This is a genomic window from Paenibacillus qinlingensis, from assembly GCF_031455095.1.
Lineage (GTDB): Bacteria > Bacillota > Bacilli > Paenibacillales > NBRC-103111 > Paenibacillus_E > Paenibacillus_E qinlingensis_A.
In genome coordinates this window covers 1,152,885-1,210,555 of the sequence record NZ_JAVDSB010000001.1, presented here as the reverse complement: position 1 = coordinate 1,210,555, position 57,671 = coordinate 1,152,885, and the positions used below count along the sequence as shown (strand labels likewise).

Annotated in this window: 57 protein-coding genes and 2 riboswitches (2 of these 59 cut by a window edge); of the genes, 10 read left to right on the top strand and 47 right to left on the bottom strand. The window is 44.9% G+C overall.

The features are described 5' to 3' along the window. Positions 1-1,408, top strand: the 3' portion of a protein-coding gene (locus J2736_RS05500; RefSeq protein ID WP_310224229.1) for a beta propeller repeat protein. Its footprint begins 1,229 nt before the window's first position; only the last 1,408 of its 2,637 coding nucleotides appear in the window; the start codon falls outside the window, past its left edge; its stop codon occupies positions 1,406-1,408. Between the two features lie 67 nt (positions 1,409-1,475). Here J2736_RS05500 and J2736_RS05495 read toward each other — a convergent pair whose 3' ends face one another. The 9 genes from J2736_RS05495 to J2736_RS05455 form a co-directional block, all read right to left on the bottom strand. Beyond that, positions 1,476-2,417, bottom strand: a complete 942-nt coding sequence (locus J2736_RS05495) for a methylenetetrahydrofolate reductase (protein WP_310224227.1) — start codon at positions 2,415-2,417, stop codon at positions 1,476-1,478. 114 nt (positions 2,418-2,531) lie between these two features. Then, the gene (locus J2736_RS05490) at positions 2,532-3,296 is read right to left on the bottom strand and encodes a sugar phosphate isomerase/epimerase family protein (RefSeq protein ID WP_310224225.1); all 765 of its coding nucleotides are present in this window, start codon (positions 3,294-3,296) and stop codon (positions 2,532-2,534) included. Between the two features lie 105 nt (positions 3,297-3,401). Further along, the gene (locus J2736_RS05485; RefSeq protein WP_310224223.1) at positions 3,402-3,926 is read right to left on the bottom strand and encodes a DUF6886 family protein; all 525 of its coding nucleotides are present in this window, start codon (positions 3,924-3,926) and stop codon (positions 3,402-3,404) included. 18 nt (positions 3,927-3,944) lie between these two features. Continuing rightward, entirely contained in the window at positions 3,945-4,796 is an 852-nt protein-coding gene (locus J2736_RS05480; RefSeq protein WP_310224221.1) for a bifunctional 5,10-methylenetetrahydrofolate dehydrogenase/5,10-methenyltetrahydrofolate cyclohydrolase, read from the bottom strand. A gap of 51 nt (positions 4,797-4,847) precedes the next feature. Continuing rightward, a riboswitch (ZMP/ZTP riboswitch) is annotated at positions 4,848-4,925 on the bottom strand. 59 nt (positions 4,926-4,984) lie between these two features. Further along, positions 4,985-6,613, bottom strand: coding sequence for a hypothetical protein (locus J2736_RS05475; protein ID WP_310224220.1), 1,629 nt, complete (start codon positions 6,611-6,613; stop codon positions 4,985-4,987). Positions 6,614-6,665: 52 nt separating this feature from the next. Beyond that, entirely contained in the window at positions 6,666-7,592 is a 927-nt protein-coding gene (locus J2736_RS05470; protein ID WP_310224218.1) for an apurinic/apyrimidinic endonuclease family protein, read from the bottom strand. Positions 7,593-7,603: 11 nt separating this feature from the next. Next, a complete protein-coding gene (locus tag J2736_RS05465) occupies positions 7,604-8,062 on the bottom strand; it encodes a RidA family protein (RefSeq protein ID WP_310224216.1) in 459 nt (152 codons plus the stop codon). A 47-nt stretch (positions 8,063-8,109) separates the two neighbouring features. After that, positions 8,110-8,526, bottom strand: coding sequence for a hypothetical protein (locus J2736_RS05460; RefSeq protein ID WP_310224215.1), 417 nt, complete (start codon positions 8,524-8,526; stop codon positions 8,110-8,112). 245 nt (positions 8,527-8,771) lie between these two features. Further along, positions 8,772-10,052, bottom strand: coding sequence for an adenylosuccinate synthase (locus tag J2736_RS05455; RefSeq protein WP_310224213.1), 1,281 nt, complete (start codon positions 10,050-10,052; stop codon positions 8,772-8,774). Between the two features lie 108 nt (positions 10,053-10,160). On the opposite strand from J2736_RS05455, the gene J2736_RS05450 reads away from it, so the two are divergent. Next, positions 10,161-11,039, top strand: a complete 879-nt coding sequence (locus J2736_RS05450) for a LysR family transcriptional regulator (RefSeq protein ID WP_310224211.1) — start codon at positions 10,161-10,163, stop codon at positions 11,037-11,039. 21 nt (positions 11,040-11,060) lie between these two features. Here J2736_RS05450 and fosB read toward each other — a convergent pair whose 3' ends face one another. Genes fosB through J2736_RS05435 form a run of 3 tightly spaced genes read right to left on the bottom strand, consistent with a single transcriptional unit; the run spans position 11,061 to position 13,191 of the window. Continuing rightward, positions 11,061-11,483, bottom strand: a complete 423-nt coding sequence (fosB, locus tag J2736_RS05445) for a metallothiol transferase FosB (RefSeq protein WP_310224209.1) — start codon at positions 11,481-11,483, stop codon at positions 11,061-11,063. Then, entirely contained in the window at positions 11,480-12,400 is a 921-nt protein-coding gene (locus J2736_RS05440; RefSeq protein ID WP_310224207.1) for a DMT family transporter, read from the bottom strand. The genes fosB and J2736_RS05440 overlap by 4 nt, the downstream gene beginning before the upstream one ends. Then, positions 12,397-13,191: a VOC family protein gene (locus J2736_RS05435; protein WP_310224205.1), complete on the bottom strand. Its 795-nt coding sequence runs from the start codon at positions 13,189-13,191 to the stop codon at positions 12,397-12,399. Before J2736_RS05435 ends, J2736_RS05440 begins: the two co-directional genes overlap by 4 nt. Positions 13,192-13,361: 170 nt before the next feature. Here J2736_RS05435 and J2736_RS05430 point away from each other — a divergent pair, with 170 nt between their 5' ends. Together J2736_RS05430 and J2736_RS05425 are read left to right on the top strand one after the other, a co-directional pair. Beyond that, positions 13,362-14,519 carry a glycosyltransferase family 4 protein gene (locus tag J2736_RS05430; RefSeq protein ID WP_310224204.1) on the top strand — a complete coding sequence of 386 codons (1,158 nt, stop codon included), beginning with the start codon at positions 13,362-13,364 and terminating at the stop codon, positions 14,517-14,519. 15 nt (positions 14,520-14,534) lie between these two features. Next, positions 14,535-15,857 (top strand): UDP-glucose dehydrogenase family protein, encoded by a 1,323-nt coding sequence (locus J2736_RS05425; RefSeq protein ID WP_310224202.1) that lies wholly within the window; start codon positions 14,535-14,537, stop codon positions 15,855-15,857. Between the two features lie 72 nt (positions 15,858-15,929). Here J2736_RS05425 and J2736_RS05420 read toward each other — a convergent pair whose 3' ends face one another. From J2736_RS05420 to kdgD, 4 genes are all read right to left on the bottom strand, one after another. Then, positions 15,930-16,742 carry a metallophosphoesterase gene (locus tag J2736_RS05420; protein WP_310224200.1) on the bottom strand — a complete coding sequence of 271 codons (813 nt, stop codon included), beginning with the start codon at positions 16,740-16,742 and terminating at the stop codon, positions 15,930-15,932. Positions 16,743-17,169: 427 nt separating this feature from the next. Next, positions 17,170-18,627: an alpha-ketoglutaric semialdehyde dehydrogenase GucD gene (gene gucD / locus J2736_RS05415; RefSeq protein WP_310224198.1), complete on the bottom strand. Its 1,458-nt coding sequence runs from the start codon at positions 18,625-18,627 to the stop codon at positions 17,170-17,172. 1 nt (position 18,628) lies between these two features. Beyond that, entirely contained in the window at positions 18,629-19,630 is a 1,002-nt protein-coding gene (locus tag J2736_RS05410) for a mannonate dehydratase (RefSeq protein ID WP_310224196.1), read from the bottom strand. Positions 19,631-19,642: 12 nt separating this feature from the next. Then, positions 19,643-20,569: a 5-dehydro-4-deoxyglucarate dehydratase gene (kdgD, locus tag J2736_RS05405; protein ID WP_310224194.1), complete on the bottom strand. Its 927-nt coding sequence runs from the start codon at positions 20,567-20,569 to the stop codon at positions 19,643-19,645. 143 nt (positions 20,570-20,712) lie between these two features. Here kdgD and J2736_RS05400 point away from each other — a divergent pair, with 143 nt between their 5' ends. Continuing rightward, positions 20,713-21,675: an AraC family transcriptional regulator gene (locus J2736_RS05400; protein WP_310224192.1), complete on the top strand. Its 963-nt coding sequence runs from the start codon at positions 20,713-20,715 to the stop codon at positions 21,673-21,675. 85 nt (positions 21,676-21,760) lie between these two features. On the opposite strand, the gene J2736_RS05395 is transcribed toward J2736_RS05400, so the two are convergent. From J2736_RS05395 to J2736_RS05380, 4 genes are all read right to left on the bottom strand, one after another. Beyond that, entirely contained in the window at positions 21,761-22,306 is a 546-nt protein-coding gene (locus tag J2736_RS05395) for a GNAT family N-acetyltransferase (protein ID WP_310224190.1), read from the bottom strand. A gap of 2 nt (positions 22,307-22,308) precedes the next feature. Then, positions 22,309-22,770 (bottom strand): SRPBCC family protein, encoded by a 462-nt coding sequence (locus J2736_RS05390; protein ID WP_310224188.1) that lies wholly within the window; start codon positions 22,768-22,770, stop codon positions 22,309-22,311. Positions 22,771-22,912: 142 nt separating this feature from the next. Further along, positions 22,913-23,263 (bottom strand): zinc ribbon domain-containing protein, encoded by a 351-nt coding sequence (locus J2736_RS05385; protein WP_310224186.1) that lies wholly within the window; start codon positions 23,261-23,263, stop codon positions 22,913-22,915. Positions 23,264-23,368: 105 nt separating this feature from the next. Continuing rightward, on the bottom strand, positions 23,369-25,939 hold the full coding sequence (locus J2736_RS05380; protein WP_310224185.1) for a CBM96 family carbohydrate-binding protein: 2,571 nt from the start codon (positions 25,937-25,939) through the stop codon (positions 23,369-23,371). 212 nt (positions 25,940-26,151) lie between these two features. On the opposite strand from J2736_RS05380, the gene J2736_RS05375 reads away from it, so the two are divergent. After that, complete coding sequence (locus tag J2736_RS05375) at positions 26,152-26,574, top strand: hypothetical protein (protein ID WP_310224183.1); 423 nt, start codon at positions 26,152-26,154, stop codon at positions 26,572-26,574. Here the strand turns inward: J2736_RS05375 and J2736_RS05370 are convergent. From J2736_RS05370 to J2736_RS05340, 7 genes are all read right to left on the bottom strand, one after another. Then, positions 26,561-28,177, bottom strand: coding sequence for a response regulator (locus J2736_RS05370; RefSeq protein ID WP_310224181.1), 1,617 nt, complete (start codon positions 28,175-28,177; stop codon positions 26,561-26,563). The genes J2736_RS05375 and J2736_RS05370 overlap by 14 nt on opposite strands. Then, the gene (locus tag J2736_RS05365; RefSeq protein WP_463675854.1) at positions 28,170-29,954 is read right to left on the bottom strand and encodes a cache domain-containing sensor histidine kinase; all 1,785 of its coding nucleotides are present in this window, start codon (positions 29,952-29,954) and stop codon (positions 28,170-28,172) included. Before J2736_RS05365 ends, J2736_RS05370 begins: the two co-directional genes overlap by 8 nt. A 1-nt stretch (position 29,955) precedes the next feature. Next, positions 29,956-31,290 carry an ABC transporter substrate-binding protein gene (locus J2736_RS05360; protein ID WP_310224176.1) on the bottom strand — a complete coding sequence of 445 codons (1,335 nt, stop codon included), beginning with the start codon at positions 31,288-31,290 and terminating at the stop codon, positions 29,956-29,958. Between the two features lie 362 nt (positions 31,291-31,652). Beyond that, entirely contained in the window at positions 31,653-32,711 is a 1,059-nt protein-coding gene (locus tag J2736_RS05355; RefSeq protein ID WP_310224174.1) for a glycoside hydrolase family 43 protein, read from the bottom strand. A gap of 34 nt (positions 32,712-32,745) precedes the next feature. Beyond that, positions 32,746-33,576: a carbohydrate ABC transporter permease gene (locus tag J2736_RS05350; protein WP_310224173.1), complete on the bottom strand. Its 831-nt coding sequence runs from the start codon at positions 33,574-33,576 to the stop codon at positions 32,746-32,748. A 6-nt stretch (positions 33,577-33,582) separates the two neighbouring features. Beyond that, positions 33,583-34,479 carry a carbohydrate ABC transporter permease gene (locus J2736_RS05345; protein ID WP_310224171.1) on the bottom strand — a complete coding sequence of 299 codons (897 nt, stop codon included), beginning with the start codon at positions 34,477-34,479 and terminating at the stop codon, positions 33,583-33,585. 72 nt (positions 34,480-34,551) lie between these two features. Next, entirely contained in the window at positions 34,552-35,880 is a 1,329-nt protein-coding gene (locus tag J2736_RS05340; RefSeq protein WP_310224169.1) for an ABC transporter substrate-binding protein, read from the bottom strand. A 412-nt stretch (positions 35,881-36,292) separates the two neighbouring features. Between J2736_RS05340 and J2736_RS05335 the strand changes: the two genes are divergently transcribed. Both J2736_RS05335 and J2736_RS05330 read left to right on the top strand, forming a co-directional pair. Further along, complete coding sequence (locus J2736_RS05335; RefSeq protein WP_310224167.1) at positions 36,293-38,041, top strand: ABC transporter ATP-binding protein; 1,749 nt, start codon at positions 36,293-36,295, stop codon at positions 38,039-38,041. Continuing rightward, the gene (locus J2736_RS05330; RefSeq protein WP_397340160.1) at positions 38,025-39,878 is read left to right on the top strand and encodes an ABC transporter ATP-binding protein; all 1,854 of its coding nucleotides are present in this window, start codon (positions 38,025-38,027) and stop codon (positions 39,876-39,878) included. The genes J2736_RS05335 and J2736_RS05330 overlap by 17 nt, the downstream gene beginning before the upstream one ends. A 42-nt stretch (positions 39,879-39,920) precedes the next feature. On the opposite strand, the gene J2736_RS05325 is transcribed toward J2736_RS05330, so the two are convergent. The 12 genes from J2736_RS05325 to J2736_RS05270 all read right to left on the bottom strand — a co-directional run bounded on the left by J2736_RS05325 (position 39,921) and on the right by J2736_RS05270 (position 51,167). Beyond that, positions 39,921-40,424, bottom strand: coding sequence for a GNAT family N-acetyltransferase (locus J2736_RS05325; protein ID WP_310224165.1), 504 nt, complete (start codon positions 40,422-40,424; stop codon positions 39,921-39,923). Positions 40,425-40,439: 15 nt separating this feature from the next. Next, positions 40,440-41,141 carry a class I SAM-dependent methyltransferase gene (locus J2736_RS05320; RefSeq protein WP_310224163.1) on the bottom strand — a complete coding sequence of 234 codons (702 nt, stop codon included), beginning with the start codon at positions 41,139-41,141 and terminating at the stop codon, positions 40,440-40,442. Between the two features lie 50 nt (positions 41,142-41,191). Beyond that, positions 41,192-42,103: an NAD(P)/FAD-dependent oxidoreductase gene (locus tag J2736_RS05315; protein WP_310224162.1), complete on the bottom strand. Its 912-nt coding sequence runs from the start codon at positions 42,101-42,103 to the stop codon at positions 41,192-41,194. An 80-nt stretch (positions 42,104-42,183) separates the two neighbouring features. Continuing rightward, positions 42,184-42,582, bottom strand: a complete 399-nt coding sequence (locus J2736_RS05310) for an RrF2 family transcriptional regulator (RefSeq protein WP_310224161.1) — start codon at positions 42,580-42,582, stop codon at positions 42,184-42,186. Positions 42,583-42,648: 66 nt separating this feature from the next. Continuing rightward, a complete protein-coding gene (locus J2736_RS05305; protein ID WP_310224160.1) occupies positions 42,649-43,107 on the bottom strand; it encodes a hypothetical protein in 459 nt (152 codons plus the stop codon). 59 nt (positions 43,108-43,166) lie between these two features. Next, positions 43,167-45,059, bottom strand: coding sequence for an SH3-like domain-containing protein (locus J2736_RS05300; RefSeq protein ID WP_310224159.1), 1,893 nt, complete (start codon positions 45,057-45,059; stop codon positions 43,167-43,169). A gap of 156 nt (positions 45,060-45,215) precedes the next feature. After that, positions 45,216-46,388, bottom strand: a complete 1,173-nt coding sequence (locus J2736_RS05295) for an alanyl-tRNA editing protein (RefSeq protein WP_310224158.1) — start codon at positions 46,386-46,388, stop codon at positions 45,216-45,218. A 23-nt stretch (positions 46,389-46,411) separates the two neighbouring features. Further along, on the bottom strand, positions 46,412-46,831 hold the full coding sequence (locus J2736_RS05290) for a GNAT family N-acetyltransferase (protein WP_310224157.1): 420 nt from the start codon (positions 46,829-46,831) through the stop codon (positions 46,412-46,414). 51 nt (positions 46,832-46,882) lie between these two features. Further along, a complete protein-coding gene (locus tag J2736_RS05285; RefSeq protein ID WP_310224156.1) occupies positions 46,883-47,464 on the bottom strand; it encodes a YdeI/OmpD-associated family protein in 582 nt (193 codons plus the stop codon). A 37-nt stretch (positions 47,465-47,501) separates the two neighbouring features. Beyond that, entirely contained in the window at positions 47,502-48,500 is a 999-nt protein-coding gene (locus J2736_RS05280) for a phosphotransferase enzyme family protein (protein ID WP_310224155.1), read from the bottom strand. Continuing rightward, the gene (locus tag J2736_RS05275) at positions 48,500-48,952 is read right to left on the bottom strand and encodes an NUDIX hydrolase (protein ID WP_310224154.1); all 453 of its coding nucleotides are present in this window, start codon (positions 48,950-48,952) and stop codon (positions 48,500-48,502) included. The genes J2736_RS05280 and J2736_RS05275 overlap by 1 nt, the downstream gene beginning before the upstream one ends. Before the next feature lie 103 nt (positions 48,953-49,055). Further along, positions 49,056-51,167, bottom strand: coding sequence for a glycoside hydrolase family 52 protein (locus J2736_RS05270; RefSeq protein ID WP_310224153.1), 2,112 nt, complete (start codon positions 51,165-51,167; stop codon positions 49,056-49,058). 172 nt (positions 51,168-51,339) lie between these two features. Here J2736_RS05270 and J2736_RS05265 point away from each other — a divergent pair, with 172 nt between their 5' ends. Together J2736_RS05265 and J2736_RS05260 are read left to right on the top strand one after the other, a co-directional pair. After that, positions 51,340-52,236, top strand: a complete 897-nt coding sequence (locus J2736_RS05265) for a helix-turn-helix domain-containing protein (RefSeq protein ID WP_310224152.1) — start codon at positions 51,340-51,342, stop codon at positions 52,234-52,236. 102 nt (positions 52,237-52,338) lie between these two features. Continuing rightward, positions 52,339-53,172, top strand: coding sequence for a sugar phosphate isomerase/epimerase family protein (locus tag J2736_RS05260; protein WP_310225212.1), 834 nt, complete (start codon positions 52,339-52,341; stop codon positions 53,170-53,172). Between the two features lie 309 nt (positions 53,173-53,481). Here J2736_RS05260 and J2736_RS05255 read toward each other — a convergent pair whose 3' ends face one another. The 8 genes from J2736_RS05255 to J2736_RS05220 all read right to left on the bottom strand — a co-directional run. Continuing rightward, positions 53,482-53,856, bottom strand: coding sequence for a nucleoside 2-deoxyribosyltransferase (locus J2736_RS05255; RefSeq protein WP_310224151.1), 375 nt, complete (start codon positions 53,854-53,856; stop codon positions 53,482-53,484). Between the two features lie 56 nt (positions 53,857-53,912). Then, the gene (locus J2736_RS05250) at positions 53,913-54,365 is read right to left on the bottom strand and encodes a GNAT family N-acetyltransferase (protein WP_310224150.1); all 453 of its coding nucleotides are present in this window, start codon (positions 54,363-54,365) and stop codon (positions 53,913-53,915) included. Positions 54,366-54,386: 21 nt separating this feature from the next. Beyond that, positions 54,387-54,842, bottom strand: a complete 456-nt coding sequence (locus tag J2736_RS05245) for an SRPBCC family protein (protein ID WP_310224149.1) — start codon at positions 54,840-54,842, stop codon at positions 54,387-54,389. Between the two features lie 139 nt (positions 54,843-54,981). Then, positions 54,982-55,632, bottom strand: a complete 651-nt coding sequence (locus tag J2736_RS05240; protein WP_310224148.1) for a CAP domain-containing protein — start codon at positions 55,630-55,632, stop codon at positions 54,982-54,984. Positions 55,633-55,638: 6 nt separating this feature from the next. Then, positions 55,639-55,772, bottom strand: a riboswitch (cyclic di-AMP (ydaO/yuaA leader). A 111-nt stretch (positions 55,773-55,883) separates the two neighbouring features. Continuing rightward, positions 55,884-56,345, bottom strand: a complete 462-nt coding sequence (locus J2736_RS05235; RefSeq protein ID WP_310224147.1) for a hypothetical protein — start codon at positions 56,343-56,345, stop codon at positions 55,884-55,886. Continuing rightward, complete coding sequence (locus J2736_RS05230; protein WP_310224146.1) at positions 56,332-57,129, bottom strand: hypothetical protein; 798 nt, start codon at positions 57,127-57,129, stop codon at positions 56,332-56,334. Before J2736_RS05230 ends, J2736_RS05235 begins: the two co-directional genes overlap by 14 nt. 2 nt (positions 57,130-57,131) lie before the next feature. Continuing rightward, positions 57,132-57,650, bottom strand: a complete 519-nt coding sequence (locus tag J2736_RS05225; protein ID WP_310224145.1) for a hypothetical protein — start codon at positions 57,648-57,650, stop codon at positions 57,132-57,134. After that, positions 57,637-57,671, bottom strand: partial view of a hypothetical protein gene (locus J2736_RS05220; RefSeq protein WP_310224144.1) — the 3' end only. 337 nt of this gene lie beyond the right edge of the window; the window shows 35 of its 372 coding nt (coding positions 338-372); its start codon lies beyond the right edge, outside the window — the gene reads right to left on this strand; the stop codon is at positions 57,637-57,639. The genes J2736_RS05225 and J2736_RS05220 overlap by 14 nt, the downstream gene beginning before the upstream one ends.

The following is a 57,671-nucleotide window of genomic DNA, read 5'->3' as shown; positions in this document are numbered from 1 at the left end:
CGCTTTCAACAACTCCCTTACACCACTGTTACTGAACCCGGTTATTAATTACAGTGATTTGTCGCATGGCTTGGGCAGCTTCAGTTCGATCACCTTGGATTCGCCTAAAACCGGACTCATTTTCACTGATAACGACAAAATCGAGCTCAAAGGCGCAGTGCTTAAAGCACAAAGCAACGGATTACAAGCTGTGATTGAAAAGGAAGACAACGGAAACTGGATTGACTCAGAGACAACTCTCATTCCTTTTGACGAGACACGATTAGCAGCTTCACTTCCGCTTAATCATGGAACGGGACGGTATCGGGTCACACTACGATCTAATTTGTCTATCCCTTCACCGAGACAAACTACAACCTACATCGACGTTGCTCGTTTCTATGTTGATTACCGAGATAACCTTCCCGGCATTCAAGGCATGCAATCATCTGATGCCCTGAGCTGGCGTGATGGGAAGCTGCTGCGGACATCGGATAATGGTCTTTCTTGGCAGGTGGTCATACCGGATAGGATGACTGACAAAGATCGTCTGCTAGCTGCTAAATTTGAGGTACCTCTCTGGGGATATGCGGTCTATCTCACAGACGATCCGCAACCAAATCTAATAGCCACCCATCAAGTGGATGATGGAGTCTGGGAATCAGTCGTACTGCCTACGTCAGAAGCATGGGAAACGTCCGCTGATGTTAAACCGATCGTAGCCAATCTCTACACGGATCCCGCTTATATCATGCTGACTTCTTCAACCGAGGATAATCACACGTTAAAATCGCTTTATCGCACCGATGACCGTGGAAAAACATGGATTCGTGTAGGGAATCTGAGCTCCGACATTGCGGGTTCCCCAACTGGACTCAGCTACCGCAATGCAAAAGAGGGCTGGTTGACCACGATGCATGATAGCGCCAACCCTATCCCACTGTATCGCACGCAGGATGGCGGCGAGACCTGGTCATTGCAACATGCCGACGTTCCCATCGATGTGCAGAAGGTCTCTGCTAACGCTTATCCCCCTGTTTTCGATCATGAAAGCAATTATCACGCCATTTTCATTGCTGAATTCATACAGGACAATAAGAAAACCTATGTCATCTATGAATCGAGAGACGCCGGTGAAACTTGGCTCCCGCTCCCTTATCGCTTACATGATTTACAGGACATTCCAGTCCTGCATTTTGATTCATTACTTATGGGCAGAGCAATTTCTCAAGATGGGCAAACCATCTACACCATGGATACCTACAATCGTTCAGACTGGCAACCGATAAAGCCTAATATTTCCTTGCAAAATGTAACCCAATTTTACCTGCGCATGGATGGTATGGGCTGGGCACTTAAAAAAGGCAGCGTCTTGGTGACGAGTGATGGTGGCAGGACTTGGGAAGAGCCTGGTGCGATTCGAAACTAATCAACGCTTAGAAAGAGGGTGCTTCAAAGTCGTTCTAGACTTTGAAACACCCTCTTTTTTCCACCACTTAAAAAACAAACGACGATCGCATCTTCTTATCCATCATCGCTTTAATCTCATGGACTAGTTGAATGGAAGCTTCAATCTCGACTTTTCGTGTGGAGACACTCTCAACACTGCATCCGATGGGAATTCCTTTTTCCAATCCAAATTCGAATAATTCTTCAAATATCTGTTGTGATACCGCTACCGATTTGTCCAGGACATCATGGGAGTATTTCAAATCATTTTCCAACCATTTCGGGATGCTGATCCCTAGCCATTTCATAAATTCTAACGTTTTGGTTGATCCGCAAGGCGCAATATTCATCAAGATCGGTACCATGTCTAGTTTATTTTCCCTACAGTAGTAATAATAATCGGATAAGAAGTTTTTGGACGCTTCCACATTATAGGTTGCTTGAGATATGAAGAAGCGGCTTCCACTCGCTATTTTACTGACCATTCTAAGATGTTCATCGTCTTTTTTCATGTGTCTTTCCGGAATGACAACGGCACCTAAGGTAAGATTATTGTTCAGTTTCTGACTTAACGCATAAGCTTCCGGAAGCCCCATATGAACTTCTTGATGACTAGAGGACGCGCCAACAAACACCGAAAACCGTTCTTCTTCATGATCGGCCCTAATCCAATCTGACAATTGTTCCTCCGTATATTTACCAACACAGCGATAGATAATTTTGGGAACCTTTAACTTGGATAAATACGCCTTGCTGTAAGTCGTCGGATCAACGGTTTGTAAATATGGGAAAGGCCGATCTTGATCAATCCGATCACTTTCCTCCTGCACATCGTAAAGAATTAAACCATCTATTTGAAGCTTTTGAAGCCGCTCACATTGCTTTTGTGATATTTCAGCCATTTTCTCATGGGATTGTGTTTCTTTCGGCGGCGTCATCCCATAAGTAAGGATACCTGTTTCTCTTCGTAGTATTTTGTCTTTTAGCATATGTGTCACAACCTTATCTCTCTAATTCCCGAAAAAATCAAATCACAGTAAACTACTCGGCATTCTATAGTTCGACCCCCAAATACCGAATTCCTCTTGGAATCGGAATACCTGTTAAAGAAACTTACTTCGCATAAAGGCTAAACTTGCTGCAAACTCCTTCTCTGGATCATGCACCGTACACTCGGCGGAAATCATGCCTTTATACCCCGATGCCTGCAAAGCCGTAACGAATTGATCATAAAGATACTGTCCAGTCCCAGGGGACAATCGTCCTGTATCGGCAAGATGAATATGTTGAAGCCAGTCTTTATTTTCAATCAAAGTAGTTATTGCATCCTGTTCTTCATCCATATGGTAGAAATCAGCCAAAACCCGTATGGCAGGATGATTGACTTGTTTAGCCAAAGCCACCGCCTCAGAAACCGTGTTGATGATGTTAGATTCCTTGCGATTCAAAGGCTCTATGGCCAATGAAACACTTGTATCTTGGAATTCTTCACCGATGACAGCAAGTAGTTGAAGCAGCTGTTCCTCCGCGCGATTGCGCTCCCAACCGTCCGGGATTTGACGTGCTTTTCCACTTCCCAATACGGCAGTTGTAGCTCCTATCTTATTTAAAGCGCTTGCAGCTTTATGAACATAACGACGGATGCGTTCTTCATCCGCTTCTGGACCTACCACTTTTAAGTCTCCAGGAAAAAATATACTAAAAGCTTGCACCGGCAGGGGACTGTTCACGTACAAAGGAAGCTTGGTGTTGAAGTCCGCCTCATCTTCTAAATTTAATGATACGAGAGCGCACTCTATATAGTCGAAGCCAATACGTTGAAGTCTTTCCGCTTCCTGAATCCCACTGCACCATCCAAATGTGTACATGTCCAATTCCTCCCTATCGTTACTTACTCTTCTAATATAGCAAAAAAACCAAAGAATAGGATCATGAATATGTCCAATTCTTTGGCTATTTTATCTAAAAGGTATTTATAGTTCTCGCTGCTCTGCAAATCCCATCCTACACATGGAATAATTGAAACTTGCTTGTTGAATTGTATCAGACAAGTCCCATAAATTAGGCAGCATGCGAACTTCCACATGTCTTCGAAAGAGCTCTCCGAACAAATCTCGAATTTCAAGTATACGGATAGGTATTTGTGATTTCTCACTCACATAGTACCCAGCTCCAGGATCTAGCGAGTAAAAATCGGACGAATCAAATTCGTACAAATATAGGATTGTATGCTGCATAATGTCAAACCATTTGTGCTCGATAGCAACAACGTGCATCGTTGACTGCGAGGAAATAAAGTGTCTTCTATCTTCATCAGAAGTGGTTTCATTGCAATGATAGGTCACTCTTGGACAATTCCGAGGTGTAAGAAAATTAGGCAAGCATTGTTCATTAATCGCCCATACTAATCCTTTATCTGGATCCAAGTCTTTTCTTGTAGGAATTCTAGGGTGAAAAATAGCAATGTCTTTCTCTTCGCTTACGTGGAATAATTTCACCTATGCTCCTGCCCCCTATCATCTTGCATTTACATACTTCTCCGCTGCATCAACAGTGTGTTTCAATAAAGTTGCAATTGTCACGGGTCCTACTCCCGCAGGAACAGGCGTAATCGCGGATGCCTTCACCCTACAAGCCTCATAATCAACATCTCCAATGTTGCCAGGGTTGTATCCAGCATCCATCACGATGGCTCCCGGTTTAATCCAATCTCCTTGTACAAAATTCGGTTTACCGACTGCGGCAACCACAATATCAGCTAATCGAACCATGTCTCCCACATTTGGCGTCTTGGAGTGGCAGATGGTTACCGTTGCATTCCGATTTAATAGCATCATAGAAACCGGCTTCCCCAGAATGGGACTTCTACCAATCACTACAGCATGTTTGCCCTCTATGGGGATCTGGTAGGCATCCATAATGGCTAGAATAGCCGCTGGTGTACAGGAAGGGAAAGCAGCAATGCCGAAGGCATTTTGAGCAAAACCTTGCGTCGTTACGCCATCTACATCCTTATCCATATGAATCGCTTCAAATGCCGCCCTTTCATCCATATGAGGAGGAACAGGATGTTGCAGCAAAATCCCATGTACGCTAGGGTCAGCATTCAGTTTCTGAATTTCAGCGATTAATTCTTCGGTCGTTGTATGCGCGGGTAGCTCAACTCGAATAGAACGGATCCCCAGTCGTTTACACGCATTTCCTTTCATTTTCACATAAGTAGCTGATGAAGGATCGTCGCCAACTAAAATCGTCGCTAGGCAAGGTGTGATCCCTTTCAAAGATAACTGATTAATTCTACTTTTCAGCGCCTCTTTCATGTTCGTTGCCACTCGATTACCGTCCAAGATTACTGTTTCCACATTCATCTCTTCATTCCTCCCAAGGTAAGAACATAAAGAGGTAAGGGGAATTCCCCTTACCTCTGCCCAGGCGTACGGCTATTATCGGTGTGCTCCCTCATGGTTACCCATGCTCCGCCAGTTACACATCGTTTATTGATAGGTATATCATAGCAATCCATTCCCCAATGTTCAACATTTTCCTCAAAAAATGACTATAAAGATGCCGGTGACAGGAAGAACGAATACCACAAATTCGTCATGAAGACATCAAGTACAACGAAGTAGAACATCTCGAGCCCAACATTTCGTTCGGATAGACCTCTTCGCCATAAGCGAGTTACACCATACGAAATGACAGCAAAAAAAGCGAGTAATAACAAGTAAGCCCATACCGACTGCAAAAAATCTGGCATGACTTGCAGAGCCATTGATTTTCGATAATCTCCGATAAAAAGGGCTTTGACCATAAGATACATCGCTAGGGATATCCCAAAATGCCGCTTGGCATGCTCATCATAATGATATTGCCAAAAGACACTGATAATGACTAAATAAAGGCCAGGTAGTAGAATCCATTTCAAGCTAATAAGTGCCGTGAGGACGCCAATCCCCCAAAAAAGCGGTAAGTTTCCAGCTGCTTCTTGTAAATCCTCTTTGCCTATGTGATTCATACGCGCCAAATAAGGAAGCTGATCTGTCGCGTAATACACGCGATAGGATTCCGCATTCACGGCATCCAACCAAACAGCTAACGAACGATCTGCTCTAGTCGCTAAGCTCGGGTAGGACGCGAAACCACTGAATTGACTGATCCGAGCGGAATCTCTCAATTTACCATCCTTGAAACTAACTTTGTATACCTCTTGACTCGTTTGACGCCTATTCTTCTCATAAACAGACGATACCACAAGTGTAACTTCACCAGAGGAAGATTGTGTAAAGGAGGGATGTAAAATCGTATCCGAATCGCTCTTGGTCGAGACAGGCAGGTTGATGACATCATCTATCACCTTATCTGGTTGATTCGAAGGGAATGTAAGCAAGTGCAATGTACTCTTCCCTGATTTACGTGAACTGGTCGTATACACCGTCATCATTGTTGAACCATCGACGGCCAGCGCAATATCATCTAAGCTACTCGTCGCGTAATCGACATCTTTTAACTTGAGCTGTACAAGCGGCTTCCAAGTTAGGGATGCGAGTTGAACGTAATGAAAGGATTCATTGCCTTCTTTACTGACTGCGTATACGAGTGAAAGACTGCCGGACGGATCCCTGTGTCCTTGGATATGTCTGATATTGGGGATATCCAGCTGGGACCAAGAGAGCTTCTCATTCGGATGAAAGGCACTCACATACAGCGTTGTATCATTGTACGCCAATAAGATGCTGTCCCCTTGTGCGCTCTTTACCGTTTGAACAGCCGTGATTTCATTGTCATTTATTATACTCATCGGTGACCATGAACCGTTCTTCCATTCGCTCGCATATAGCTTATTTCCGTTCCCAATCCAGACCACATGATCCTTATCCAACTGCCTATAGGAACGAAACGGCCCTTCCGCAGGCAAGCCACGCGTTTCCGAACTACTCTGCCCCTTGTCATCAATCGTGACCCATTCAAGCGTTTTTCCTGCCAAATACGCAAAGCTGCTATCGCCAACCATTTGCACGGGTTCACCGATCGTTGTTGTTTGCGTTAATTCCGTTGCACGACCAAAAGGTTCAGGATAAGGCTTTACATTTTCATTCGCCAACATGAACGTTTGAATCAAGCCGATGACGATGATCGCCGCCAAAAAAGGAACATACGTAAACAGCTTCCATCTTGATTTTTTCACTTCGTAAAAACCTCCAAAACTTTCATACTGCCATAGTAGTTAAAATAATTGCCTAATAAGAATGATTGCTGCGCATTAATTTTCCATTGTTCAATAAATGCGTCACCCAATCATAACATTGATTCAATTGATCTTCACTAATTAAATCAGAACGATGCTCAAACATGATCATCACTTGATCATTCTGCTCAGTAATGATCGCGAGATAATCCTCGATTGGCGCCCAACCGTCTCGTTGATCTAACTCTGGCAGGACAGGATGACGAGAATTGGTAGTAGAATCCTTGATTTGCACCGTACTAAGATGAATCGAATAGGCAAAACGCGCAAATTTATGTATCACTTTTCTGGCATCAAAGTATGGATCTAACTTTTCCTGCAGATACAGTCTCGCTGTATCCAGACAGACTTTGATGTGGGGATACTTCCCTAATAGCTCCTCAAGAAAGTCCGTTTCGTAAATATATCGATTCAACGCATCAAATTCAAGAACAGGAATGAAGCCATACGTCTCGCTTTTCATAGTCAACCATTGAAAAAGCACTTCTGTTCTTTCGATTAATTCTGTAAGTGTCATCTCAGTTTCAGACATATACTCCGATTTATCAGAGAATCTCCATGTACGCCAATCGACTCGATCATCCAGAACAACTGGCTTCGGATAGTGAAAAAGGATGTACGTTGGGTTCATGGAAGCAAGGTACTCCAGCTCACTCTGCACCCAAGCATAGGAGGATTCTCTCATTTCAGGCGAATTTGCCAGAAATAAGGCATCACGCATTTTAGATACATGAGGACGTAATGGAAAATGAATACCCACTTGAAAATGGTTACGTTGCGACGCTAGTATAAGCCTGTGCCTATCTTCTTCTGTCTCAAATAGGCAAGCTTCAATGCCGAAAAAACCTTTGCGGAAATCCCTCTGCATTTTAGACTCATCAAAACATCCATATTGACCAATCAGGAATCGATTCCTCACAGGCATCCGTCCTATTCTACAAATTCAAAAATAGAATCTACTATGATCGGCAAGTTATCTCTCAAAGAAACGGCACCAAAAACCGATCTAGCGTGCACGCCATTCTCTCCAAATACATCCAACATGAGATCCGAACAACCATTCAACACTTTGTGATGTTCCTCAAATTCAGGGACCGCATTGACAAATCCTTGCAGCTTCACCACTTGTTTAATGCGCGAAAGAGAACCTACCGCAGACTGCAGAACTGCTAGAATCTCAATCCCAGTTAATCTAGCAAATTCATATCCTTCTTGGGTTGAGTAGTCTTTCCCTAGTTTTCCCCTCGGGCTGCCTGAAGGGCCTTTTCCCGAAACGTACAATAAACCGTTCACCTTCACAAAATTAGCATATTTCGCTGCTGGTTCACTTGCAATTGGTAGGACGATTCCTAGGGCTTCTAACCTTTGAGCAATGGTTTGTTCGGACATATGGGATCCTCCTAAGCTATTATGAGATTATCTTACTTACTATCGATTCATGGCCCAGAACTCAAGCTCTTTATTTGGTACTGACCATTTGAGTTTTTTTGGAGCGTAACGTAAAGCTTACGATTTATAATCCAACCATTCTCAGTTCGTTCACCACCCCCAGCTAGGATGAATTCCATGGATGCCGGTAATATGTCGTAAGAGACTATAAAGTAGGTGTCCGTATCATTATGTAAAATTTGAATCTCATCATGAATTTTATACTGTAAAATTCGTTTACTCGCGGATACCGAAGGCTTCTCATCCAATTCTAATTGTTCTGCAAATAGTTTCTTTACAATCGGCTTCAAATCATCTTGTTGTTGGATACTCATCTCACTAGTTGGATCTATAACTGCATGGGCTGTGCAACCTGTCATACAGCTTACACTTGCAAGTAAGATAAGGGTTTTCAACCACTTCATAGTGTCACCTCGTCTAATGAATAATCGTTGTTTTTATACAACAGAACTAACTTTACTACTTTAGTTAGTATGGCCAACAACCCATATTTTAACAATTCACTTCATTAGACGAGATGTAGCATCGATAAGTTTCACAGTAATCTCATTTATTTACAAACATTCATCGGACTGGATAAAATAACTGGGCTAAAACGTTTTGGAAAAAAGCCACCTCCCGGTGGCTGCTTCCTTTCGATGATGCGTGCTTATCTTGGAATTACTTGCTCACGTCTTGGTCCCACCGAAACGGTTGAAATCTTCACCCCGATGGCAGATTCAACGAAATCGATATAGTTTCTAGCCTCCAGCGGCAGGTCTTCCATGCGTTGAACCTGAGAAATATCGCATTTCCATCCAGGCAAGCGAGTCAGTATAGGCTTTGCCGAGTCCATTACCGCTGTGACTGGAAACCGATCAATGATGGATCCATCCCCCAATTCATATCCGATACAGACAGGAATTTCATCCAAGTAGCCTAATACGTCCAAATTGGTTAAAACCACACTTGTCGCTCCTTGTATCCTACAGCCGTATCTTGTAGCAACCAGATCCAACCACCCCATTCGTCTAGGACGCTTGGTATTGACACCATATTCACCCGCGTCGCCTCCACGACGACGTAATTCTTCCGCTTCGCCACCTTCCAGCTCCGTGACGAAAGGTCCCGCTCCAACGCAGCTAGAATAGGCTTTGACTACCGCGAACACATTCGTTATCGAACTAGCAGGTAGACCTGCACCAACTGGAGCAAAACCTGCAAGGGTCGAGGATGATGTCGAGTACGGATAGATGCCATGATCAGGATCACGTAAGGCTCCGAGCTGTCCTTCCACCAGGATGGACTCTCCATTTGCATTGGCTTGTTGGAGTAGTGTTGTCGTATCACACACATACGGAGCAATGCGTTCAGCCTGCAACAGCAGCTGCGCCATAAGTTCATCCACCTGAATCGCCGGCTGTCCATAGAGATGTTGGAGTAACACATTTTTCGTTGTGAGCAAGTGTTCCAAGCGGGCTTGTAATCGATTCTGATCATATAAATCGGCTACCTGAATGCCGAGCTTCGCATATTTATCAGCATAAAATGGTGCAATCCCACGCTTAGTGGAACCATAACTGAGTGCGCCAAGCCGCTCTTCTTCGAGTTCATCTAAGCGTTGATGAACTGACAATACAACTTGAGCTCGCTCAGAAATAGCCAACTTCGGTTGAGGCACACCTCTCCCTGCAAGCGCCTCTAATTCACTTATTATTATATCCACATCAAGAGCCGTTCCCGGCCCAATCACGTTCGTTACATGTGAATAGAACACACCAGAAGGCAGCATCCGCAAAGCGAATTTCCCGTAATCGTTAATGATTGTGTGCCCCGCATTGCTTCCACCTTGGTATCTTACAACGAAGGATGATTGTGCAGCTAAAACATCCGTCATCTTGCCTTTGCCCTCGTCTCCCCAATTCGCACCTACAATTGCAGTTACTGTCAAATTGAACGCCTCCAACACTTGTTTTGTCTTACACCGCTTATTATAATGGCTCTATTGGCATTAGAATAATTGATATAAGTAATATCAGATATAAAGTGAGGTAATAGATTGGACGTTAATTTGGAGTGGTATCGGGTCTTCTATTGGACCACCAAGACCGGCAGTTTATCAAAAGCGGCCGAAGTGCTTCACATCACCCAACCCGCGGTGAGTCACACCATCAAGCAGCTTGAGAACGTGCTTGGCGGGCAGCTCTTCTTCCGTACGGCGAAGGGAGTTACGTTAACCGTTGAAGGTGAAGTGTTATTTCGTTATGTAGAGCAAGCCTTTAGCTTTATGAAAATCGGCGAGAAAGCTATCGCTGACATGCATAGCTTGCAAAGCGGGGAAATCAATATCGGGGCTAGCGATACCCTTTGTAAATACTATCTCTTACCCTATCTCGAAGCCTTTCACAATCAGCATCCAGGCGTGAAAATCCGGGTTACGAACCGTACGACGCCTGAAACTTTGGCCCTGCTTAAAGAAGGCAAAATCGATTTCGGCATCGTTAGTCTGCCCGCCTCGGACAAACAAATTGAGTTCCGGGAAAGCTCCCCGATTCAAGATTGCCTTGTCGGCGGCAAGACCTATGCACACCTTGCGGGTAATCCGAAAGCGTTGGCAGATTTACAAGCACACCCGCTGCTATTATTGGAACATACGGCGAGCACGAGGCGCTATATCGAGGACTTTGCTGCTTCGAAGGGCGTAACACTCTCACCCGAATTCGAGCTCGGCAGCATCGATCTTCTCGTTCAATTCGCCAAACGTGGCTTTGGACTGGCTTTTGTCATAGGCAATTATATTGCTGAGGAGCTTGCTTCAGGCGAATTAATTGAAATCCCTTTAATTGAGCCTATTCCTGCGCGCCAAATAGGGCTTGCAACCCTTCGGGGAGTACCACTCTCCGCGGCGTCGAAGTCTTTTATGGCCTTGCTGCCTTAATCTTATGAACTCTCCCTCTATTTACTCATAAAACACCATATGAGATTTATCCGCTTTGTAATATGCGAGTCTATCCATCAGCGTCCCTGTGTGGAATTCAAACTTGTGTCCGTCAGGGTCCGTGAAATATATGGACCTTTTATCTCGATCATCTCTGGTTCGACCAGGAAGCAGGGATACATTCAGCTGGCGAAGTTTTTCTACTAGATCATCAAAATCACACTCATCAACCGTAAACGCGATATGGGTATACGAATATTGAATATCCTGGCGTGGAATATCTTTCTCTTGATTCAAAGCCAACCACTGTCCGTTCAAGTCAAAGTAGGCCAAATTCCTTCCTTTTACCACTAGTTTCGCATCAAAGACCTGTTGATAAAAGTCAATCGATTTCTCTAAATCGGAGACGGAGAAAAGCAAATGATTAATCGCTCCTATTTTCATATAACGATCCCCTTTCGCCTATGAATGACTTCTCCCACTCTTTGTACCGGAACACTGAACAGAATAAGAATAGCCGATAGACCATCCATCCAAGTCAGCCGCTCTCCTAACAACAACATAATAAATACAAGTGTGACAAAAGGAGCAAAGAAGGTAAAGCTCGCGATAAGCGACGCAGATGAGTACTTCAATGCTCTGAAATATAAGAAAAATCCGAAAACAATATTGCTGAGGCAGAGCCATAAGACACCATAGAAGTCGACCATTTGAAGCAACTTGCCCTGTGAATAAACCAGCATCCCTACAATCGCCAGCAGCCAAGCTACCAAAGTGATGACAAAGGTACTCATTAGCATATCTTTCTTGTTTTTCTTCACTAGATTCGTAAACAACCCCCAACTCACCGCAGCAGAAATCGCCAAAAGATCGCCCTCAAGGTTTGTAAAACTGAAGTTAGTGAAATTACCTTTTGTTATCAATAAAATGGTTCCCAATAATCCCATAATCATAGAGAGAATTTTGTAGCAATTGAGTTTCTCTTTATGGATGGGGATGGCGAAAATCACGATAAAAATAGGAAATAAATAATTTAACATGGACGCTTCTACAGCAGGTATGAGTTCTAAGGATTTTAGATAGAGAAAGTCATATAAAAACGTAAAAACGCCGCAGGCAAGCACTAGCATCCACTCGGAAAGCGTCCATGTTGGGAAGATAGTTCCTCGCGTTTTGATGAGGATAATGACTGCAAAAATAACCACACCGATGCCGTACATATAAAATAATACCTGATAACTGTCTAATTGGTTCAAGACCAATTTACTCACGGCAGCAACCGATCCCCATATGAGCAGCAAAAGGGGCATGAGTACAAAAGGATTCTGGGTGACATGTAATCGTTTATGATCAACTTTCATGCAAGAGGCAAATTTAACTGTACAGGTACATCTTCAGGAAAGGTTGTAACTCTGAGATGTATACAGTAGACATCCAAATTAAAAATAAGTTCATTCGCTGCTGTTAGCTCACCAAGAATGCCAGCTTCGTCTAGCTTTTCTTGCACTTGTTTAATAAAAGCATGGCTGCTTACACCAAAAGTGGTGACCATAGCGGTTGGTTGCAGAGCCTTCATCGCGATCGGAATCCATTTGCGCTTCGTCGAAGGGATCACTGCATGCGCAGTACCACCAATCGCAAAGCAGAAGTTGTCCATCACTTTATCTAATTTAAAATGTAATAGACGTACGAACAATTCCCGGAATGCTACAACATCCTCTACCGGAAAACCGACTTCTCGCAAGTATAGGATGCTGAGATCACCATGAGGCTGTAAGATCCCCTCCTTGACATAAGAATGCGCAATGATTTCTAGCAAGTTCCCATCTCCATCGCGGAAATACACATTTTTTCCCGTTTCGAACTGGTCGATGCTTCGGCCGTCTGGCCAGTCTAAAAAAGTAACACCCGCAGCATGCAGCTTGGAGACAACCGCATCAAATTCCGAGTACGGAACTTCGAATGCGATATGCACTGGATGCAGAGCTATTTCTGTCTCTTTACAGGTTAAGGTGAAGTCGTCGGTAGGCTGAAAACAAATTTCATCCTCGGATTCCGAGATCACTGGAAATTTCAACTGTTGGCAATAAAATTGCTTAGCGCCCTGCAAGGAAACTGTCGGTACTTGCAGCCCAGCATAATGAGTAATCATGACGCCCACAACCTCTCTGAAGCCTTGTATTTGTGCCCCTTCACTTAGTATACATTTATGTATAGAAAGTTCCAATTAGAAATTATTATATAAAATTAATACGCCATTGATATTCCCCGAATACTTCCCAGCTACGCTGAAGCTAAATTGGAACTACTGGAGGGATTCCTATGCGTCTCGCGTTGTTTACCGACACTTTTGTTCCACAGATGAACGGCGTTGCACTCACCATGGGTCGGTTAACGTCCTACTTGAATCGCCGTGGCATCGATCATCTCGTATTTTCACCGAAAAGCACTGGAGATATGGTGTACTCGGATCCCATTCGACCAATTCGCAGCATCCCTTTGTTTCTGTACCCCGAGTGTCGACTTGCCTTCCCCAACTTAGCTGCCATTCGAACTGAACTCGATCGTTTCCGTCCTGATTTACTCCACCTTGCTACCCCATTTAACTTAGGTTTATGTGGGCTTCATTACGCGCGTAAGCGACTCATCTCTCATGTGGCCTCCTATCATACCCACTTTGATCAGTACCTGACTTATTACCATATGAAGGCAGCAGTCCCCCTTTATTGGAGTTACATCAAATGGTTTCACCATTCCTGCAATGCGACCTTTGCGCCATCCAGCGATACCATTCATACGTTGCAGAAACAAGGCATCGAACGTTTGCAGCTGTGGACGCGAGGTGTCGATTGCCTGTTATATACCCCTGACAAGAAGAATAATCAGGTTCGAGAGCGTTATGGCATTACGGCCCCAAACCTCTTTCTTTACGTTGGTCGAATTGCACCTGAGAAGGATATCGATACCTTATCCGCGATCATGAAAGACTTGCCTGATTCCATGAAAGCCAATGTACACTGGCTCATCGTGGGAGACGGCCCACAGCTTCAAGAGCTGCGTGAGCAAGCACCTGCGAATGTGACGTTCGCTGGGTATAAACATGGCGAAGAGCTTGCTCAGATTTATGCTTCTGCTGACCTGTTTGTCTTCCCTTCCAGTACCGAAACGTTTGGAAATGTCGTTCAAGAAGCCATGGCATCTGGACTCCCCATAGTTACGGCGAACAGCGGTGGTGTACTCGAAATGGTGCGCCATGGGGAGAATGGCGTCTTATGTACACCGCGTCATCCGCAGTCTTTTATACAAGAAATCTGTGACTTAGTAACTCACGAAGAGCGTATGAGCAGTTTCCGTGTTGAGGCCAGGCAGTTCGCTCTTGGACGATCGTGGGATGCGATCTTCGACCAATTAATTCATGATTATGAGCACATTATTGATTCGCGTCGCATCGGAAAAAAATCTGGCTTCTATTCGGCATAAGAGGAGGACATTGGCATGCGTATAACGATTATTGGGGCCGGTTATGTGGGCTTAGTAGCTGCGGTTTGCTTAGCTAAATTAGGACATATCGTAACAGCTGTGGATCGGGAACATGTGGTCCAAGATTTACAAGATAATCACTTGAGCATCTGGGAATCGAATCTGTTTGACATGCTTGTCATAAGCCGCAGCGAAGGGAAATTATTGTTCGCAACCGATCTCATACAAGCCTCAGCAGGTGCTGATGCCCTTATGATTGCAGTCGGAACCCCCACGCGAGAGGACGGTCAGAGTGATCTTAGTCAAGTAGAACATGTAGCAGCTCAACTATTTGCAGCTGGGAGCTGCCCTCCGCTAGTCATTATGAAAAGTACAGTTCCCGTTGGCACTTGTGACAAGTTAGAACAAAGTTTACAGGCAGCTGGCATTCGGACTGAAGTTGCCTTCAACCCTGAATTTTTACGTCAAGGCAGTGCCGTTAAGGACTTTATGCACCCGGATCGTATCGTATTCGGTTGTCATTCACGTCAAGCTGAAGCTAAACTTCGTCAACTTTACCACGGGATAGATGCCCCCATTCAAGTTTGTGATCGACGCAGTGCAGAGCTTATCAAATATGCCTCCAATGCTTTCCTTGCGATGAAAATTTCATTTGCCAATATGATTTCTGATGTATGTGAAGGCTATGAGGCGGATATTCGTCAAGTGATGGAAGGCGTTGGTGCAGATCGACGCATCGGTCCTCACTTTTTGCAAGCAGGCCTCGGGTACGGTGGTTCTTGCTTCTCTAAAGATTTACAGTCTCTGCTGACTTCCGGCAAAGCCATCGGTCGCTCACTCCCCTTACTTGAAGCAACAGCTCAAATTAATGAGGAGCGAATTCCGCAAATGATGGATAAACTAATTGCGCTCTGGGGGAATCCTCGCGGCAAGCGATTAGGAGTACTTGGTATCTCCTTCAAACCGCAAACGAATGATGTGCGTGATGCGCCATTTCTTACTTTGGTGCAGCTCTGTCACCTCTATGGCATCGATGTGCAAGCTTATGATCCCGTCGTTCAGCATCTCTCTATGAAAGGGGTCACGCAGGTGGATTCTGCTTTTGAAGTATCGGCTGGTGCTGATGCCGTCATCATCCTAACGGAATGGCCGCAGTTCATTGAACTGAACTGGGTCCTCATGGTTCAATTGATGAACCAGCGCATCCTATTGGACGGTCGAAATATCTTGTCAGATGCGATGATTGCGCGGTTGATTACGCAAGAAGATGTCGTTTACATACCTGTAGGGAGACCTGTCGTACACAGCGAAGAACATGATCTAGAACAAGCTAGGTAAAAAGAAAACGGCAACCTAGATAGACATACTATCTTGGGTTGCCGTTTATCGATTACACGGTTCTGCCTGGATCTAAACCCCTATCTTAAAAACCGTAATCTCCGGCGAACAGCCCACGCGAATGGGTAACCGCGAAGTCCCTAAGCCTCGATTGATATAAAAATGCTTTCGCTCGTCTATTCGTTTGAGGCCAACGTGAAAATCTTTATATGCCCCTATCGTGCGCCCAAGCAGCCTAACCTGACCGCCATGTGTGTGCCCAACGAGCAGCAGATCATAGGACGGATGCTCATGTGCGAGCGCTGTGTTAATGATATTCGGGGAATGGGCCAGCATGATGACAAAATCATAGCGTTGTAATTCTTCCTCGCTTAGTGTCATCCGTTCTTTATCGTAAAGGGAGTTGTCAAATCCGTACACCAACCCCCTCTTCTCACCCATGTGGAAGGGCAGCCCACGATTGACTAACACAGCGATATGGGACTCTTCTATAGTTCGCATACATGCATCATAAGCTTGATCTGCTCCTTGCTTAGATGATGATTCGCTGCCTATATACCGTTCATGATTTCCCGGAACAAAAAATAAATGCGCACAGTTGATTCGTCGAATCTCCGCTAAAACACGTTCCACTTGCACCTTCGTTGAACCCAAATCCCCTGTGATCATCACGAGATCAGGGTTGACCTTATTCACTTTTTGACTCAAAGAGCCATTGATGAAGTGGGTTTGCCCATGCATATCGGATATCTGAACTACGGTGAAATTCTTCTTATCTGGTTGGCCCAGCTGAATATAGAAATAGTTAACCCAGAAGGTACTATATAGAATAAAAAGTGCGCCGAGCGCTAGTATGACGAGAATACTGGTGATGACCAACTCCAATTCTTAACCTCCCACAGACAATTTCACAACTCTTAAAATGACATTCATGCCAATATACACCTTCTGCTTCACGGATGCCACTTTTACAAGATTCACTTCTACTCCCCCAAATATAACCTATGTAGAGTAGAGAACTGAAATTTCATTGGAGGGACTTCGTCAGAATCTAAAAAAAGATGCGAAATTACATCTTTTTCCACTAGAGAAGTCGCGGTCTATGAGGAAAGATGCGAATATGCATCTTTTTCCTCAGCATGTATCCTTTTTATGGAAAATCGGCAAAAAAGGATGTATTTTCGCAGCAATTCTTCGATAATCGGTCTTTTCTCCTTAAAAAGATGTATTTTTGCAGTTCTCTGCTCCTATCGAGATGTTTAATGGAAACAAAAATAGAGGTAAGCTTCGCTTACCCCAAAAAAAACCACGACTATGATTTAATAAACACCGTCTTTACATCTGTGTAAAACTCGATAGCCGCCTGGCCTTGCTCACGTGAGCCTGAGCTCGACATTTTGACACCGCCGAACGGTGCTTGCAGCTCAACTCCGGCACTTTCAGCATTGACACGCACGAGTCCTGCCTCAATATCTCCCATGAAGGTTAGCATATTCGAAATATCTCGCGTGAAAATGGAAGCACTTAGACCGAACTTCACATCGTTGGCGATGCCAATCGCTTCCTCGCAAGTATCCACCTTCATTAAGGCGAGAACAGGTCCAAAAATTTCTTCCTGTGCAATCGTCATCGCGCTTGTCACATTTTCAAAAACAGTAGGCTCAATATAAAAGCCTGCATCTAAAGCCTCATCTTGCACTTTACTTCCGCCGCAAAGCAACGTAGCACCTTCTTCAATCCCTTTGGCTAAGTAGGATAACACGGTATGATACTGCTTCTCACTCGCACATGGCCCCATCCACGTGGAGGGATCCATCCCTGGACCTACGCGAATTTGCCCAATACGTGTCAATAGCTTACTTTTAAAAGCTTCATAAACATCGCTTTGCACGATAACACGGCTCGTGGCCGTGCATTTCTGCCCGGTTGAGCGTAAGCCTCCGCTAACAGTGGCCTCAACAGCGAGATCGAGATCTGCGTCGTTGAGCACAATAACAGGGTTTTTACCTCCCATTTCTAATTGGTACTTCGCCCCTTTGGCAAGTGCGCTTTGACCGACAAGTTTTCCTATACGATCGGATCCAGTAAAGGAAATACCTTGTACGTCTGGATGATCGGCGATCCCCTGACCAATAACATCCCCTTGGCCTGTCACCATATTGATGACACCTGCTGGAATTCCCGCCTCATGGAAGCATTCCATGACCAGGGCAGCTGTGATAGCTGTTTCCTGTGCGGGCTTGAACACAATGGTGTTCCCAAATATCAAGGCAGGCGCAATTTTCCAAATGGGAATGGCAATAGGGAAATTCCACGGTGTAATAACGCCAACAACGCCTAATGGCACACGTGTTGTAAACATCAAAGCTGTGCTATCCGTTGATGGAATCACATCACCGGTCTTCCGCATGCCTTCGCCTGCATAATAGCGCAGAATAGCAACACCTCTAGCTGTTTCACCTTTTGCCTCAGGGAACGTTTTCCCCATTTCTCGGGTCATCATCTCCGCGATTTCATCCAATCGGCGCTCTAGCCTATCCGCAGCCTTGAACAAGTACTCCCCTCGAGCGGAGCCAGATAATTTGCGCCAGCTAAGCTTCGCTGCTTTGGCCGCACCAACAGCATCGTTCAAATCAGCAAGGGACGATTGCTGCACATACCCCACGATTTCATGTCGATTTGCAGGATCGATACTTGCCTCAACCTCACCGCTGCTCGCCTGTTGCCACCTGCCATTGATCAAGTTCAGATACGTGTTAATATCACTCATATTAATCTCTCCCGCCTCTAAACTCCGTCAATGCGGCTAATAGCGCCTTCACATAACCGATTGCATACGCCCAACCGACCCAGTTCATTTTGGATTCAGCACTTCGATGCGGCGCGCGATCCATTTCAAGCGACGTAATGTGATCGGGATTAATACAACCGTTATAACCAACCTTATGGAGCTCCAGCAATATTTTAGCCATATTCATATGTCCATCGTCTAACATAGCCTCTTCGAATGCACCTGCTGTCGCTAAGCTTCCCCGCACATTACGGAAATGGACAAGAAAGATTTTATCCTTCCGGCCATATTGATAGATTTCATCCAGCACAAGCGGTGTTCCTCCCGCCTCTCCACGGCTGCCAACACAATAGACAAGACCCACATTTCTGCTAGGAAAGCTGTCAATTACCCGGTTCAAACCAAGCCCGCCGAACGGTGTGTTATGATAAGGCGTATCAGAAGGATGAACAGCCAGTTTCATATCATATTCCTCTGCCAGAGGAACCAGCTTACTGAAGACAAGATCAAAGCGCTTCCACCATGCATTCAGTTGCTCTACCGTTGGCGGTTCTTTGTCCAAATTTCGCTTCAACGACTCTCCTCGAACTAATGCGCCGCCACGATGTACAGCAGTGTAATCTTCCGCCATATAGGGAAACACGTCACCTGCAAAACGCTGCCGAACCAACGAGATCCCCGCTTCGCCAAAGGTTTTAATGGCATTACTGACGTTGTCCAACTGTATCTCTGATCCTGGCTCATCCAGCATAAAGCTCGTTGACATGTCAGGCAGCGTCACCCGATTAATTTCCATACCATGGGCGCGAACTCTGCGTTTTAATTGCAACAGCTTATCCAAATCAGGATATCCTAACTCTCGAACACCTGGGAAAGAACCACCTTGCGTAAAATCAATACAGTCAACCCCAAGTTGACACATTTGTCGCAAATCACTATCAGCTAACTCACAAGTGGGAACTTGAATAGACACCTTCATCATGACATCTTCCTCCTAACCGTTATTGGCGATCGCAACAAGTTCTAAACTCCGTTTAATAATCGTCTCCAGACGCGCATAATGCTCTTTGTCGACAGGAACGAGCGGCGTCCGAACCTCCAGCCCCACTGGCAAACCAACAATGTTCATGCCTGCCTTAATCAGTGATACCGCGTAGCCTTTACGCAATTGACGGATCCGGTGAATCGGTAAAATGACTTCCTGATAAATGGATTTAACCGTCGCCTGATCACCAGCAAGCAAGCTTGTATAAAAAGTTCTCGATACCTGCGGAATATAATTGGAAATCGCCGATGAGTAGGATAAATAACCTAGCGCCGAGTAGGCTGGCATGGTTAATTCCGCGAGCGGCATGCCATTCATCCATTGTAACCTTGCACCGATCGATTGAACGAATTCAATATTGAGCTCAAAATTGCCTAACCCATCCTTAAATCCGATGACATTAGGTAAGCTGATTAGCTTTTCTAACGTACTTAATGTAAAAATCGCGTTATCACGCTGATAAATGATGACGGGCAGGCTTGTGCTCTGGGCAAGCGTCCGATAGTAGTTAAACAATCCTTCTTGCTCAGGAATGATCAAATATGGCGGCAGCAGTAAGAATCCATCTGCACCAAGTTGTTCTGCAAGCTGAACACGTGCTATCGCTTCTCTAATATTGCCGCCTGCCCCTGCAAAAACAGGTACTTTACCAGCTGCAGTCGCTACGCCTACAGAAACTAATTGTTCATATTCATTGATATCTAAGGATTGGTATTCACCTGAGCCCGCGCAAACAAACACAGAATCCAACCCATTTTCCACCAAAAATCGGACATTTGCTTGAAAAGCTTTCTCATCCAACTGTTCATTACGATCATACGGCGTTACTGGAAATCCCATAATTCCTGCTAGTGAAATGTTCACATCTTTCCCCACTGTTCACAGCCCCTTTGATTCTACTTGTCTATGAACGTAATTATAAATAATGAAGGCGTTTTCGTCTTTATAAAAACAGGCCGCTTTTTTTCAAAAAAACCATGCTATAATAGTTTTCAATCTACTCGAGAGGAGTCCCCTGCATGCTGAATCCATCCGTTTATTCGCGTAGCAACCTGTACCTCAATCAAAATGTGGTGCAGCTGCAAGGTGCCTCCGCCTCCATCTTTGTTCATTACTGGGGAGCTAAACCGCAGCATAAGGGCAATCGTCCACATACGCATTCGTTTTTCGAAATTTGCTACGTCGCCGAAGGTGAAGGACAATACTTTCACGATGGGATTACCTATCCACTCCGGCCGGGAACACTGTATTGCTCGAAACCCGAGAGTCGCCATTCTATCCAAAGCGATGAGGGCATGCTGCTCTTATTCTTCGCACTAGAGCCGGTCGCTGCTGAATCGAGTGAGGCATTTATGCAGGATTTCAGCCAACTCTGTGCGTATCCGCATCTGTTTATCCCTCATGCAGACCACACAGCACCGATGCTGATTTGGCAAGCTCTGCTCCTCCAAGCTTCCGAGACGAACGATCGGTACCAAGAAACCATTACTCATTTAGCCTATACGCTGGTTATGAGTTGTATTTCTTTATTTTTGCAACATTGCCGCTCTGGTGAAACATCTTCGTCCACAGCTGATTTGGAGCTGCAAGGTACTTTGAAGAAAGTCAAAGCCTACATTCAGGATCATCTTTCTCATAAAATAGCACTTAGTGACGTGGCACAGAGTCTCCACCTATCGGAACGACAACTATCACGTCTGATATCTGATGAATTGGGACAATCCTTCCCCTCCATTGTCAAAACGGAGAGAATCAAACGCGCTGCCTATCTACTCGGCTACACGGATGTCCCCTTGAAACAAATTGCCGAGGATACCGGCTTTGAAAGTATCCACTACTTTACCCAGGTGTTTACCCGGGAAATGGGCACACCGCCTAGTCAGTTTCGTAAACATTGTTTGAATTCCGAAACGGTTGATGCCTGGATTCATACTTATTTGGCTCAGGTTGCAACGCGGTATCAGAAAACTCCCCCTGGGTGATGAACTGGAAAAACTCCAGCTATTTTCAGCAATTTGCTCATATTCGGCCAAATTGGTGAAATTTAACTGGAGTTTTGCCAACTACTCACTCCATCGCCGCATTCCGAAGCACCATATGAATATGATCTTCCCATACGCCATGAATTTTCAAGTATTTGATCGCGAGCCCTTCCTCATAAAAGCCCAACTTTTGAACAACCTTCCTGGAAGCTTGGTTGCGAGGCATAATGTTGGCTTCGATCCGATGAAGCTGCAACTCTCCGAATGCATAGGCAATTACACCTTGGAGTCCCTCCGTCATCAGACCCTGATTGAGCAGCTCGCCATCCATCCGATAGCCCAAATGACACGATTGGAAGGCGCCTCGCACGATATTATTGAGTGCAATGGATCCAATGATTCGATGATCATACAGCATCCATACTTTAAAGAGATATCCGTCCTCGTATAGTTTCTTCTCTTTTTCCAACAATTCTGCATGATAGTCCACTGTGTAAAATGACGCCTCCCGCACCATTTCCCATGGTTCAAGAAAGTCCCGATTACGACGAAAGTAATCCACGACTAACTCACTAGAAGCTGAGTCAAGTTGGACTAAGGCCATGCGTTTGGTAGTATGAATGACTTTCATATCTATACCTGAATATGCGCGTACGGAGCCTTGTCCGATACAAGATTCAAACGGAGCCCATGCTCTAGATACGCTTTCAATCCGCACAAAACAATAGTAAAACCTTCAGTAGCATCCAGTGCTTGCTTGACTATTTCATCGCCACTGCCTGTGAAACCCGTATTCGTGATCGTCATAAATGTCGCATCATCAGCTTGCGAGGTAAATGTCCACTCGACCAAGGTGCCCCAATCAAGAAGAATTCGTTGGTTAACTTCAATTTCTTTGACCTCAACCATCGCGCTAGCGCCATACATAGCCCAATCCCATTGAACGCTAGCTCCCGTTTCTAATTTTCCACTACCTTTTGTAAACCAGAATTTCGATGTGATCTCAGGGTCTATAAAAGCCTCAAACACCTCATGTGCTGGTCTGCGAATCAACATTTCTACTTTTACGATCGGCGCTTGTATGCGTTCATCCATTATTCCATGCCTCCATATTACTGAGCGATTTGTCTTTATCATAGCATAGGTGGACATGCAACCAAAAAGCTAAACAAAACAAAAACAGCTTCCATAGAATCATTCTCTACGAAAGCTGCTGCCTAACACCAATCTCATTAAATTAGACAAAATGATGGCCGCAGGAAGAACAGAACTTCGTGTCAGCAACAACCACTTTGCCGCACACGCATTCTTTTTCATTCCGAACCTCGGTAATCTTGACTTCAATCTCACTAATTTCTTGATTGATTTGAGCAATACCTTGGCAATAGTCCTTCACATTCGCTTCCACTTGTGAATAATCACCGGATAGATATGACGTATAAACCGACTCGCCTATTAATTTATAGATCTTATCAATTTCTCTTTCTTTTAAAGAAATATGAGTTTTATGTTTCGTAATCTCTACTGTCTGTTGCGCCTTTCTCGCTGCTTCAGATGCCCCTTGCTTCACTTTATCAAAAAATGACATGCCACTCCCACTCCCCGGCCTGCATAAATTCACTGCCTAACGAATCATATGCGTAAATGTCGGAAAGTAATACAATTAAGTCGACAACTTGGGGAGATCTCAACTTTATTGAATAACCAACTGTGGCTTATTAGCACCATTTTCACTCGTGTTCAGTGTCGTGTATTTGCCTGCACTCTCCTGCAGTTCGATGGATACAATCTTATCTCCCGCAATTTGAGCTTGCACATAGGATGTAATATCAATTTCATAATAAGCATTTGTCGCATTCATAGCGATGCTGCCAGCTGCACTTCCAATCGCAGGCTTATTGTTCCACGTCAATGCAGCTTCCGTCCAGCTATCTGTTGTTTGATAAGCCGTCACCGTCGTATTCGCTGATGCGCTGCCGTAAATGCGAAGTTTTGCGCTCGAAGCGCTGGAAATACTGCTCAAATCAAACTTCACATACACAACCCGGTTTGATCCTGACGATGTCTTGAGGAACATGGTTGTATCGTTGCCATAGTTGGTGGTGGGATTGCTTTCGTGCACATACGCATCATCCGTAGGATTCAACGTAGCCGCAGTGCTACCGCTCAGCGTCGTCGAGCTCGCTGTATTACTTGCCGCTGAAGCATTGCCCACTGCATCCTTCGCTCGAACATAGTAGCTATACGCCGTGCTTGCCGTCAAGCCTGTATCCGTTGTCGATGTTCCTGTTACCGTCTTCAAAAACGTGCCGCCACGGTACACATCGTATCCCGTTACGCCTACGTTGTCCGTGGATGCCGTCCAGCTCAAGTTAATCTGACTGCTTGAGGCTGCTGTTGCCGTCAGCCCTGCTGGCACGGTTGGTGCTTGCGTGTCTGTCCCTCCGGTACACGAGTTTGTTGCCGTTCCGCTTCCTAGCAAGGAGCTGCCCGTAAAGCTCAAGCAAGCATATACGCCCTTATTTGGCGCTTGCGAGAAATCGACGGTCTCATTTTGCCCCCATGTCGAAATAAAAGTCCCTGTGGGCTTCTGTAAATGCGTCCACTGCGTGCCATCCCAACCGATTTGGTAGATGGTGTTCGCATTATTGTATGGGGCAAAAGGGACATAGGCACCGCCTTTCGTCAACTGCTTAGACATCGTATTGTTAAAAAATACGTTCTGCTCTCCCGTACCGCCAGACCATTTGGAAGCGTGTGGGCCTGCGCCGTACCATATCGGATACCACGTACCCTCCAGCATATCTTGGCCGCCTTCCCCCTCCCCCCAAGAGCTATGTTCGAAAGGGATGCTGATCGTGTTTTGCTCAATTAAATTGTGACGCTCCCAGCCTCCGTGCAGGTTCATGTCAGCACTTAGTGCGTTCCCTTGAATCACATTGCCGGTAGCCGACCATTGCAAGGTCAGATGTCGAACACGATCAATGGTGTTATTGGTGATCTTGGAATCGTACAATTTGGAACCACGAACGTAACCATGACCGCCTTTTCCTTTGTTCCATGCTCCAAAAATAATGTTATTCGTAATCTCCATATTCTTTGCAAATTCCGTCACGATCGGATGAGAACCCGTCATGTAGGTTCGAATCCCTTTGACCCAGCCATCCTGTGCAAATTTGAACAAAATACCATGAACCGCGTACTCTAGTGCTTCATTTTTATATTTGAGTCCCACTCCGCCTGGATTGGTAACTGCATCGTAGTCATTAGCATTAATGAGACCATTGTAAGGCGTATACGAAATATCTTGTGTAAAATAAAAATCCTCAAATCCCACGCCCTTTACAGCGGTAACCTTCATGACTTTACTATAATACGTCGAATTGGAACCGCCAGGGTCTGCTGGAAGCTGCCCACTGTTGCTAAAAGGGACATCAAACTCAAGCGGTTTATCTATCGTCAAATTATCACCACTGACACTGACAACCTTGAACATTTGCGTACGCATATGGCCGTTGAAGCGATAAGCTTGCGGTGCCTGCATCCCATCATAAAAAGCAACCGTATTGGCCGCCCCAACATAAATCGTGTCTCCAGCCGCGAACTGAGAGCCTTTGCCTGAAGCAACCTTCACTACCAAGCTCCCTTTGGTGCCACCGCCTGCTGAGGCAACTCTTTGTCCCGTTAACCAGTGAAAGTTCACACTTCCCTCATAGGTTGTATCCCCTGAGTCTTTGGCGCGATCTTCCACGCGGAAGGCTGCATATCCAGGCCACATTTTGCCATCGATGAGTGGAGCCCCTGGATTAGCCGGATCTTCCGAGTACGTCGCAGCTGGCTTGAACACGATCTTCGTACCCGTTGTCGGATTATTCCCTGCACCACGAAGCGTAATGAAGCTCGCATCTACACGAATTTGCTTGTTGAGGTCGATTTGACCAGCAGGCAACTTCAGAATCGCTCGATTGGTATCGCTCACAACACTGCCATTCACTGTCAACGTGCCGCTGCGAATATCATTAATCACTTGCTGCAGAGCATTTGAGTCGTCGACGCCATCGTTGGCTGTAATACCCTTGGTCGTTAAATCAATCAACGTGCCGCCTGTCGGCAGTGCCTGACCACCTTTATACCCCGCTGTCGTCCAGTTGGGTAAAGTCGGGTCTACTGCAGCTAATGCAGGTGTAATTCCAAGTGATGCTGAGACGAGTAAAGAAGCTAGTGTTGATTGGAAGAGCAGCTTGCTTGGCTTTGATATACGCATGCTTGATTTCCTCCTATAGGTACCGTTTCTTTAAAAAAACAGCAAAGTAGCTTTCATCTTCCCTCCTTTACACGGATTAGCGTCAAGGCATGTAATGAGCTTCGTCTACATCAAGCGTAGCACGTTTGTAAGCGCTGTTATAGGCGCTTATTGCTTAATTGTTGCACGCTATTGCTATTTTTTAGGGTTTTTACATGCGTGAGGCAGAGAGAGTGGCAGAGATACTCGAATTCTTCGAGTATCTCTGCCTTTTTCTACCTCGCGAGACCGAGATACTCGAATTCTTCGAGTATCTCTGCCTTTTTCTGCCGCGCGAGACCGAGTTACTCGAATTTTTCGTGTATCTCTGCCTTTTTTCAACTCGCGAGACCGAGATACTCGAATTCTTCGAGTATCTCTGCCTTATTCTCTCGCGCGTGCTCGAGTTACTCGAATTTTTCGAGTATCTCTTCACTTTTCTGCCGCGCGAGACCGAGTTACTCGAATTCTTCGAGTATCTCTTCACTTTTCTGCCGTGCGAGACTGAGTTACTCGAATTTTCCGAGTATCTCTTCCCTTCGCCGCGCGAGCTCGCACTCAATTGGGGACGTACCCTCCCCAATACAAAAAAACCGTTCAAGTCTAATTCACCTTGAACGGTTCCACGCTTTTCCCCTCCCGAAACTCAGAGGGAGTCCGATTCGTAATCGTTTTGAACACCCGATTAAAATGTCTAATATTCGTAAATCCGGTAGAATCCGAGATTGCTTGAATCTTTTCATCGGAATAGAGCAGCAGCGATTTTGCCTTCTCAATCCGTTTCTCTGTCAAAAAGTCAATGAATGACTTCCCTTGTTTACTTTTAAACAAGCTACTTAAATAAGACGGACTGAGATAAACAATTTCAGCCATCGTATTCAAGGTGATGGATTCCGCATAATGCTCCTCGACGTAACGCACCACGATTTCGACGGGGCTGGTTACGATCTTTTTCTTGCGATTTCCGATGCAGATCGTGAGATCACCCAGCAGCTTCTGACAGCGCTCAATCAACTCTTTACTGGACGAATAGGAGTAAATGTCTACCAAGACCTGCTTCACATCCGTGTTTTGCAGCCACATCTTCACAACGGCCAAATTCACGGCCAACTCGTAGAAATGCAGCAGCATTTTACAAATTTGTTGGTGAATCATTTCAGGATCTTTCCACTCTTGGCAAAGCTTCGTCACGTAAAGACTGGCTTGCTGCTGTACATTCGCTAAGTCCCCTTCTTGGACGAATTGATTTAAGGAATGCCAATCGGCAGCGTGCCAATCATGCTTTTCCATCGTCATCTCCGCAACAATTTCGTTGGACAGCAAGCGATCTCCACCAATAACCAAGCGGTACAACAACGCTAATCCAGCCTCTTTATAAGACTTGGAAATAGCTTCCAAATCTTTCGCAGGACTGCCTAACCCGAATGTCAGTGTAAAATTAGACTGTACCCGAATATCTTTCCGAATTCGATTCGTTAGCTTCTCCATATCCGAATTGATGGTAGCCGTGCCTGCATGATTAATCAATGCGACAACTTCCGTGTCGTGGTGAATGAATACATACCCATTGAAACTCTCATTAAGACTCTCTTGAATAAACTGCTGAATATAGATGGAAAAAAGTGATGGATTCAACTGATAATAACGCTCATCTGTCACTGAATCCCGATCCAATTTGGCGATTAAACAACTAATATACGAATGCGGAAAATGTATCCCAACATTCTCCAGCAACTCCGTCTCTTCGTGATGTACATTCCCTGTGAGAAGCCCCGCAAGCACATGCTGCCGCATCTGATTCTGAACCTGCTGATCCATGCCATGCGTTTTATTCGGTCTTTTCTCGGTTATCCACTCTTCCTGCAGCTTTGCAAGCAAGGCATACAGTTCCTCCCGCCCAAAAGGTTTCATTAAGTAATCCTTCGCACCCAACCGCAAGGATTCTCGCGCATATTGAAAATCGTTATAACCGCTCATCACTACACACGAAATGTGAGGATAGCGCTCTTTCACAATATATTGAAGCTGAATTCCATCGATCCTCGGCATCTTAATATCAGTAATAATGAAATCAGGCTGCAGTTCCTCGAGCTTCTCTAATGCCTCAGCACCATCCCTCGCTTCATCAATCACATGCCATTCACTTTGCATATCCCCAATCATCAACCGTATCCCTTTGCGAAATATGGTTTCGTCGTCCACGATTAAGATACTAGGCATCTTTCATCCTCCCTTCGTGATCACCTTCGATGAGCGGTAAAGTTAATGAAATCGTCGTACCTTGCTTGAGACTACTCTCGATGGTCACACCATACTGATTCCCGTACCGTAAGGCGATTCTACGATGTACATTCATTAATCCTGTCCCGCCTGTTCCTTCTTCGGTTGTCGTCATCTGGAACTTCCGATCCTTCAGAGTCTGTAATTGCTGGGCACTCATCCCTGCGCCATCATCTTGAATTTGGATCAACATCTGATGATCCTGCTTTTTCCCAAATAAGCTGATCGTTCCGTAGCCGTTGCCTTTATCAATCCCATGAACAATACTGTTCTCGACAATCGGTTGTAAAATAAATCGAATCACCGAATAGCTCAGCAACTCAGGCTCTATGCAAACGTTGAACTTTATTTTATCCTCAAAACGAATTTGTTGAATCGCCATATAACCCGTCACATGCTCTAATTCCAAATGTAAAGGGACTTGACTCTGATGACTATTGATACTATATCGAAGCAGCTTGCTGAGATGATTCGTCATTTTCACAACTTCTTTATTGCCTTGAATTTCCGCATACATACTAATCGAACCAAGCGTGTTGTATAAAAAATGAGGATTAATTTGACTCTGAAGAGCCGAAATTTGTGCATTTTTCTCTCGAATCTCCGACTCGTACAACCGGTATCCCAGATCACTAAGCTTCGAAACCATGATGTTAAAAGATTGACTTAACTGTCCAATTTCATCTCGGCTATGAATAGGAATGGAAACTGCAAGATCGCCTACTACAACCTTTTTCATGAGATTACGTAACTCACTGATCGGATTGGTGATCCGAAGGGCAAATAACGTGAAAATAATGATCGCCATCAGCAAGCACACCGCACCGATTAGAATAATATAATTCCGCACATACACCGTGTCCTGAAGCAAAATAGCCAAAGGAACCATCTCGATCATGGTCCAACCCGTTAAAGGTGACGTATAGTAGGATACCAACTCGAAGTCGTTATTTTGCTTATAGACAACAGTCCCCATCCCTTTGAACTGCTTGATTTGCTCCGCATCTGGGCCGGTCAGCGTGCTTTTATAAATCATGGAACCGTCATTATCCACGATCATGATATTTTTCTTATCATTCGAGATCGCTTCTATTTTATTTCGAATCACATTTTTATCCACATCGAGAACGAGATAGGCCAGCACGGCCCCCGTATCCACACTCCGAATTTTCCTTGCAAAAGAATATACCTGACTTGTCGTTCCTAATCCATTCTTGTTAAATGTGCCTAGATATACGACTTTGCCCGTTTGGGAAACCTTGTCGTACCAGACTTCCTTCTTCACATCACGCATCGTATAATTGGCCTGTTCTTCCGTTATGGCCGTATACACATTACCGCCTCTGGTGCGATATAACGTCAAGCCCGAAATGTCCACACGTCCATTGGCAAAAACACGCTTCGCGAAATCCTCAATCGTTACACGATCATTAAATGAGAGATTCTCATTTGCCTTCTCGGTAACTTCCAAATATTTCATAATCTGAGGAGATTGATAAGGCAATAGTGTCAATAAATTAAGCTCATTTAAATACGTATCAATATTAGCAGTGAGCTCTTTCACTACGTCCATCTGATATTTGCCTGTATTCTTCTGAATGGAGGCTGAATAGCTTGTAAAGGTTAAATAGCTGGCAATGCCTAATGGAACCGCTATGAAAATAGCACTCATCACAATTAACTTTATGGCAATAGGCAAATCTTTCAACCCTTGCATCCTATTGTTGAGGTGTATTTTGCTGGATTTGAAGATTGATATTAATGATCTTTTGCGCATTTTGCAGCACCTCTTGCGGCGTGATTTGTCCCGCCATCATCTTCTCGAACTCACGCACAAGCTCATCGTTAATCGAACCCTGCCGCGGTTGATTTGGGAAATATTTCACATCATCTGCGGCACTGGCATAATCCGGACGGTATTTCAGTTTTTGGAACTCTTCCGAAGCGACCGCTTTTTTCACGGCAGGGATATGTCCAGCCTTCGCCCAGCTCGCGCCGTGAGCGGCTACCCAATTCGCAAATTTGATCGCTGCTAATTGCTTTTGTTTATCCGGTTTTTCATGAAACGGAAGTGAAAACGTATGCGAATCCCCCCAGGCTGCAGGGTGATCATAGATTTGTGGGATTTTGGTCACCCCGAAGTGTAAATCTGGTGCTTTCTCTAACGTTCCCGTTCCCCAGACCCCCGAAATTAACGTCGCCGCATTGCCCTTTGCGAAGCTTTGAATCTGATCATTAATGTTAGGCAAAATGAGCTTCTTCGTGTAGAGCGAGTTGACGAATTCCAACGATTTCAATGCAGATGGATTGTCAATCGCAGCCGCCTTCCCATCATCGGTATAAAATCTACCGCCATCCTGTTTCATTTGGTTATAGAAAGAGAACCAGATCCAGAACGAGTCAATCCGAACATTGGGTTCTGCTAATGGTGTAATATTCTGCGGTACACTTGCGCGTATCTTCTCTAGAAACGCTAAATAACCTGCCTCGCCTTCTGCCATAATCGGTTTTTCTTTCTCATCCAATAGACCGGCGACTCTCAGCCAATCCTTGTTGTAATACATCACTTCCAAGTGTGTATCCAGCGGGATCCCGAGATGTTTATTATCAGCCACAGTACTTTGTAGAATGGTTGGGTTAAAATCGTCCCAATGGACGCCAGCTTCGATCGCTAGCGCATTCAAGTCCGTTAAAAATCCCGCTGGTGCATACTGCGAATACTTGGCCGAGTGAACAATCGCAATATCAGGCGCTTCCTCCGTCACAATTGCTGTGGACAGCTTTGTATAATAATCACCTGAATTATTATTAATCTGCTCTATTTTTACATGATCCGTATTTTCATTGTTATATTGCTGAATGAGCTCCGCCATAAATTGCCCATCCCCACCGCTAAATGGTGTCCAAAAGGTAATTCGCAGCTTACTAGCCGCTTGCTCCTCGGGTGCCACGTTCGTCTGCGGATTATCACAGCCTACCGTACACAGGCTCAACATGAGAAGAAAACATATCGCTTTCGCTGCTTTCCTACCTGGTTGTTGTCTTCTGCTCAAGTGAAACCCCTCCTGCCATCAAACTATGCCTTCATTATACAAACTTAAGCTGAGGCAAGCCAATGACCTATTTCCGTTAGTCATGGACATATTTTTGGATTTCTAGACAAAAGAAACTGAAATGCCCATTGCGGGCATTTCAGTTTCTTTTCGGAGAAAATTAGAGCGTTACTGAAAAGATTCGCTATCGCGGATGCAGCTACACGCAGTAAGCGTGTTTTTCACCGCTACAGCGCGCACATTCGATCTCGCGGATGCGGCTACTCGCTGCAAGCGTGTTTTTCACCGCTACAGCGAGCGCATTCCATCTCGTCGCTGCGGCTACACGCTGTAAGCGCGTGTTTTTCACCGCTACAGCCATGTTACTCCCCGCCTGGCACCGCGACTGGCACGCCCTCCGCAATCGGCGTACCGAAATTCGGCGTACCATCCTTATTCCACTGAAACGGCTGCATACGCACGTTGCGATTCCAGCCGGATCCTTGCGTCTTGGCCGCATGGTACAAGATCCAGTCTTCTTTGCCATCCAACGACTTCACAAACGAGTTATGCCCAGGTCCGTAAACCTGCTCCGTTTTCGAAAACACAGCTTTTTCTCCCTTTTTCCAAGCAGCCGGATTCAGAACATCACTGCTCATCTCCGCGCTCAGCATGCCTAGACAGTAGTCGTCGGTCCAACTCCCGCTAGCCGAGTAAATCACAAAAATCCGTTCCTCATGCAGCAAGACCTGCGGTCCTTCATTAATCGTCGGATTACCGACCAACTCCCAATCGAAGGTTGGACGCGAGATTTCAACAGGCTTTCCGCTAATTGTGTACGGATTGCTCATCGGTGCAATGTAGAGGTGTTGACTCACGTTAACGGCCCCCTCCCAGCCTGACCAGATGAAATAAAGCGATCCATCCTTCTTCTGCAGCGTAGTCCCGTCAATTGCCCAGCGCCCAGCTGTATCCATCATTCCTTTATCAACGTAAGCACCAAGCGGATCATCCGTTACGGATTCGAGCACGAACATGCGGTGGTTCTCATTCTTGCCGTCATCGGCTGCATAATAGATGTACCATTTTCCAGCAATAAAATGTAATTCAGGCGCCCAAATATTGGACGTATTCGGTCCAGAAACTGGCGGGAACCAGACGTCCTTATATTCGGCTTCAGCCAGCCCAGTCAGCGTCTTCGATTTCCACACACGGATGGAATTTCCTGTTGTATGTGTGTAATAGTAAGTGCCATCCTTACTAGTCACCCAGGGATCCGCACCATTATCGATAATCGGATTGGTAAATGTTTTGACTTCCTTTGTCGGTGAAACAACGTTATTGGTTTCCTTCACTTGAGTCTCCACAGCTCCCTTCGTACACCCGGCTAACAATACCAAACTTAAACAAATCACCGTACATTTCCGTATGAATAAACTCACCTTTACCTATTCACCTCGCCTCACATCTTTACCTCTATTGCTTGACCCCAGTTGCCGTAATCGATTGAATAAATTGTCTCTGACCAATGAGGAAGATAATCAGTGTCGGGATCGTCGATAGCGTCGCTAGTGCCATTAATTTGCCATACGACTGTGTAAAGCTGCCTGTTGCCATAACCGCCACCCCTGCTGTCAGGGTTCGCATTTCGAGGTCTGTAACCGTAAAGAAAGGCCATACATAGTCATTAAAAACACCCATAAATGTGAAAATAGCCAGTGTCGTTACAATAGAAATAGAAGATGGCATCAAAACCGATGTAAATACTTGCCATTTATTGGCCCCGTCAATCCGTGCCGCCTCAATAATCTCATTGGGAAATGATTGAAAAAATTGAATTAACATGAACACGCCGAGCGCCCCACCCGAGTATGGCAAAATGAGCACATAATACGTATTAATCAGATTGAAATTACTGAAATTCAAATATTGAGGTAAGAAGGAAATAATGCCCGGAACCATCATCGATCCAACGAAAAGGGCAAATAGCGTTCTTTTAAAAGGAATATCCAGCTTCGCTAACGCGTAAGCAGCCATTGCATCCAGTAGAATGACTAGGAATGTCGCGGCAAAGCCTACGAAAAAGGAGTTAAACATCCAACGGAAAATCGGAACCTCTACAGCTCCACCAACAAAAATAGTATGGAAATTGTCCCATGTAAACTCTTGTGGAAATAAATGAAAAACAGGTGACATGACTTCAATATCCGTCTTAAATGAATTGGAAAACATCCATAAGATCGGCAATATGAAAATGATTCCTAGTACGGAAGCAATCAGCACATAAAAGATTTTCAGTGATTTCAACGTCCTCTACTCCTTCCGGCTCGTGACTTTGAATTGAATAACAGACACGATCATGATCGTTAACCCCATGAGAATCGCCATCGCAGATGCGGACCCGATTTCTCTCGCTGTATAGGCGGTTTGCAAAATCCCCATCAATAGCACTTTGGTCTCATCCCCTGCGTTACTCATCAGATTAGGCTGAGCGAAGACATTATAAGAGGCAATTGTTGAGGTAATCAAAACAAAAATAAGAACAGGTCTAATGAAAGGAAGCGTAATTCCCTTCAGTCGATCCCAACCGTTTGCACCATCAATTTTGGCTGCTTCATAGAGATCCTCAGGCACACCATTCAGCGCATTTACGAAAATAATCATGTTGAAGCCGATCGTCCACCATAAGGTTGCAATAACAAGAGCAAACCACACGAAAGGTGTGTCCAACAACCATGGAACAGGATCGAACTCCCGAATGCCTACTTTGGCTAATAGGAGGTTGAAGAATCCGCCTGTCACGTCGAACATTCGCTTCCAAATCACCGCCATAACGGTAGCGGAAACGGCATATGGAATGAAATAAATCGAACGGAAAAGGGAGCGTAATTTTGTTGGGAGCGCATTTAACAAAAGAGCAAATCCAAGCCCAACGATGACTAAAAAAGGTACTGAAAACACGACGAATTTCAATGTTGCCTTCATTCCGATGAAAAATAAATCATTCTCTTGCGTTCCGCTCGTAAATATTTTGCGGTAGTTGTCGAGTCCCACGAATGGATGCACAGGATCCAGCAGGTTGTATTGCTTTAAGCTAATAATGAACCCATAAATGATGGGGATCAGTGTAAAAGCTAAGAAAGCAATCAGATAAGGTAATATGAATAAGCTTGATGTCAGCTTTGATTTCCAATGTGATGGGGTAGGCACTTGATTCCCTCCTCTTCTTTAAAAGGGAAGACGGGTACTGGGTACCCGCCTTTCCATGATGATAAGCTATGGTTACTTCTTCATGGCTGCTGTTGATTTGGCTGCTGCATCATCAAGCGCAGCTTTTGGTTCTTTTTTACCTTGAAGCGCATTTGCTAGCTCGCTCCAGATACTGTCGGAAATCGGACCCCAATTTAATACTTTTGGTGCAAATTTCACATACTCAAATTCCTTCGCTACTTCGGTTTGCTGCTGTGTCATGGCTTGGAAAGCTGCGCTGTCGCGAACAACTTTGGAAGCTACGGCTTGACCAGACTCTGCCCAGTCAATGGAATTCGCATTCACATATTTCAAGAAATCACCTACACCGGCAAGTACATTCGCGTCTGTCGTTCCTTTTGGAATAACAAAGTTATGGGACCCGCCGAACACGGCTTGTTTAACTGTACCAAGTTGTGGAACTGGAGCTACACCATAGTTAATTTTCGCTTTATCAAAGGCATCTTTCGACCAAGGACCATTAAAGTGCATCGCACTTTTCCCTTGTTGGAACAGGTTGAAATCGCCATCTGCTGCAACGGTTGGAGGTGAAACTTTCATCGTTGTTAGGCTTCTCATAAAAGTAACCGCTTCTACACCTGCTGGTGAGTTGTAGGCAATGTTACCTTTATCGTCTAAGAAATCGCCGCCATTTTGGAATAAAATAGTTGGGAACAAGAAGTTTTGGATCCAGAAGGTTGGCATTGCTGCTCCCCAAACGCCTTTGGAAGCATCGGTTAACTTAACTGCAGCATCAACAAACTCTTGACGGTTCGTTGGTACCTTCGTAATACCGGCAGCTTTAAACAAATCTTTGTTGTAGTACATGACTAGTGGATGAATATCGAGTGGAATGCTGTACCAGTTATTGTCTTTTGTCGAGTATTCCACGGTTGCTGGAGGAAAGTTGCTTTTCTCAACGCCAACCGCTTTAGCAATGGCATCCAAAGGTTGCAGCTGATCCTTCGCAATGTAGGTAGGCGTTTGGTCAAGATGCATGATCGCGACGTCAGGAACACCTTTTTTCGTAGCAATGGCTGTATCAAGCAGCTTGTAGTAGTCGCCATTCGGTTGAATGGTCATTTTCACCGTATATTTGTCTTGTGATTTATTGTAGTTATCGACGATTTTCTTCATGAATGGACCATCATTCCCCGAGAACGGGTTCCAGAAGTTAACGGTTATTTTCTCGCCACTTTTGACAGGCTCAGGCGCTTTCGTTGCCGTTGCTGCTTGTGAAGCTGCTGGAGAAGCTGCAGCCGGTGAAGTCTCTGCTGTTTTCGTTGAGGAACATCCCGCTAAAACCAAAGCCATCGACAAACCTGCTGCACCCATCAAGTGTAAGTTTTTCATTTTTCTCATCGTTGTAATCTCCCTTCAATTTTAAACACAATTTGTACTTGCTTACTTCGTTGAATTTGTGTCAAAATTGTAGTGAGCTGTGAATTTCAATCGAAATTCATTCTCACTACCGAGAGCGATTCTAAGGAGTTCCCACGCCAATGGACCTTAGATCGCTCTTTCCTTTGCTTGCCATCCCCGTACCTTCATGAATTGTCTGGTATATAAGTGAATTCGAATGCTTTATACCTCCTTGATTCGATGTTTTAACCACAATTTAACTATAAGGTTTTACAGAAAGCGTTACCATGACGATATTCATGAACCATTGGACATATTTTCAGGAAAATGGTTACGAGTTAAGGATGACAATTTGTTACAATGGGAGTATCGTTCAAGAGAGTAGTTGACTGCCGAAAGAGGAGTGTACACGATGGATTTCATGAAGAAATATGTGAGAAAGCACTGGAAACTGTTTCTAGTGGCTGTTTTTTTTGTCATGCTGGAAGCGCTTGCGGATTTGTTGCAACCGACTATTATGTCTCACATTTTGGATGTCGGTGTTGCGGAGAAACGACTTGATTATGTTCTTAAAATGGGCGGCATCATGCTAATGATTACAGCTTTTGGTGCAGTCGCAGCATCAATGCGAAATATTGTCGCCAGCCATGTTTCACAAAAATTCGGCACTGAGCTTAGAGCCGATTTATTCGCAAAAATGCAATCTCTCTCTTTTACCAATATTGAGCGATTTGAACGGGCTTCCTTAATTACGCGCCTAACGAATGATGTAACTCAAGTTCAAAATTTTGTGAATGGACTCATGCGTATCTTTGTAAAAGCGCCTCTCCTCTGTATCGGAAGTCTAATTATGGCAGTAAGACTGAATATGCACTTGGCTGTCGTCCTACTGATCGTAGTCCCTATCGTTGGTATACTCGTAGCCCTGAACTTGAAAGTCGGATTTGCCCGTTACGTTAACGTTCAGAAAGCGCTAGACGGTGTAAATCGCGTCATTAGAGAGTATTTATCTGGTGTACGCGTGGTTAAAGCTTTTAATCGTTTCGATCATGAAGCCGATAAGTTTCAGAAGACCAATATCGAGTATCAAGACAAATCCATCCAAGTGACGAGGCTGTTGGCCATCTTTAACCCCTCCATTCTGCTCACGGTCAATTTTGGAATTGTTGCTGTGCTTTGGCTCGGATCTTGGCGGGTGAATCAACACCAGATGCAGGTTGGGCATATCGTAGCGTTCGTCAACTATATGACACAGATTTTGTTTGCTTTGCTAACCATTTCAATGGTCTTTAATATGTTCGTTCGAGCGAAAGCATCCGCTACTCGGATTGGTGAAGTGTTCAATCAGTTGAATGAAATGACTTGGGATGATAAAGCGGAACTTCCTGCTCATCGCCCAGGCGGCCGAATTGACTTCGCGAATGTGTCGTTTGCCTATGAGGGAGCTGCTGGAGAACCTGTACTGAAACAGATTAACTTAACCTGCCTCCCTGGCGAAACCGTTGGCATTATAGGCTCCACCGGATCTGGGAAAAGCAGCCTTGTAAGTCTTGTTCCCCGGTTCTATGACGCAAGCTCTGGCGAGATCCGTGTGGATGGTGTGAACATCCGTCAATTAGACCCTGCCAAACTGCGAGATCGCATTGCCATTGTGCCACAGAATACGATTCTGTTCAGCGGCACGATTGAAGAGAATTTACACTGGGGCAATGAGCATGCGACACGTGAAGAGATTGAACAAGCTGCGACTATGGCGCAAGCGCATAGCTTTATTGTTGGTTTCCCCGAAGGTTATGGCACCCGACTAGGACAAAAAGGTGTGAACTTATCCGGCGGACAAAAACAACGACTATCGATTGCACGTGCACTCGTGAGGAAGCCAGACATCCTAATCCTAGATGATTGTACGAGCGCGCTCGACACAGCAACTGAGACCGAAATCAAAAAATCGCTCAAAGTCTTTGCTTCTGGCGTTACTTGTTTAATCATTGCCCAGCGCATAACCTCTGTCATGGATGCGGATAAAATCGTCGTAATGGACGATGGTGAAATTGTAGGCATCGGTACACACGAGATGTTACTAGAAAGCTGTAAAGTCTATGTGGAAATATGTCAATCCCAATTCGGAAAGGAGCTGCCTCATCATGTCAAAGCCGAATGAAAGCTCTCGTCAACAAGCACCTGATGTTCCGATGATTACGGGGCCGATGGCTCGAGGAGGTGGACGAGCTCCGACGGTAAAACCCAAAAACTTTAAAGGCACCTTGCTTCGGCTCTGGTCTTATTTAGGGACAGAACGCAAATGGCTGACCATCGTCTTTCTTTTTATCTTAGCAGACTCAGCTTTAACCTTAGCAGGCCCTTATCTCATTGGTGTTGCCATTGATGCCATGGCCGGGGGACAAGTGAACTATCGTGTCTTCGATGTGGTGATGATAGTTCTCATTAGCACTTACATTGCTGATGGCGGGCTTACCTTCCTCCAAAGCTGGGTCATGGCAGGACTTGCCCAACGTGTTGTAAAGCGCCTTCGCCAAACCATGTTTGCCAAGCTCCAGAAGCTGCCGCTTTCTTTCTTCGATGGACGTACGCATGGAGATATCATGAGCCGGCTGTCGAATGACATTGACAACGTAAGCAATTCGATCTCACAATCAACAACACAATTGATGTCAGGCTCCATTGCCATTGTCGGTTCTTTAATCATGATGCTAGTTCTAAGTCCCACACTAACGCTCGCCAGTCTCATTACCGTTCCACTCGTATTCCTGTTAGCTAGAACCATCACCAAACGTACTCGTGTCCTATTTAAAGAACAACAAGCACAACTTGGCAAGCTAAATGGACATATTGAGGAAACCATCTCGGGTCTTCTTGTTGTCAAAGCCTTCAATCGTGAGAGGAAAACGGTTCTTGAATTTAACGAAGTGAATGGCCGCTTATATGAGGTTGGCTTGAAGGCGCAAATCTGGTCTGGATTTTTGATGCCACTGCTAAGTGTCATCAATAATATTGGCTTTTCCGCCGTAGCGATCGTCGGCGGTGTGTTGGCGGTGAAAGGGCACATAACTGTCGGTGTCATTGCAAGTTTTCTAAGCTATTCACGACAATTCGTAAGACCATTGAATGAGATTGCGAACACGTATAACGTCCTGCAATCCGGTGTGGCTGGGGCAGAGCGTGCATTTGAGGTACTAGATGAAGCTGAGGAAGTGGAGGACGAACCAGGAGCGGTTGAGCTGGATAAACCGATTGGCCAAGTGATCTTCCAGGATGTGACGTTCGGTTATCGACCCGATATGCCGATTCTTAATCAGGTCAGCTTCGAGACCCCAGCAGGCAGCAGCCTTGCCCTTGTCGGTCCGACAGGAGCTGGGAAGACGACTATCGTCAATCTGGTGACCCGCTTCTATGACGCGACAAGCGGTACAATCTTGATTGACGGCAGAGATATCAAATCGTATACCCGCAACAGTCTTCGCCGCAGCTTTGGGATCGTGCTGCAAGATACGTATCTGTTCTCCGGCACGATTAAAGAGAACATCAAGTACGGCAATCCTGAGGCGACGGATGCGGAAGTACTTGCCGCAGCGAAGCTCGCGAATGCAGATGCGTTCATCAGCCGGCTGCCCAAACGCTTTGAGACGCTGCTTTCCGAGAACGGCGGGAATTTAAGCCAAGGTCAGCGCCAATTGCTGGCGATTGCCCGCGTTATTCTGGCAGATCCCTCTATTCTCATTCTCGATGAGGCAACTAGCTCTATCGATACGCGGACTGAGCTGCACATTCAAGAAGCCCTCCTCTCGATCATGAAGGGCCGTACAAGCTTTATCATTGCGCATCGTTTGAATACCATACGAAATGCCGATACAATCATGGTTATTTCTCGCGGAGAGATTGCGGAGCAAGGCGATCACAATGCTCTAATGAGTCAGCAAGGCACGTATTATCGGATGTTTTCCAATCAGTTTGTCACACAGAGCAATACGCCAGAATAGCAGATAACCCCGGCTGGTTTACTTAGCCGGGGTTTCTTAATTTTACAATTTGAGAACCATTAAATCCTCATCAAAATACTGCCCATTGTACTTTAAAGCATGATACTCCACACCATACACTTCAAAACCAAGCGACTTGTAAAGCTTCTTCGCTGACTCATTATCCGACATGACCATTAAGTTAATCTGCTCGACCCCTTCAAACAACTTTGCCCGACGAATAAGCTCAAGCATAAGCAATTTCCCCAAGCCTTGTCCACGACCTTCTTCAGCCACAAACATCCCGAATACATTGCCCTTATGCGCGCTTTTCTGACCGCTCTCTCGTACAAACGTTACGGTTCCAGCTAGTAAATCCTGATCATGAAATGCCCCAAGAACAAACTTCTCCTTCGTTGGCTTTATACGCTCAACTACCGTTTCCAACGAAAATTGCACCTCTCGCTCGTAAGTGGAGCCAAAAGCTTCTGGATTGACTTGTAAAGCGCGTAATCTTAAAGCTTGATATAAGGCAGCATCCTGTTCATCCAAAATACGAATATGCACTGATTTTCCTCCCTATTACAAAGCTGCGGTTGACATCCATCCACCAAAAAGACCAGTCGTATAAAATCTAGTTATATTCGTAAATCCAGCTTCTGTCAATAGTTTTTCTATGTGCTCATCAGATAGGAACGAAAGGCTCATAAGCGCTTTATTCACCATTTCATCCACTGAAGAGGCTTCGTCTCCAGCATCCAACCAGAAACTTTTCCAAATGTGTAATCTGTTCTGCAGCTCTTTACTGTCTCGGTCCCCGAATGCGCTCACAAGTACAAATGGTGCGCCTGGTTTCAAATGCGCATTAATCGTTCTAAGCAATTTCAATTTCTCTTGAACATCCGGGATAAAATGAAGAACTAAGATACAGCTTGCCGCGTCGAACTTCTCGTCAGTCGCGGGCAATTCATCAATCGTTCCATGAATGAGGTTAACGCGGTTTTCCAAGCGGAGTTGATTCGCTTTATATTGTGCGATTTTCAACATTTCTTCCGAGATGTCGATGCCTGTAAAAGACCATGCTGGGTTCGCAGGTCCCCATGCGGTAAGTTCATTTCCACCACCAGCGCCAATGACCAATAAGGATGCGTCTCCCCCATCCAATTGTACGCGGAAATAGGACTGAATCATGGCAAATAACGCATCATAAGATGGTATCGAGATTCGAGCTTTCGTATCGTACATATGCGACCTATTCGCGTTGTGTGTGTTTTCGTTATTCATTGATCTTCATCTCCATTCTTTGATTATACTTACATTGAAACATACATGGATTAATTAGATGCTTTGTGCCAATCTTCCATGAGAAGTTCACCGTTGATGCACATTCCCGCTACCGCGCCTAAGGAAGCCGCCATAATGACTTGATACATTTCAGTTGCAGCATCACCTGCACTATAGACACCGGGCACACTCGTTTTGCCCATAGAATCCACAACGACCGATTCCGATTCCGTCATATCACAACTGAGCAATTGCGGAAGGTTAGAACCGATGACAAGTTTGGGACCAAAGAATATTCCCGTACACGGAATGAGCGTCCCATCTTCTAACTCAACATGCTGGACGTTTCCTTCCATCGAAGCGATGTTCCTAATTGGCGAGTCAAATATGGGAACGTTGTGTTGCATGAGTTCCTCTTTCTCGGCTTGCGTCATTTCATTTGGTCCATTCGTGCAAATCGTAAATTGACTCGTCCAGCCAGTAATCATTTTCGCTAAATGAAGCGCTCTGGCGCCATTGACGATCAGCACGAGTTCTTGATCTCGGAGTTCCCAACCATCACAATACGGACATACAAATGCACTCTTACCGTATACCTCGGCCAAACCGTTAATAGGCAGGGGAACGTCTTTTTTGCCAATTGCAAAAAGCACCTTCTTGCATGGATAACTCAATCCTTGAGCTGTATGAATGTTAAATTCACTATCGCTGCCCGAAATCGATATAGCCATATCGTCTACAAAGGAGACAGTAGGATACGCACGAATCTGCTCTTTGGCGATCTGCCGAAATTCACTTGGCGCAATACCATCTCTCGTAAGAAAACCGTGGGATTCACGAGTAACTTGATTGCGCGGACGCCCTTCATCAATAACAATCACCTTTTTTCTTGCTCTGCCCAATACTAGAGCTGCATTCAGACCTGCTGGTCCCCCACCGATAATGACACAATCGTACTTCATTATGTTTTCCTCACTTCCTCATCTCATCGGAGACTTAATAGACTCTTAATATCCTTAATATACTTAAAAAAAGGACGGATCTACTCCGTCTTATGCCCTGGCACCAAATCGGCTATTTTCTTACTTGCCAAATAATGCTCCAACTGTCGTTCAGCTTCCATTACAACCTGCTGAATCTGACATTCAGTTCCATGATCAAAGCTGCATTCGAACAAAGAAGCAGTCCCTTCGATAGCACGAATGATATCGAGAAATGAAATCTCCTCTTGCTTTCGCTTGACTCGATAGCCGCCGTTAGCCCCAGGCGAAGAGTGAATTAATCCGGCCTTAACAAGCTTCGTCATTAATTTAGATAAATATGTTTGGGAAACACTCAACTTCTCAGCAAGCAACTGCACACCGACAGGTTTGTCTGGCGCTGATGCTTCCAAGAAGAGCATAGCATGAAGGGCGTAGTCGGTCGCCTGTGAATATTTCATCTCGCACCTCCATTAAGGACTTTATGAGTCTATAATAGCGTTGATTCATTAGATTAGCAAGTTTTTTTATTTAACTTCGATGACAAAAATATAACTGGAACTTCCTCGCCGCCAATTGGCGTAAATGCTGTACGTATAGACGCCTTTCTCTTTGGGAACGATTAGTTCACTATTCTTGACTTGGACGCCCTCAAATGTTCCAGTAGCATTAGCACTAGTCCATTTCATTGCGCCTAAGGTATCTCGCTTAGGTTTATTTCTAAATGTGATTTTTATTGGGGATTGAGCTGGGACAACTTCAGGTATAAGGTTCTGATATTTTACTATGTCTGGTGGCGACGGCATATCCGAACACGTCCCTTTTCCGAATCCACTCCAACAATAAGAGCCTTGTGCGAAATTAATTTTAGTTTTTCCTGCCATAATAGTCGGTCTAGGAGGTTCCATTCTAAACAGATCACTTATTAAATAGGCTCCTAGGAAAAAGGCAACAATTACAATCATCAAGGTTAATCGCTTCTTCATACCAGCCCCCCTAATCACTGTATGGCTAACTCCGAAAGCTCGCAGATGACTTATTTAAATCACGAAGGCACATCCACTGAAAATGTTTGCTTCCAGACGATCCGCTCACCTACACGAAGAACAGCGTTCAGCTGATGAAATCCAGGAAGCAAGGTCCGAGAAGCATGGAGCTGATACCATACCATGGCTACTTGCGCTTCCGTCCCGATTCTCTCTTGCCGCGCAATTGAACGGTCGGCAGAATCATCGTCTGCCTCTTCGATTGTTAACATCGCAGGCAATCGCATATTATTTATCGGTAGACTCCACGCCTCATAAAGCCAAGCCTGCAACTCAATTTTCTTATCTGTGCTGACCGCTGGGAAGTTGGCGAGCTCGACCTCATAGTCTTTTTCGATTAATGAATAATATTCTGGATTTCGCGAACTTTCTTGCGATAAGCCAAACAAATTGCGCAGGTCTTCCAAGTTCAAATACCACTCACGGTCCGAATCTTGAGGGGGCTCTTTAAGCTGTACTTTTTTCTCAAAAACATGGTGCCAGTAAATTTGGACTTCTGATTGGCCTGCTTGGAGTACAAACGTATAATCCCCTTTGGAAATGGAAAGCGAATGCGTGATAGTATCTGATTTCGACTCGTAACGAAGTGCTTTGGCAAGCTGAATGACAGATAGATAATCGGTACCCTTCTCTGAGTGATAGCCAATCTTGTTCTGACCGAACAGTGTCAGATCTTCACCTTTTGGAATAATCATCACATACCCGAGATTTCGCTCATTATAGGTGATCTGAAGTGTAGCTTCCGGATCTTGTATCCTGTCGTCCGGTGAAATCGTGATCCAGACATCCCCATCGGCCGTATGAATTTTAATCCACTTATTTCCTGAAGGTTCATCCCAATATGCGATCGCTGTTACCGTTTGTGGTGTCAGATTGGGCTTTTCCTCTGCAAAATTCACTCCAGGATAACGAAACGGCGATTTTACGCCAGACAGCTTCATCTTCCATTGGATAGGAACAGCTTGTTCCGGCTCAGCTCGACGTTTATTTACCCAGCCGATCGTGCCATCTGACGTTCTGACATGGTACCAAGTCCCATTGAACGGATCTTGTATCGTTTCAAATGCGCTTACTGTAACACCTTTTAATACACCAAGTTCTTGGTTTTCTGTCGACCATACATCAGACAAAAGAGGTGTTTCTACTTTCAATTCGAGTTTCTCATTCGTATCTGTGATGAACGATCCTGTGCCACGCACCCATCGATCTCCCTCTGGCGTACGAACAAGAAAACTACGATCATATACGGTCGTTAATTCGGAAATAATTTCATAATCACCATTCATTAACTTACCTACGGCAAGATGACTGACACCGGCGTTATGATCATTATCTTGAAGCGCGGTACCGACTTCGGGGTAGTAGGGCTCATCGTTATAGTGTGTACGTTGAGATTTCGGATGCACGGTGCTAATTCTGTTGATTGGCATATGGGCCCACAGATCGCCAAGCCATGTTGTGTGAATCTGCACCCAAGCTTTACCGCTCCGGCTGTCGCCGACGAACCATTTATCCTCCATATCAACGACTTCCACGAGTTGAGGTGATAAAGAAGCAACGGATGCTGCTTTGTCATTCTGACTTCGGTAGAGTTGCGTCACTTCCGTCAGCAGAATTGAATCCGGCTGCGAAATGCTAATGTCCCACATTAAAGGACGAACCCACCTTGGACCGTACATCGTCTCGATCTGCCACTGGGAGCCACTGCTTACGGACCAAGTAGCTTCTCCCTTAAGAACATGCACGGATTGCGGTGCAAAGACACCTTCCGCTTTATCCTGAGGATCATCCGGGTTCGCATAGTAGGGCGTGTCTTTCAGAAGCTCAATCGTATCGGGTATCCGTAGACCTTCTGGAACTTGCGATCCACCGTACACAGTCCAATTCGCCATATTTTGTAAGGTGATCTCGGCTGCCTTTGAAGTTTGCGGGAGGAGGATTCCCCCACATAATGAGGCGAATATAATTAGTGAAGCTAATAAGGCGATAGGGCGTTTTCTGCTATGCTTAATGATCGACACCTCCTTAGCGTCATGCATGCCACAAGTCTAATTGCCTCTAAACTGCTCTTCTGCGAAACGATAAAACGCTAAAGCTTCCTCGCTGCTAGCGAATCCGGCTTGGGCCATTTTATCGCTGCCACCACCTTTGCCTTGGAAATTCCCCAAATTGGTTTTGAAATAGGCTCCGCAAGCACTCGAATAGTTCCCACTATGCGCTAATACAACCTTGTTCTCCATCGTTGTTACAAATAAGATCGGCAAATCGGTTCGTGATGCTAATTTTGTTGCTAAGCTCTGCATGTCTTTTAAGGATTTATCGACGAACTGTTGTGAAATGACATCCTTACTTTCAGCCAAAAGTCCGTCAGCCAGATAATCATCAAGCTTCTCTTTTAGCACATTGAGTTCCGTTTGAACCTGCTTGTGGTCATGTTCCCACTTCTCAATACGATCCATAATCTCATCTTTACCCGTGTTGAATTTGGCGGATAACGTGCCTAGAATTCTGACATTCTCGTTAAACTCAGCTAATGCGCGGAATCCACAGAGGAAGTAAATACGTGTATTTTCTTTCTGTTTCTCCGTTTTCAACAGCTTAATCATCCCGATTTCACCGGTCGATTTAACGTGCGTACCACCGCATGCATTATACTCGATATCAGCGATCTCAACGATACGGATGTTCTTCGTCACTTTCGGTTGTTTGACTAGCGGCAGCTGCGCCAACTTCTCAGGACTAACGAAATAGCTGGTAATCGCTCGATTCTCGTAAATGTTACGGTTAACTTCGAACTCTATGGCTGCCAACTTTCTCGGCTCCAAGTCGAGCGTCTCCACATCAATCGTGCAGTAGTCGGTCCCAAGATGAAAACTCACCGTATTCGCTTCAAATAGATCTCTACATACAGCCGAAAGCAGATGCTGCCCGCTATGCTGCTGCATATGATCAAATCTAAGCTGCCAATCGATTTGGCAAGTCGCACTTAGGCCATCTGGCATTCTGTCTAGCTTATGGAAGACTTCGTCCTCCTCCAGGATTACGTCCAAGACAGGAATCCCGTTGATTTTACCAGCATCACAGGGTTGCCCACCTCCATGCGGATAAAATGCAGTCTCCTCCAAGAGGACATAACTGCCATCCTCTCGTTCAATCTTTTCGCGGATCGTCGTTTGCCATTCCTTCGTATAAGCTGAATCATAGTATAGCTTTTTCGTCATGTTGTTCGTTGTCCTCTCCGTTCTTATGCTTTACTATCGTGGAACAATCGTTTCATTATGATGTAGTTTTTGCCGCCTTTTGCGAATATCGTTTCTGTCTCGATGAATCCAAACTTCTTATAATAGGTAGCTTTTTCTACCCTGGCATTGCAATAAATCCGTCTCACTCCAGCTTTTATCGCATCTTCCAGCATCACTTGCAGCAGTTGTGTGCCATAGCCCTTCTTCTGCTCTGTTACCAAAGTAGCAAACTTCCGAAACTGCGCTTCTTCACCTTCAATAAAAAGTGAAACCACTGAGACAAGCTGTTCTCCTACAAAGAGTCCATAATGCGTGCCTGTGTCATCTTCTTCCAGCTTAACGTAATCCAAGTCCTTGTCAGGCCACATGACTTGATGCCGAAGCTGCCAGGCTTTTTCTTTAGGTATCGTTTTGATTTCCATTTGATCAACTCCATCCGTTGCTTACATCTCAAGATACCCCGATATGCTTTACTATGGATAAATCTTCTCCCCATTTTCCAGCATCAAAATAAATTCTTGTATTCGCTTCACACGTGTTTCTTGCTTCTTCGCTGTATGAATTCGGAACGTGATGGCATATTGGTTCTGCCGATCCAGCGTATCATAGAAGGCTTTCGCTTCACGATTTCTTTCTAATTCTAAAGCAAAATCTGCTGGCAAGGAGGCATTACTCTGCGCTTCGTAGGCTTTGTCCCACTGTCCATTCTTCTTGGCAGCCTCAATCGCCTTCAAGCCGGAAGGCTTCATTCTCCCACTTGCAATCAGAAGCTCAGCCTTGTCTTTATTCACTTTGGACCAAATGCTTCTAACACCACGCGGCGTAAAGCGTTGAAGCCATGAATGCTCGTCTGCTTTTTCTTTCTGACTATCAATCCAACCATAGCACAACGCACTCTCAAGTGCCTGATCATAAGAAACTGATTTCATGCGACCACCCTTCTTTGCGATCTGCAATCGAATACCTGGTGAAGAGTTATGATGAAGCGCAAGCCAATTTTCAAAAGCAAGTTGATCCTCAAAATGCATCTGTGGCAATTCGTTTTTCGTGTTCAATCTATCGCCTCCTAGTCATCGTGTAACCAATTGTTTATTAATAATCACTGAATAGGTATGGGAGCTCGTCCCAATGCTGCGTCAGCCAAATCATTTCCTCCAGAAACCGCTTGGGAACAGCAGTATCACGCAGTACTGGCGTGCGTAGCCACCAGATAGACTCAATGAGATATAACATTTTAAAACTGCGTAAAATAAGTCCAGTGGGTACTTCCATGTGCTCCCGATATCCAGCAATAAAGGCTTGAACGGCATCTACACGAATGCCACCTGCATCGAATGCACCTGACAAGATCGCACGCGCTACGTCAATTTCCGGGTAAGCCACAGCCATTCTGTCAAAATCAACAATGCCAGCAATTTTATTTTCGTCCACTATGACATTATCTGCCCACAAATCCCAATGTGTCCAACCTATCCGACTCTCCTCAAAAATACGAAAATCCAACATCTCTACATGATGTATCGCTTGCTCTAGAAGTTCAATTAATGGATGGCATTGCTCATCCCTTGCTTGTTTCAAGTTACTTTGTAAATCAGCCAAACATGCTGTTTGATTAGGATGCCATGCACTTGCATCCAGTTCTTCGTCACAGAGAAGCTGGTGCATTCGTCCTGTCTTTTGCCCAAAATCGTACATGTCAGATCTGCTCATTTTCCCTGCTTCTCTAACATTTCCCTGAACCCAATCCATCATGGCAAATAAAAAGCCACTCGGTGTTTCTTGGATGTATGCTCCATTTCCTTCATAGACCCTTGGACAAGTAAATCCTTGCTCATGTAAGCGCTGTTGCAAGAAGAGTGTTCTTTCAATCTTAGCTCTTCTTTCTGGTAGATGCAGCTTGTAACGATCAGGGTGATAATATTTAACAAACACAGATCTGCTATCGGGTTGAATATCACAACGCCATTTCACATTTAGCCAACCCTTGGTTAGGATACTTGTTCCCACAACGCTCATCCCAAATTGCATGTGTATACTTGTGATTATTTCATCCAAAACCTGATCGATTCGAATTTCTGGAGTCCCATTCATTATACCTTCATCTCGCTTCTATCACCTAAGAAACCTAAGCTTTCTAACGCCATTTTCAAAATAACACGATTATTCTCATAGCCATTCTGATGATGTAAAGTCCACGCGTCCTCCGCAGTATGCCACTGAACATCACGGATCTCCTCGGTTTGAGCTTTGAGTTCTCCACTGATCGCCTCAACTAGAAAATAATGAGTCTCTTTCTCAACATGTCCATGCTCCGAATGCTCAAACTGATAATAGTTAATGGTCAACGGCTGAATGATCCTGCCGACAATGTTCGTTTCTTCTCTAATTTCCCTAAGAGCCGCCTGCTCAATGGTCTCTCCAGCTTCCATTCTTCCCTTTGCAAAAGCCAGCTTACGATACCGATCCACAATGAGCAATATGTGAACTTCTTGCCCTATTTTACGGTAAACGACACCGCCTGCTGAGATTTCCTTCTTCGTCATTCGTTTCATCTACCCCCAGTCCAACACACACTTCTCTTCCATTTTACAAATAGTGCCAACAAAAAAGCAACCAAAGCGGTTAGCTTTGGTTGCTCACAGGCGATTATTTCGTTTCTTGCAGCCATAAAATGCTTGTTACACCACGAGGATAATACTTACTGCCCGTGATCTCACCGGAAATAATTTGATCACTCCAACTCCAAATAGACAAGGTTGGATGTGTTAACCAGGCTACATGGGCTGCATCCGCTGCAGCCCCCCTCTCATCCCAAGCCAGATTAAGAATTTCGCGTGCTACGAATTGGCACAAATAAATTTTGCTTAACCAAGAGTTGTTGCTCGTTGAGGAAAGCTTCCAGCCGCCATCTTCGAACAAACAAGTACCTTCAACAAGCACAACATCTAGATGCTTCTTCAATGCTTCGATATAGAAGCCATAAGGACCATTCACATCAAGCGCAGACTTGTTGCCTGTGAAGTATGGGAATACCAAACCTTCAATCGCAGGAATGATTTTGGAATCATTCCCTTCGCCGACGACGGCTGGAATGTAGCCATCTTCCGTAACGAATGACGTAACCGTCTTCGCACACTTTAACGCCTGCTCGCTAGCAATAAGCGCCAGATCTTCTCTGCCATTTTGAGCAAAAATAGACTCCATGGCCACATAAGCTGCCCAACATTTGCCCGCCATGTAAATATTGTTCCGTGACTGTCCTAATGAGACGTCTAGGCTGTCGTAAGTCGTGATCTCTGCTCCACCCATGGTGCGTGAGCTGTCTAACGACATAATGCCATTTCGCAGCTCCGGATTTGGATTATCGCGATTGAGCATGCTTGTTAAACACTTGTCAAATATATCAAGATTCGCTTGCAGCCACGCTTGATCATTCGTATGCGCTACATAGGTTGCTCCGCATAACGTCCAATTTACCAACTGCTCATGCGTCATATGGGAGAAACAGTCGTCCAAACCATAAAGCTCATAGGCAGAGAAACTTGGGCGTGATAACGTATTGGCTACTCCCATATCATGTGTGAACGAGATACCACCAGGATATTCGGTTGGATCATCTGGAAAAGTAACCATATCTTCATAGCTGTACCGTTTCACGAACATATCCAGCTCATTACGAACGGTCCATGGATTCACAGCCAGCTCATAAAATAACTGATCAACTGTCAAATCGAACGTGTTCATCATGCGATATTCGCCTTCATTGACGATCCAGAATGGCTCATCATCCATATCCAGAAGCTGCGTATTTCCATAGTAACTACGGATGGCATGCGCCAGCATAAATTTCTGATCCGCTGACAAGCTAGAATCTGCGATGTTGGCGTCTGCGCTTTGAGCTAGTGCAGCTAGCTTGTCGAAGTTGCCCAAGGCGTAATCAGCCACAGCTTCTATATTTTTGAATAAACGTGCATACGTGTAGGAGGCATCTTTGCCTGCGGTAACAATCCCTGAACGATGGAAGCAAATCGCGAACTGATAAGTACGCTTCTCACCCGCAGGTGTGTCTGCGAACAAAGCGCCGACAGTACCCAGACCGAAGGTCAAGTTTTCCACAATTTTCATTTCCAAAATATCTTCAATTCGGAAATACATCCCCGAACGCACTTCTGGATCTCGTGAAACAATCGCCGTAATCCGACCTTGCCCCACACCAGCGGCGCCTTCCATCGTATCATCCAACCTACGCATTGCACTGTAGGGATCCGTTCCTTGATACCCAAAGAATACTCTTCTAGAGGAAGTACCTTTTGTATTATCAACGGTAATTGTCGCGAGAACAGCCGGAATCAGTGCTAAACGAAGCTCCTCTTCACTTGCTGTAGCTGGATCTGGCACCGATTGTGTTGGTGAAATAAGGCTAAACTCCAAATCGCCAGCTTTCCACGTATCTGTGCTGACTTTGAAATCACGATGAATCTCTTCATTTGCAAAAGGAAACAACAGCTTCTTTCTCTTCGGCCGCTGATCTGGATTTTCGATATCGTAACGAAGACTCTCGTCTTCACCAACATTCTCGAAGAATGGAAGTGCATCATAGGTACCACCTTGGGTGGTTTCGAGACCAATATATATATTTTGCTTAGGAGGACGCGCTTGCTCTAAATCGAAGCCTCCGCTCTTCCCAGGAAATCCAAGTGTAAAGCTTGCAAATGCACCAACAGGTGAATGGTGTGCGTTAAAAAATTGATTCTTCATATCAGAATGATGCCCCTCTCCGTCATTTGCCCTTATTATACAATGACCGAAACCTTGAACCCATGGGCAATACAATCTTCCATTTGGACAAAAGAAACATTTGATTTTCACATTCGTTAGGTGAGATAGTAGTTGTACAAGTAGATCATAACCTTACTAAGGAGCCTTATATATGGAAGTTTATCAACAAAAACCTTTACCTAGCGGGCTCGACAACGTCGTTCATGGCGGCATGCTGCCTGATGTGCAAGCATCCTTTCGTATCTTTGCCGCGCATCTTCGCAAGGTTAACGCGCAATGGTCTTTCCCAGAGCATCAACATCCGATGTTTGAGCTGAATCTTGTTGTAGACGGTTCCCAGCGTATGCGGATTGGAGACAAGCATTTTGTACAAAAGCAAGGTGATTTAGTTTGGATTCTTCCCAACGAAGTGCATGCTAGCTTGGGTGCAGTTGAGGGCAGTATGATGGAGTATGTGTGTGTGCATTTAGAGGTCACGGATCCGTGGTTTAGACAGCAATTGAGTCAAATTAATCAAATCATTCACCCGTCTGGCAGCAAAATGGAAAGCCTACTTCGCCCGATTTTGATGGATCTCGCACAAATAGCTCGAGAAAATTCCTCCAGCGGACTGAATGTAAAGTTGCAGACGATGCATGCTTCCTTTCGTATTTTCACCGCGTTAAGCGAAGTATTACTCGATGAAGCTGAGGTTACTACGCAGCAAACGGGAGATTCTGGCTTAGCTGCTCAGCTAGCAGCACGAATTGAACATCAAGCATCTAGCCTGAAAGGTCAGGAACCTTTCCGAATTACACGCATAGCCAAACAGCTGGGTTATAGTCCCGCTCACTGTAATCGTGTTTTTCATAAAGCATATGGCGTCTCGCCACGTCATTATTTAAGTACAATAAAGCTCCGGCAAGCTAAGCTGATGCTAATGGACCCTACGCTTTCTATCGAGCATATCGCCGATCTCCTGGGGTATAAGGATTTGTCGCAATTTAGCAAACAATTCAAACGATGGACGAATTTATCCCCAACCGCCTACAGACATTTGTCTTGGTGAAAATAGGTTGCGTATTGCTGAAGATACCATAAGTTTTATACGCGTCTCCCGATCTATACTCAAAGATAATGCTATAGAGCTATCAGATAAGGAGAATTGACTATGCAATTACGCGGTTATAAATCTTTGTGGGAATGGAATGGGAGCTGGGAAGGGAAATTAGCTGGGGTCGCTGAGGCTGGATATGTCGGTGTCGAATATACCCCGCCTGCGGATCCGAAGGATGATCCTACGTTTCGAAAAGACTTAGACGACATGAACTTGTCGTTCATTGCGCAAGTGGTGACGCGGGGACCGGATCATAGCCGCTCCTTCCGAGAGCAAGTCCTTCGCGCGGCGGAACTGCGGCCTGTTCTAATCAATTCGCACAGCGCAGCCGATCGAATGACAGCTGACGAGCAGTTGCGCTTCTTCGAAGCAGCGCTGCGAGTGGAGCAAGAGATCGGGATTCCGATCGCGCACGAAACGCATCGGGGTCGAGCTTTCTTCACGCCGTGGCACACGGCCGCCGTGTTGAAGCAGCTGCCGGCGCTTGCGATCGGCGCCGATTTCAGCCATTGGTGCGCGGCCTGCGAAAGTATGCCGAGCCCCGACGACGAGGATGTTCGGCTGAGCATATCGCGAGCCATTCATATTCATGGCCGCGTCGGGTACCCAGAAGGGCCGCAAGTGTCTGACCCGCGGGCACCTGAATTCGCCGCGCATGTGGAGACCTTCATCGACTTATGGTTGAGAATCTGCCAGCACCGATTCGATGCCGGTGCGGATATAATGACCTTCACGCCGGAATTTGGACCGCCGCCGTATTTGCAGGTGCAGCCTTACACAAGGCAGCCTGTGGCTGACTTATGGGACGTGAATTTGTGGATGTTTCAGACGTTTAAGTCGAGGTACGACTTACTCTTCTCGGATTCGCAGCTGCTTTCGAGCTTGTAAGTCGAATATTTCGACTTACAGCTCTCCAATACGATGCTTTCGCTACTGTAAGTCGAATATTGAGACTGTCGATTAATTATTTTGAGGGGTCCCAATTCCGTTAAATAGCTGAGAATCGATCTGCCAAGTCATTTCTAATCGATTAAATGTTTTTTCGGTTTGAACTAACTCATTAAAATCGATTGTAGGGCAAACGCTTGGGAATTAATCGACAGTCTCATATTTCGACTTACAGCTCTCCCATTCGAAGCTTTCGCTCGAGTAACACGAATATTTGACTTACTCGAGCGGATAAGTCGGCGGTTCCCCTTATAAGTGAGAAACCAAATCCTCTATACTTCCCATGATTCTATGCACTTCTGGCAACTGATAAAAAGTGCTCGTTTTTTCGATATCATTTAGCTCAGACGTAGGAGAATACAATAAAATTGTCTTCTTGGCCCCTAAAGCAAGACCCATTTCAACATGACTCCCCTTCCCCGCCGGCAGCATAATGATGAATACATCTGCTTCCAATACAGCCCTCATCTCGTTTTGACCGATTTCCGCAAGTTCTTGGAGAGTAGTCGTGGGAGCTTGCATAGTCCAGTCATAAGTTTGCCTAAATCCTCGTGACTTCAATTTGTCTGCGACTTCTCTGACATTGTCGATATTCCTGAAACTTGATGCAATATAAAATTTCATTGGGCTTCCTTCCCTCCTTACACATGCTGAAAACTATCCTTTCCAGCAATCCAGCTTCACTCTAACTCGCGAATGAATCCTGTCTTTTTCCCTTGGCTAAATCCACACTTTTCATAAAAACGAAGTACTTCTTCTCTCTTCGACCCTGTCATGAGCATAACCTTATAACAATTAAATTCCGTAGCTATTCCTATTGCCTTATCCATTGCCATTCTTGCAAATCCCTTGTTTCTATGATGTTCATGTGTAACTACATTTTCTATAAGTCCATACGGTCTTGCATTTCTAGTTAAATTTTTAATTATTGTCAAAACGACAGAGGAAACGATCACGTCATCACGTGTCACAACAATAATTTTCATATACGAATCATTCATGATTTCATCCCATAGTGTTTCTAGTTTACTGTCAAAAACCAGTTCAGGATCTTGTTTATGCAAATGCTTGTACAAAGTTAACAGTTCACTTAACTCATCCTTATGAATTAAACGTGTGATTACACTCCCCATATCGCCGTGCGCTCCTTTTCACTACGATTTCTCAATTAAAATCTTCAATTGGTGATTCCGATACATCAAGAAACGCCTCATATAATTTTTCAAAACCACTCGCTCAACGACCCATCCTATCCACCCTAATGGAGCTTCGAAACATAATGTATCTTTCATTAAAGTTCTATTTCCCAAATCAATAAACTCATGTTCATGTCGCATGCTTTTGAAAGTACCTTGCAGCATTTCATCAACAAAGTGATATGGACGAACGTAATTGGAGATGAGCGACGTATGCTTTTGCCGGATGAAGAAATGCCGTGCCTCAAAAGTGACCGTTTCCCCTCCGCTTATCAGACCCCTCATTGTTCCGGCGATTGCTCTTTCCTTGGTATGAGGCCAAACGGTCTGTGTATGGATATCTATATTGCTTGCCATATCAAAGCAAATCTCAATTGGTGCTTCAATCTCGATTTCTGTAACTATTGTTATCATGATGCACACCTCAAGTTTCCTACGGTTTTCCTTGCTCGTTTTCTCGATGCTTCCCAATTCGACACGCAGCACCTATCTCCTTTCCCCAACAAAACTTCATACGAAAAAACAGCCCCCCAAAGGTAGGCTGTCTCGCTCATTAGTTACTTATGAATTCCTGTACCCACTCACCATTATAATAGGCAACGCCAATTTGCGTGAAGTTGGGGCTTAATATATTTTGACGGTGACCCGCGCTGTTCATCCATGCTGTCATAACGGCTTGAGGTGTTTGCTGACCTTTTGCAATGTTTTCACCTGCATAGGAATAGCTAATGCCATAGGAGCTCATCATATCAAAAGGAGAACCGTAGGTTGGCGAATTATGATCGAAGTATCCTTTGTTGTACATGTCTTTCGCTTTATCCAACGCCATCGCAGTAAGTGCGGTGTTACTGGTTAATGGCTTCAATCCAGCCTTAGTCCGCTCTTGATTAACTAAGTTAACCACTTGGCTAGCGAACGTTGATTGCGCAGGTGCAGGTGTTACCGCTGGTTTGGCCGCAACATTCGCACTCGATCCCCCTGGGATACTGAGCTTCATGCCAGACCAAATGATGTTCGGGTTAGCAACCTGAGGGTTGGCTTTGATCAATTCAGTAAGGCTAACGCCATACTTCTTCGAGATCAACCACATGGTATCGTTGCCCGCTACCGTATGTGTTGCCGTTGCAGCCCCAGCTGCGTTCGCCCCCATAAGGACACTCAAACCTAGTGCACCTGTAATGACAAACTTTTTATAACTTTTCATGCAAAACCCTCTCCTTTTTGCGGCCTGCGAGGTTAGCTGTCGGATTCGGATCAAAGAGTAATCACCCGGCCGCACATTCGCGGCTTCACCCCAAAGATTGGTTCCCCCGTGCTTCAAAAAAGCTTCGGCCTTCTAAGTTTTGGATCCAAAATGGATCTAAACGATTGTATCATGTGATTATCCTTAAAACATGACTCAAATTTTTCCATTACAGCACACAAAAGGTTTCTGCTCTATCATTTCTGCCATAATTAACTATAAATCTTGCCCACTGACAAAGCCTGATATTCCCACAATACGTGCTGTACCTCTTGAAGTCGTCCCTCATGGCATTGAATGATTATGGCAAGCTCGGGTAGGCGTTCTTTCTTTCGAATGGTATGTTTTAGCACCTTGGCTTGAATCACTCTTGTTATAATAAAACCTAATAGAAACCCGCAAATAGCGGAAATAACGCCCCAAATAATCGGTCCCCAGTACAGAATGAAGCCGAAACTTATCCCCAAAACCGTTGCCCCTGTTGATGTTGCCATGCCAACCTCAAAAGCTAATGTTTTTTTATTTGGATTTGAATTGTAATTATGATCAGAGGTCTCACGGTGATTGTCCATCATTACGGTCATGATTTCTTGACGAGATAGCCCCATTTCCTCCAGAACTGCCAGTGCTTCCTCCAGCTCAATCGAATGCTCAAATGTACTAATAATCAACATGTGCGTCATTCTCCTTTTCAAACAGGTGTAATGGGAAATGAGGAAATGACTCTGTCAGAAATTGCTTTTGCTCGATTCGAAAAATCCGATTATGATCGACTGCAGTCATATAAGCATCGTACATAGCGCCACAGATGACGGATGGCATAAATAAAAGCCAATGGGGATCTAAGAGAGATGTCGATTGTGATACCCTGCCCAATATTAAATAAAGCAAAGCTTCATGTGATCGTGACATCGTCATATAAATAAACCACCACATGACGCCATAGAAGCCTAACGCTATACGGTTATTGTAAAGTTGTCCAAGCCCCGGAAAAATGAATGAGCTGAATAGCGCTGCAACAGGTCTTTTGATACTTATATTCGAAATCGTCCACGGCTTCATCAAATGAGAAGGTATCCGTGCTCCTTCCAGCCGCGCTAGGTGATACTGTTTGTTCGCATCTATCGCCTTGATATAACTATCCCATATTGCAAACAGATATACGATCGCATAAGCAAATGCCCATCTTGGTTCGATGACTTGAGCAGCCAACTCGAATTGTCCACTGAACGAATAGTAAATAGCTTCATTAATTCGAGCAAGCGTATTGATGGCAACTTCCCATGCAGACAGCAGAAATCCTCGAATAAACTGATGAAGCAAGAAATGTCCGAATCCTGGAAAAGAGGCAGACCACCAAGCAATAATCCTCGGATCCTGCCATCGCAGACTGCTTAATCCATCTTGACTTAATAAGGCTTGCTGCCTACGGGGTGATTGTGTGTGTCGCGAACTCAATTTCAATACATTCTCCTTATCGATTGACTTTTCTGTTCAATCCAATGTTTTTTCAGTCTCGTAAATAAGAGAACAGTCAAGGTCTGTACAACAAGGTAAATGCAGAAAGAGTAGCTCAATTTCCAATGATTATACTGGAACACATCGAAATACACATTTAAGGCTTCAAACGCTGTTCCAATCAAGGATGAAACGAGGATGTAGAGCGGAATCAGAAGTCCTTTTATACGAAACTTGTTGTAGTAGTAGGCAAATAGATAGCCAAAAACCGGATAAAGACTCCATGTTAAAAGATCTGCTAAATCAAAATAGGGATAAATATTCGCGTTATAGAAATCAAATGGTTTTACCCCGATGACCGTATCTAATGCTGTTGCAGATTCAATGCTAAAAAGCATCATGAGGAGGCTAATGGATCTAGGCATCATTCTCGGCAATAGCCACACAAAACCATAACCGAGTACGAGGCATATCATTGTGAAAATGGTATTTCGTTGAAACAAAACGTCAAGATGACTCATAAGGTATGCCATCCTTCCGCA

Coding starts and splice junctions, on each gene's coding strand:
- J2736_RS05495 (WP_310224227.1), bottom strand. CDS start 2,417: ATGCTAAAAGACAAAATACTACGAAGAGAAACAGGTATCCTTACTTAT.
- J2736_RS05490 (WP_310224225.1), bottom strand. CDS start 3,296: ATGTACACATTTGGATGGTGCAGTGGGATTCAGGAAGCGGAAAGACTT.
- J2736_RS05480 (WP_310224221.1), bottom strand. CDS start 4,796: ATGAATGTGGAAACAGTAATCTTGGACGGTAATCGAGTGGCAACGAAC.
- J2736_RS05465 (WP_310224216.1), bottom strand. CDS start 8,062: ATGTCCGAACAAACCATTGCTCAAAGGTTAGAAGCCCTAGGAATCGTC.
- J2736_RS05460 (WP_310224215.1), bottom strand. CDS start 8,526: ATGAAGTGGTTGAAAACCCTTATCTTACTTGCAAGTGTAAGCTGTATG.
- fosB (WP_310224209.1), bottom strand. CDS start 11,483: ATGAAAATAGGAGCGATTAATCATTTGCTTTTCTCCGTCTCCGATTTA.
- J2736_RS05440 (WP_310224207.1), bottom strand. CDS start 12,400: ATGAAAGTTGATCATAAACGATTACATGTCACCCAGAATCCTTTTGTA.
- J2736_RS05435 (WP_310224205.1), bottom strand. CDS start 13,191: ATGATTACTCATTATGCTGGGCTGCAAGTACCGACAGTTTCCTTGCAG.
- J2736_RS05430 (WP_310224204.1), top strand. CDS start 13,362: ATGCGTCTCGCGTTGTTTACCGACACTTTTGTTCCACAGATGAACGGC.
- J2736_RS05425 (WP_310224202.1), top strand. CDS start 14,535: ATGCGTATAACGATTATTGGGGCCGGTTATGTGGGCTTAGTAGCTGCG.
- gucD (WP_310224198.1), bottom strand. CDS start 18,627: ATGAGTGATATTAACACGTATCTGAACTTGATCAATGGCAGGTGGCAA.
- J2736_RS05410 (WP_310224196.1), bottom strand. CDS start 19,630: ATGATGAAGGTGTCTATTCAAGTTCCCACTTGTGAGTTAGCTGATAGT.
- J2736_RS05400 (WP_310224192.1), top strand. CDS start 20,713: ATGCTGAATCCATCCGTTTATTCGCGTAGCAACCTGTACCTCAATCAA.
- J2736_RS05395 (WP_310224190.1), bottom strand. CDS start 22,306: ATGAAAGTCATTCATACTACCAAACGCATGGCCTTAGTCCAACTTGAC.
- J2736_RS05390 (WP_310224188.1), bottom strand. CDS start 22,770: ATGGATGAACGCATACAAGCGCCGATCGTAAAAGTAGAAATGTTGATT.
- J2736_RS05385 (WP_310224186.1), bottom strand. CDS start 23,263: ATGTCATTTTTTGATAAAGTGAAGCAAGGGGCATCTGAAGCAGCGAGA.
- J2736_RS05380 (WP_310224185.1), bottom strand. CDS start 25,939: ATGCGTATATCAAAGCCAAGCAAGCTGCTCTTCCAATCAACACTAGCT.
- J2736_RS05370 (WP_310224181.1), bottom strand. CDS start 28,177: ATGCCTAGTATCTTAATCGTGGACGACGAAACCATATTTCGCAAAGGG.
- J2736_RS05365 (WP_463675854.1), bottom strand. CDS start 29,954: ATGCAAGGGTTGAAAGATTTGCCTATTGCCATAAAGTTAATTGTGATG.
- J2736_RS05340 (WP_310224169.1), bottom strand. CDS start 35,880: ATGAGAAAAATGAAAAACTTACACTTGATGGGTGCAGCAGGTTTGTCG.
- J2736_RS05335 (WP_310224167.1), top strand. CDS start 36,293: ATGGATTTCATGAAGAAATATGTGAGAAAGCACTGGAAACTGTTTCTA.
- J2736_RS05330 (WP_397340160.1), top strand. CDS start 38,025: ATGTCAAAGCCGAATGAAAGCTCTCGTCAACAAGCACCTGATGTTCCG.
- J2736_RS05320 (WP_310224163.1), bottom strand. CDS start 41,141: ATGAATAACGAAAACACACACAACGCGAATAGGTCGCATATGTACGAT.
- J2736_RS05315 (WP_310224162.1), bottom strand. CDS start 42,103: ATGAAGTACGATTGTGTCATTATCGGTGGGGGACCAGCAGGTCTGAAT.
- J2736_RS05310 (WP_310224161.1), bottom strand. CDS start 42,582: ATGAAATATTCACAGGCGACCGACTACGCCCTTCATGCTATGCTCTTC.
- J2736_RS05305 (WP_310224160.1), bottom strand. CDS start 43,107: ATGAAGAAGCGATTAACCTTGATGATTGTAATTGTTGCCTTTTTCCTA.
- J2736_RS05300 (WP_310224159.1), bottom strand. CDS start 45,059: ATGGCGAATTGGACTGTGTACGGTGGATCGCAAGTTCCAGAAGGTCTA.
- J2736_RS05295 (WP_310224158.1), bottom strand. CDS start 46,388: ATGACGAAAAAGCTATACTATGATTCAGCTTATACGAAGGAATGGCAA.
- J2736_RS05290 (WP_310224157.1), bottom strand. CDS start 46,831: ATGGAAATCAAAACGATACCTAAAGAAAAAGCCTGGCAGCTTCGGCAT.
- J2736_RS05280 (WP_310224155.1), bottom strand. CDS start 48,500: ATGAATGGGACTCCAGAAATTCGAATCGATCAGGTTTTGGATGAAATA.
- J2736_RS05275 (WP_310224154.1), bottom strand. CDS start 48,952: ATGACGAAGAAGGAAATCTCAGCAGGCGGTGTCGTTTACCGTAAAATA.
- J2736_RS05270 (WP_310224153.1), bottom strand. CDS start 51,167: ATGAAGAATCAATTTTTTAACGCACACCATTCACCTGTTGGTGCATTT.
- J2736_RS05265 (WP_310224152.1), top strand. CDS start 51,340: ATGGAAGTTTATCAACAAAAACCTTTACCTAGCGGGCTCGACAACGTC.
- J2736_RS05260 (WP_310225212.1), top strand. CDS start 52,339: ATGCAATTACGCGGTTATAAATCTTTGTGGGAATGGAATGGGAGCTGG.
- J2736_RS05255 (WP_310224151.1), bottom strand. CDS start 53,856: ATGAAATTTTATATTGCATCAAGTTTCAGGAATATCGACAATGTCAGA.
- J2736_RS05250 (WP_310224150.1), bottom strand. CDS start 54,365: ATGGGGAGTGTAATCACACGTTTAATTCATAAGGATGAGTTAAGTGAA.
- J2736_RS05245 (WP_310224149.1), bottom strand. CDS start 54,842: ATGATAACAATAGTTACAGAAATCGAGATTGAAGCACCAATTGAGATT.
- J2736_RS05240 (WP_310224148.1), bottom strand. CDS start 55,632: ATGAAAAGTTATAAAAAGTTTGTCATTACAGGTGCACTAGGTTTGAGT.
- J2736_RS05235 (WP_310224147.1), bottom strand. CDS start 56,345: ATGTTGATTATTAGTACATTTGAGCATTCGATTGAGCTGGAGGAAGCA.
- J2736_RS05225 (WP_310224145.1), bottom strand. CDS start 57,650: ATGAGTCATCTTGACGTTTTGTTTCAACGAAATACCATTTTCACAATG.